Consider the following 57671-nt stretch of genomic DNA (forward strand, 5'->3'; position numbering starts at 1 on the left):
TAACTATGTTGTAGAGGAAATTAAAATTAATCCAGATGGAACAAAGAACATTAAGTATACTACTCAGTTTCCAGATGGTAAATTATCTAAAATAAAAAGTAGTACAGTATTTCCAGATGGGTGGAGTGACACAAAAATAATAAATTGCGTTGAGAATATCGGGAATTCTAAATTTATAAGTACTAGAGCTAGGGACGGAGCAACTTGGCATCGAGGTACTATTGATGGTGTAGAAATAGGTGTGATAAAGAAAGGAAATAGTGTTATTAGTGCCTATCCGACAGGTAAAGCTAATGCATTACCACCATCTGGATTTTAGAAATAAAGGAGGAATAAGAAATGTATGAAGAATTAAATGAAATATTATCCGAAAATAGTTCAGAAGATTCTTGGTATGATGATGGATTTATGTATGCTCAAGAACTGCTGAATGATTTTACTGACAAAGATTGGGGAAAATTATTTCAAAGTATTAATGATAAAAATGATAAGTGGAAAATTAGGCTGGCTTATTGCATTGATGATGATTTAGGGATAAATGGATTAGAATTACTATTGAATATGCTTGATGAAAGTGATGAAGTTGTTGAGACTACGATAGATTCTTTAAGGTCTTTCAATTCTGAAGAACATAAAAAGATGATAGTATCCAATAGTCGAGTAATTGATACAGCACAAAAATTATTGGAAAAGGCTAGCTTACCCGTCAAAAAAGTTCTAGAAGATTTTTTGAAAGATATTAAAAATTAATTTTTTCGGAATATGAAGAAGAAGTAGCATGGGTGAAAGTAATTGAATTTGACTAGCTATTTTGCTAGATTCTGAGCACAAGTAAAGTAGAGAACTTTTCGAAGAAAAAGTTTTCTTTAAGATTGGATATTTCAATGAAGCATGTTATCTAGCTTGGATTAAGTGAAGAGAAGTTACATATGGAGAATAATCAACAAAAGAGGCCTCACATTTGAGGTCTCTTTTGTAACTCTTACTTTACATACACATAGGCTTCAATTGCTGATACATAGTATGTTTTGCCCTTGCCATTGTGTATTTTGTATTGTGGCGAACCATTTACACTTACCTTTGCACCAAGAGGAAAGTCTAATCCCATATCTACAGAACCAGCAACATCTTTACCCTGCCAAAAAGGAGATTCATAGAAAGGAGAATTTTATATGTCTTTAGATAAGTATAAAAATATGTCTGATGAAGAGTTTAAACAATTGTCTACTGAAGAATTTCAAAACTATATAAGATTAAAGCAAGAAGATTTTTCAAGACATTATAGGAAAATAAATGAAATTACTATAGATGTGATGTTAAAGCCTCAGGAAGCAATAGAAATTGCTAAACATTATCATAAGAAAAATAAATTAGATGGAGTAGTTAATGAAGATATCAACCATCTTTTCTTTGATGAGGCTTATACATTTAAAATTGAGAAAGAAAATAGAAAGAAAATAGAAACAAAGATGATATAAGACCAGCTTGGAGAATATTAGTGGATTTACCAAAAAAACCTTTTCTTATGGAGGACTATACACTAATTGTGTCTGATAAGGATAAAAAAGTGATGGGTATGCTCGATCCAAATGGGCATCCAGTATTTAAAGGCAATGAATTTACAGATGAAGATATCGAATATATTATGAGCGATGAGGATTCTAAAGATTAATTAAGGTAATAACTTAGTGGATAGTTTTATAAATAGAATTACTGTCTTTTTTAATTAGTTATTATCCTATTTTGCTAGATTCTAAGGGCGGAGAAAGATGAATTTAAAAGAACAAGATAAATAGTTAGAGCAAACAGTGGTAGCAGAAGGAACAAATATAGAAGCGTAAAAGAAGACAGCCCCTTAACAGACAGTTTTTCTATTTCCTCACAACACTACTCTACTATTTCACAATGGAAGAAAAAATTTCTACATCTCCAGTTTTTGATATAATGATACAGTTATTAATATCATCTAGGAGGAACAAATGCATTTAAAAATTTAACTTTAATACAAAATCATTCCTATCATAAAGCTATAACTAATACACAACGTATATTAACTAGATACTTACAAGATGGAGATAGTGTAGACGTAAGCTGGCCTATCCAAAAATACAACATCTACCCTAAGGAAAAATAAAATAAACTTAGAAAGGGATTTTTATATGTGGAAAAATCTGATTGTAGATATTGAAAAAATAGAGAAAAGTTTTAATGATAAACTGAATACACCAGCAACAGATAGTGAAGTTCAGAAATTAAAAGAACGTATGAAAGAGAATTTTAATATTGACTTACCGAGTGAATATGAGGAATTTCTCAAAACTGTAAATGGATTAGATTTTAACGGGCTAGTACTTTATGGAGTTGACTCTTATTTGTTAGATATAGAAAGGGACGAATCAATTTGCGGGCTTATAGAAACCAATGAGATTTGGTATGAAAATGAATTTCAAAAAGAGTACCTTTTCCTTGGAGATTCAGATATTGCATGGTTTTGTAAAAAACTATCTGATGGTACTTACTTAGAACTTGATAAACCATCTGGTACAGTGATGGAAACATATAATGATTTCAATACAATGCTTGAGGAAGCATTGAAAACAGCCCTGCTTTAATAGGGGGTATTAATGACAAGGTAATTTACACGACGGAATATCATTTTACTAATAAGGAATATACGGGACGAGGTAATAGATACATTGGTAGAACGCCACATGGTATAGAAATTATGATGTTCATTGATTCAAGGAATCGCGTTATTTCGGCCTTTCCATTACGTTAACCATTGAAAGGATGATCTTTAATATATGAAATACACATATGAATTTTATCAAGGACCTTTTAATCTTTTGATGATTAAATTTCCTGAAAATATATCGTTGGTAGGGGAATTTTTAGAAAATGATATTCAAAATAGTGACGGTGTGTTTTGGCTATCTCGTATAAATAAAGTATTGAACTGCGAAGTTGATTCTCTAGAATTAGGTGGAAATAGTTGTGATTTAGAAATACGTAATGACTTCACAAAAATTATCCATCGATATATAGAAGATGAAAACTACTCTTGCAACATCGAAACCGATGAACTACAAGAATTAATTTTAGTATGGGTTAAAGAAAAAGAAAAACATAAAAAATAAGTTCGAATATTTTTGGGCAGATATTCAAAAATATAAAACTTTTATAGTTAATAATTATGATGAAGATGAAATCTCTCTTGAAATAGAAACTATTACATTACGAAATCTAATACACATTTGAATAAATGAGCACACAAAATTGACAACCGAAAAAAATAACAAGTAAATAATGTTACATACAGCACGAAAAAGACCGCACATTCACATACGCATCACTAGCCGTAATATAGAACACTCGCCAATAACTATTATGCACTTTACATTGATACGAACCATTTACACTTATCTTCGCATCAATCGTAAATCCTAATACTCCCCCACAGAACCAGCCACATCTTTATCATGCCAAGATGGAGATTCATAGAAATGCAGATTGTCCACTCTAGAAACAAAACACTTTCCTATAATAAACTACTCACAATATTTCTTTATTACTGTATCTTTCTTCTCCACATCAAATTAAATAAACGTCAAAATTATTAGTACACATAACCTGTCTATTTTCTATACAAAAAAAGAGGAATTACTCCTCAATATTTTCTTTCGTTTGCAATTCATCAATGATGGCCCAACTAGCCTTGTAATATGCTCGAAGGATTTTATCAATATCCTTTTTGGTTTTCGGCTCTGGAGCCACAATATAAACTTTCGTTTTCCCAAATTTATAAGACGCGGCATATTTTTCTTGTTGGCTCATGGTGTCACCTCTTGAAGTGCTTTCTATATTTGTATGCTGCTGATTTGTTAGTACTGCCATATTAGTTGCTAACCATTTCAAAGCAGACCAATTACCGAAATATTAAAAGCAATGGAAAACAGTGCAGAGTGTTAAACGCTTTCTTAAGGACCAATTAACGAATAATATAATCAAACTTTCTTAAATCAAACATGTCATTACTTTCGCTACCTCAAATAGCCGTTTCTACTTCTTATATATACATTTCTCGTATATGAATTAACTATAAGGAGGGTTATTTATGAAAACCGCAATCTACCTAAGAAAATCCCGTGCCGATCTTGAAGCCGAAGCACGCGGCGAAGGTGAAACGTTAGCAAAGCACCGCACTACCCTGCTGAAAATAGCAAAGGAAATGAACTTAAATGTTTTAGCTGTACGTGAGGAAATCGTTTCTGGTGAGAGCTTAGTGAAACGGCCTGAAATGTTAGCATTGCTTGAAGAAATTGAAGATAACAAATATGATGTTGTTCTTTGTATGGATATGGACCGTTTAGGTCGTGGTGGCATGAAAGAACAAGGAATCATTTTAGAGACGTTTAAACGCTCAAATACGAAGATTATGACACCTAGAAAGACTTATGACCTTAATGATGAGTGGGACGAAGAATACAGCGAATTTGAAGCGTTTATGGCTCGTAAGGAGTTAAAGATTATTACACGACGTATGCAACGAGGTCGTGTAGCCAGTGTAGAGGCTGGGAATTATCTTGGTACACATGCACCATTCGGATATGATATCCATCGCTTAAATAAGCGAGAACGTACTTTAACGATTAATCCAGAAGAAGCTTCAGTTGTAAGAATGATATTTGATTGGTATGCAAATGAGGATATGGGCGCTAACGCAATCCGAAGCAAGTTAAATGATCTTGGCTACAAAAGTAAGCTAGGTAATGAATGGAACCCCTACAGCATCTTGGATATATTAAAAAATAATGTATACATAGGAAAAGTAACGTGGCAAAAACGAAAAGAAGTAAAACAACCTGATGCCGTAAAAAGAAGTTGTGCTCGTCAAGATAAATCAGATTGGATTATTGCTGATGGTAAACATGAGCCTATCATACCTGAAAGCTTATTTGAGCAAGTGCAAGAAAAATTAAATTCAAGGTATCACGTTCCTTACAATACGAATGGAATTAAAAATCCACTAGCTGGTATTATTAAATGTAGTAAATGTGGTTATAGTATGGTCCAACGTTATCCGAAGAACCGAAATGAAACGATGGATTGTAAACACCGTGGCTGTGAAAACAAATCAAGTTATACTGAATTAATTGAGAAGCGTTTACTCGAGGCATTAAAAGAATGGTACATCAATTATAAAGCTGATTTTGAAAAACATAAGCAAGATGACAAATTAAAAGAAACACAAGTTATTCAAATGAATGAAGCTGCGTTACGTAAGCTTGAAAAAGAATTAGTGGATGTCCAAAAACAAAAAAGTAATTTACATGATTTATTAGAACGTGGCGTTTACACAGTCGATATGTTTTTAGAACGCTCGAATGTAGTTTCTAATCGTATTACTGAAATTACTTCCACTATGGAAAACTTAAAGAAAGAAATTAAAACCGAAATTAAGAAGGAAAAAGTCAAGAAAGACACAATACCTCAAGTGGAGCATGTTCTTGATTTGTACTTTAAAACAGATGATCCCAAAAAGAAAAACAGCCTCCTAAAGTCGGTCTTAGAAAAGGCTGTTTATAAAAAGGAAAAGTGGCAAAGGCTCGATGATTTCGAACTTGTGCTTTACCCTAAGCTCCCTCAAGATGGCGACATATAAGCGTTTACGCTTTGTCGTCACCTTGTTGGTGTAATTAGATTTACTCCATTCAGCCCTAAAGCATCATTCGTTGAAACAGCCAATACGACAGGCTTGCCATTTCTTAACGTCGCTTTCGCTGCCATTAGTACTGGAGAGTCTGTCATTGCATTTGCAAATTTACTCATAGAATTTCCTGTTAGTGGTGCAATTACCATACAATCTAGTGGAATTTTAGGTCCTAGTGGTTCTGCGCCAACGATTGAATTAATTGCTTTAAATCCTGTTACTTCTTCAATCTTTTTAATCCACTCTGCTCCTTCTCCAAATCTCGTATTTGTTGATTGAACAGTATAAGAAACAACGGGGCGTACTTCTGCTCCCTCAGCAATTAATTTTTCTAAATGAGGCATTACTTCTTCGTACGTACAATGTGAACCAGTAAAACCAAACCCTATTCTTTTCCCTTTTAAATTCATTCCCCATTCTCCTTTCTTGCTATTACGTCTTCTGCTAGTAACTGAGAAAGAACGTTCGCTAAAATTTGTCCTGCTGTTTTTGGAGCAACAATACCTGGTAATCCAGGTGCTAACAGCGCTTTGACTCCTCTTTTTTCCGCATATCTAAAGTCGGTACCGCCTGGTTTAGAAGCTAAATCAATTACTAACGTATGAGCCGGCATTTTCGAAATAACATTCGCTGTCACGACGAGATGCGGAATTGTATTAATGACAATATCGATATTTCCTACTTCTTTCTCAATATTTTGCATATGAAAAGGAGAAAACATCATTTCTGTAATACGTGCAATATGTTCCGATCGTCTTGCTCCAACTTTGACATGGGCTCCTAATGATTGAAATGCTCTGGCAACACTCATCCCTGTTCTACCAAATCCTAAAACCATTACATTGGAACCATGAATTGTATAGTCGGTATGTTGAATTACCATCATTAATGTACCTTCTACAGTTGGAATAGAATTGTAGATTGCCACATCATCACGATCAAATAATTTAACAAGTTTGCGGTTTGTAGTAGATACGAGATTTTCCAAGTAAGGCGTACCAATACCTGAATATATAGTAAAATGTTCTGGTGTATTTTCAATTTGTTCTTTCGTTATAGAAACTTTTTCGTTTGAAAAAATAGTATCTACTTCTCCCTTGGCATTTGTACCTGCAACTGGCAAAATAATTGCATCTACAGAAGTGAAATCTAAATTTTGTATACTTTCTTTTGCTGCCCCTGTGAAGCCATGATCTAACTGATCAAACCCTATCAATGAAAGTTTCGCATCCAATTCAACTAGCTTGCGAATTACTTCTAGCTGTCTTGCATCTCCTCCTATGACAGCAATATGCATCTCAGTCAACATTCCCTAATTCACCTTCTTTTTCTGTCATTTATAAGAAAAGTGCCTACTTTTTCTTTTTCCTCCACATCATATGTAATGTACGAGTTTTAGGTGATTGAAAAACAAAAGCACGTATGATTTATCCCGCTATTTGTATGCAGTTAGGCCTCCATCTCAACATTCGACATATGAGAGGACATTATACGGGAAATTGATTTCCGGTAAACGCTCGATTCATGTGAGCTTTTACTCAGAAGAGAATGAACAAAAAAAAGATGACCAAAATGGCCACCTTTCACTTCGAATTTGAATGATCCGTAATATCACAAAGGATCATATCGTGCCCTACTTTCTTAATTTGGCTCCACGTGACTCTTACTTCTTGTGGTTCCTTTTTAAAACCTCCCCATTTCCCAGCCGGTATGATAAGAGCCTGTATTTGGCCATCCTTCTCATCAATCTCTAAATCCACATAACCTAAAACTCCCATTTTTTCGGCTCTTTCTAAATTTACAATCTCTTTGCCACTTAATTCACTTAATCGCATACACTCTCCCCCTACCGAATTATGAATTTAAGTTATCCATAATTAGTACCTATTCTGTATATCAAAAAAAAATAACCGTATCTCTTTTAAAAGAGATACGGTTATTTTTACATACTTCATATAAAGCAATTATAGTTTTATTCCTTTTGGAAGTTTTCCATCTGGACTAATTAATGCTGCAGAGAATTCATCTGTAAACATGTTACGAATTAACTCATCAACATTTTCTTTTGTTACAGTGTTTACACTTTCAATAATCTCATCAAGTGAACGATGCTTACGAAGTAGCAACTCATTTTTACCATTACGGCTCATACGGCTATTCGTACTTTCTAAACTTAACATTAAGTTTCCTTTTAATTGCTCTTTACTATTAATAAGCTCTTTTTCTGTAATACCTGTATTTTTCAATGTGTCTAATGTTTCTTGCATTGTTTCATACAGTGTATCTAATTGTTGGCTACCTGTTCCACCATACAGCGTTAACATACCTGTATCTTCATAAGAAGAATGGTAAGAAAATACTGAGTAGGCTAACCCGCGTTGCTCACGTACTTCTTGGAATAAACGGCTACTCATACTACCGCCTAAAACGTTATTTAATACAATTAAGTTATAAATATCTTCGTGTCCCATTTGTAAGCCTTTATATCCTAAACATAAATGAGCTTGTTCTGTTTCCTTTTTACGTGCTACCTTATTAAAATGGAAAATTGGGCTATGTACTTGTTCACGGTTTGTTGTTCCTTCATAACTACCGAAATATTGCTCTACCGTTTGTAAGAAGGCTTCATCAATATTTCCTGCAACTGAAACAACGACATTTTCAGGTGTGTAATGATCTTTTATATATTGGCGTAGCGTATCACCTGTAAACGTATCAAGCGTTTCTTCAGTTCCTAAAATAGGATATCCAAGCGGATGCGTTTCATATGTTGCTTTCGTTAACATATCATGCACAATATCATCTGGAGCATCTTCATACATTTTGATTTCTTCACATACGACATTCTTCTCTTTTTTCAGTTCTTCCTCATCAAATGTTGAATTAAAGAACATATCTGCTAATACATCTAAAGCATATTTAGCATGCTCATCTAGCACTTTTGCATAGTAACAAGTGTATTCTTTTGAAGTAAAAGCATTCACTTGCCCACCAATGCTATCAAATGATTCTGCAATTTCGCGTGCACTACGTGTTTCTGTCCCTTTAAAGAACATATGCTCTAAAAAGTGGGAAACCCCATTATTTTTTTCATTTTCATTTCTTGATCCCGCATGGATCCAAATACCAATCGCAACCGATCTTACGGTTGGTATATTCTCCATAACGATTCTTACACCATTTTTACAAGTATATTTTTTAATCAAAAACTTTCCTCCTACTGCCAGTTTCTCTAAATGAGTGCTATTATTTAATGATAACAAGTTTAAGGATGAATGTCATGCAAATGTATTTAATCCACACGTTTTTCATCCAGTAATTCTGTTATATTCCCTACTTTATATCCTTGTTCCTTCAATTTTGTAATCATTGTATCTAATGCTTCTGCTGTAGATGAAGTTGGATGCATTAATACGATAGCACCTGGATGTATTTTTCTCATCACTCTCTGCAGTAATACATCTGGATCCGGTCGCTTCCAATCAATTGTATCTACAGTCCACATAATCGTTCCCATTTGGAAATCATCTGCAATTTTCACGACTTCATCCCGAAAACTTCCACTCGGCGGAGCAAACCATCTTACCTTTTGATTCGTAGCTGCTTCGATCATTCGATTTGTTTTTTGTAACTGATCTCGTATTTCATCAGAAGATAGCGTTTTCATATTAGGATGTGTGTAAGAATGATTTCCAACTTCTTGATTTGCATCGACAATCATTTTTGCAAATCGTAAATTTTCTTTCACCCAACGTCCTTCTAAAAAGAAAGTCGCTTTCACATCATGTTTTTTCAATATTTCTAATATACGAGGCAAATACTCGTTTCCCCACGCCACATTTATTGTTAATCCCACCATATTTTTATTTGGATGTCCCCTATAAATTGGGGCTGGTGATAAATCTTCTAAGTGGACACCCGGTGATACTTCCCTAAATTCCAGATATTTTTGATCAAATTTCTTTAGCTTCTTCATATTATTATAGGATGCTTCAATATCAACTTTTCTTCCATTATATCCTGGTGTTGATTTCCATATTTTATCAATCATCGCATTTTGAGGTGCAATCTCATATTGTTTTGCATGTTTTTGAATTTCTTCATACAAATTATCCTGTGCAAAAACGGAATAAGAGCCTACACTGACATATAAAAAGAATATACATATGTATGCCAATATACGAGCTTTCATATAAACCCTCCCATTAACTATATAAAAACCTTTTTTCTTCTTATCTTTGTTAATTTGAGCGTTATAATGAAAACTATACCTATACTGACATAAAAATATATATAAACCATATTTTTTACATAACAAAAAAAGCCAGTTTAACTGGCTTTTACTTATTGCTGCTCTTGTTTGTTTTCTTCTTTAGCAGCTTCTTTTTCTTGCTCTTCTTTTAGCAATACTTTTCTAGATAGATTCACGCGACCTTGCTTGTCAATCTCGATAACTTTAACTGTAATTACATCACCGATTTTCACAACGTCTTCTACTTTACCTACACGCTCAAGTGCAAGTTCAGAAATGTGCACTAATCCGTCTTTACCGCTGAATAATTCAACGAAAGCACCGAATTTCTCAACACGTTTCACTTTTCCTTCGTAGATTTCACCTACTTGTACTTCGCGAACGATATCTTCGATAATTTTCTTAGCTTTGTCATTCATTTCTTGATTTATTGAAGAAATGAATACTGTACCATCTTGCTCGATGTCAATTTTAACGCCAGTTTCTTCAATAATTTTATTGATTTGTTTACCGCTCGGCCCAATAACGTCACGGATTTTATCTGGGTTAATTGTCATTGTAATGATCTTTGGAGCATAAGCTGATAATTCAGTACGTGGCTCTGCAATAACAGATAACATATGATTTAGAATGTGCACACGACCAACTTTCGCCTGTTGTAATGCCTCTTCTAAAATTTCACGAGATAGACCATCGATTTTAATGTCCATTTGCAGTGCAGTTACACCTTTTGCTGTACCTGCTACTTTAAAGTCCATATCACCTAAATGATCTTCCATACCTTGAATATCAGATAAAATTGTGTAATGCTCACCAGTTTTAACTAGACCCATTGCAATACCTGCAACTGGAGCTTTAAGCGGAACACCAGCATCCATCATTGCTAAAGTACTACCACAAATACTTGCTTGTGAAGTAGAACCATTTGATTCTAAAACTTCAGATACAAGACGTACTGTATATGGGAAATCTTTTTCAGATGGAATTACAGGCTCAAGAGCACGTTCTCCTAGTGCACCGTGACCAATTTCACGACGACCTGGTCCACGCATCGGTCTTGTTTCACCAACACTAAATGATGGGAAATTGTAATGGTGCATAAAGCGTTTTGATTCTTCTACACCAAGACCATCTAAAATTTGCACATCGCCTAATGCACCTAATGTACAAATACTTAATGCTTGTGTTTGTCCACGTGTGAATAAACCAGAACCGTGTGTACGAGATAAAATACCAACCTCTGATGCTAATGGACGGATTTCGTCACCTTTACGGCCATCTGGGCGGATTTTTTCAACTGTAATAAGACGACGTACTTCTTCTTTTACAATTTTATATAAAATCTCACTTACTTGTCCTAATGTATCAGCGTCAGCTTCCTGCGCTTCGTAATGCTCAATTACACGCTTTTTCACTTCGTTAATTGCATCTTCACGTGCATGTTTCTCATGTACTTGAATTGCAGAATGCATATCCTTCTCAGACATTTCACGTACAGCTTGATTAAGATCAGCGTCAACTTCATAAAGTTTCACTTCTGTTTTCTCTTTACCTACAGCTTGTACAATCTCTTCTTGGAATGCAATTAGACGTTTAATTTCGTCATGTCCAAACATAATTGCTTCTAACATTGTTTCTTCAGGCACTTGATCTGCTCCTGCTTCAACCATGTTAATTGCATCTTTCGTACCAGCCACAACAAGGTGAATATCACTTTGTTCTTGCTGTTCTACTGTTGGATTAATAACGAATTCGCCGTTAATACGACCAACTGTTGCACCCGCGATTGGGCCTTCAAATGGAATATCTGAAATCGATAACGCTAATGAAGAACCAAGCATAGCTGCCATTTCAGAAGAACAATCTTGATCAACACTCATTACAATGCTGACAACTTGTACTTCGTTACGGAAACCATCTGCGAAAAGTGGACGAATTGGACGGTCGATTAAACGACTTGCCAAAATTGCTTTTTCACTCGGACGACCTTCACGTTTAATGAAACCGCCAGGGATTTTTCCGACTGCATATAAACGCTCTTCATAGTTTACTGTAAGTGGGAAGAAATCTACATTTTTTGGTTCTTTTGATGCAGTTGCTGTAGATAGAACCGCTGTATCGCCATATCTTACTAATACTGCTCCGTTCGCTTGCTTCGCAAGCTGACTTGTTTCAACTGTTAGCTGGCGACCAGCTAAATCTATCGAGAAGACTTGCTTTTCTTGACTCATTTAAGTACCCCTCTCAATTTAAAGTATTCAATTCTTCTATGTAAATGGATAGTATATCACAATATTCTACCTCTAGTATTACCGAAAATGAAGTAAGCTATAAAGGGTAGAAGATATATTTTTACCTAACAAAAAAGCGGGAATATTCCCGCTTCTTTGACTATCGACGTAAGCCAAGCTTTGTGATTAATTCACGGTAACGTGTGATATCGCTATTACGAAGGTAAGTTAGTAAGTTACGACGTTTACCAACCATCTTTAATAGACCACGACGTGAATGATGATCTTTCTTGTGAGTACGTAAGTGCTCGTTTAGAGTGTTAATTTGCTCCGTTAGGACAGCAATTTGAACCTCTGGAGAACCAGTATCAGTCTCATGAGTTCTAAATTGTGCAATGATTTCATTTTTACGCTCTTGTGTTAAAGCCATCCTATTTCACCTCCTATTAATTAAACCCCCAATTACCTAGCAAGCGTCGGTGAGTCGCAATGCCAAGCAATGGTTGTCATAAAGTACATAACATAGAATACTACTTTTCATTTGAAAAAGCAAGTATATTCTTTTCGTTCGCAAAATATTCTTGTGCTGTTTTCTTATCTTTTGCAATTTGTTCAACTAATTCATCGATGCCATTGAATTTCTTCTCTTCTCTTATACGCATATGCCACTCTACTGTAACATTTTGATCATATATGTCTTTGTTAAATTCAAATAAGTGCACTTCAATAGATAATTGACGCTCATCTTCTTTAAAAGTTGGTTTATATCCAATATTACATACACCATCGTACCATTCATCGTGAACTTTTAATCTCACTGCATAAACACCTACAGGTGGTAATAGATACTCATCACTTAAACCTACATTAGCTGTGGGAAAACCAATTTGGCGTCCACGCTTATCACCGTGTACAACCGTTCCCCCTACTGTATATGCTCTGCCTAAAATAGATGGAATTTGTTCCATTTCGCCATTTCGAATTAACTTTCGTAATGCTGTAGAACTTACTTTCTCTTCTTGAAATTCAACTTTTTCAATCACAGTCTGTGTAAACTCCCCTCTTGCATGAAATGGTAAAGTCTCCATCTTTCCTTTTCCTAAACGTCCATATGAATAATCAAACCCTGCTACTACATGCTTTACATTTAAACCAATAATATAATCATCTACAAATTGTTGTGGCAATAAGCCTGCAAACGATTCATCAAATTTAATAACATATAATATATCGATCCCTAAGTTTTCGACTATTTTTTCTTTATCACACATTGGTGTAATATACTCCGCATGCGCTTCCTTTTTGCCTAAAACAACAGATGGATGCGGATAAAATGTCATAACTGCACTTTTATATCCCCGTTCATCCGCTATTTGTTTCGCAGTTCGAATTACACATTGATGCCCTAAATGAATGCCATCAAAAAATCCTAATGCCATTACAGTAGGTGGTAATTCTAATTTATTTTGTTCATGTGGATGAGTTAAATGAATAAGTTTCACGCTTGAATTCACCTTTTTCTGTAATAATCCTTCCAATAATTCATTATAGCTTTAGTTCTTGATTATTCACAAGTACTTTCATCGGCTTTAGCATACCAGGGTGTTTTGGATGGTGCTCAAAAATTGCAAGGCAGCGATCATTTTTATCAAACACTGTTATAAATGGCGCTGTTATTTGCAATTCATTTTTTAAGAACATACCATTCTTTATTTTCTCTGCTTGCTTTTCATCTACAACCATTTTCGGGAACTTACTTAACGCTTCATCAATTGAAATGAAGATAGACTCTACTGTTCCATTTTGCACGTTTTCTTCAATTTCTTCAAATGATATGCAATCTTCTAATAAAAATTCACCAGAAGCTGTTCTTACAAGGTGAGACATATGTGATGGAAAACCAAGTTTTTCACCAATCATTACTGCTAACGTTCTTACATATGTTCCTTTACTACACGTTACACGGAAACGGAATGAAATATTTTCCCCCTCAAACACTTCACGGTCATCTAGTAATACAAATTCATGAATTGTAATTGTACGAACCGGACGTTCAACTTCTTGTCCTGCTCTTGCATATTCATATAATTTTTTCCCGTTAACTTTTACAGCTGAAAACATCGGAGGCATTTGTTCAATCGTACCTGTTAATGCAGCAAGAGCCCCTTCTACTTCCTTACGAGTAATAACACGATCTACATTTTTCGTTTCAACAACTTCACCAGAAGCATCTTCAGTTGTCGTTGAAAATCCAAGTGTTACTTCACCTTCATATGTTTTCGTCTCACTCGTTAAAAATTGTGCAATCTTCGTTGCTCGCCCCACACAAATAGGTAATACTCCTGTTACATCTGGGTCTAATGTTCCTGTATGACCAATTCGTTTCTCACGCAATATCTTTCTTAATTTAAATACACAATCATGTGATGTCATGCCTTTTGGCTTATGTAATAATACTACACCTTCCATATATGTTCACCTCATCATAATTCTTTCATAGTAATTATCCAAAATTTATTTTGCATTGAAAAAATGGATAGACAAATGTCTATCCATTATTCTTCACGTTTACCGTCTTTATTAATTTGATGTAAAAGTGTATCAATTCGATGACCATATCCGATAGACTCATCAAACTCAAAGGAAATTTCCGGTGTTTTACGAAGACGAATACGCTGACCAATTTCTGAACGAATGAAGCCTTTTGCCTTCGCTAAACCTTTTAATGTACTTTCTTTCTGTTCCTCATCACCTAAAACAGAAATATATACTGTAGCAATTTGTAAATCCCCACTCACTTGTACATCTGTTACTGTAACAAATCCAACACGTGGATCTTTAATTTTACGACTGATGATGTCGCCTAATTCTTTTTTCATTTGCTCGCCTACACGGTTTGCACGTAATTTCATAACTCTTCACCTCATTCAATACCATTCCAATTGTGTTATTGTACGTTCAATTTCAGGAAATGAATCGATGTACTCGAGTACACGATTCATTTCTTTTTCACAAATAACACGATTAGAGGATACAGAAACAATTGCAATTTCTGTACGTTGCCATACATCTTGATGCCCTACTTCTGAAACAGCTACGTTATAACGCTGCTTCACACGAGTTAGCACCCGTTGCAAAATTGCTCGTTTCTCTTTTAAAGAATGCACATCGTAAATCATACACTCGAATGAGAGTGAAGCGATAATCATCGCTTCACTTCTTCCATAATGTACGCTTCAATGATGTCCCCTTCTTTAAGATCATTATATCTCTCAATTGTAATACCACACTCATAGTTTTGTGCAACTTCTTTTACGTCATCTTTGAAACGTTTTAACGTATCAAGTTGTCCTTCGAAAATTACTACGCCATCACGGATAATACGCACGCCACTATCACGTGTAATTTTACCGTCAATTACGTAACAACCTGCGATTGTTCCAACTTTTGTTACTTTGAATGTTTGGCGTACTTCCGCTTGACCGATTACTTTTTCTTCGAATTCTGGATCCAGCATACCTTGCATTGCTGATTCGATTTCTTCGATTACTTTATAGATAATACGGTGTAAACGAACATCAACATTCTCTAATTCAGCTGTACGCTTCGCATTCACATCAGGGCGTACGTTAAATCCAATTACAATTGCATTAGATGCAGAAGCTAAAATAACATCAGATTCTGTAATCGCACCTACGCCTGTATGGATAATTTTAACTTTAACACCTTCAACATCAATTTTACGAAGTGACGCTGCCATTGCTTCTACAGAACCTTGTACGTCTGCTTTCACAATTAAGTTAATTTCTTTTACATCGCCTTCTTGGATTTGTTGGAATAAATCTTCAAGGCTTAATTTAGATTTTTCACCACGCTGAGCAAGTAACGCTTCTTGTGCACGTGATTCACCGATTTGACGAGCTTTCTTCTCATCAGCGAATGCCATGAAACGATCTCCTGCTTGTGGTACTTCGTTTAAACCTGTAATTTCAACAGGAGTTGATGGACCAGCAACTTTTACACGACGACCAATATCACTTACCATTGCACGAACACGTCCGAATGAAGTACCAACAACGATTGGATCTCCAACTCGAAGTGTACCGTTTTGAACAAGTAATGTCGCGATAGTTCCTTTACCTTTATCAAGCTGTGCTTCGATTACAGTACCAGTTGCATAGCGGTTTGGATTTGCTTTATATTCTTCTACTTCACTTACAAGAAGAATCATTTCTAATAAGTTGTCAATTCCTTCACCTTGAATTGCAGAAATTGGTACGAAAATTGTATCTCCGCCCCAAGCTTCTGGAACTAATTCATATTCTGTTAATTCTTGCATTACACGATCAGGATTTGCCGCTGGTTTATCCATTTTATTCACAGCTACAATAATTGGTACTCCAGCTGCTTTCGCATGGCTAATCGCTTCAACTGTTTGTGGCATAACACCATCATCAGCTGCAACAACAAGGATTGTAATATCCGTTACTTGCGCACCACGAGCACGCATCGTTGTAAATGCCGCGTGACCAGGCGTATCTAAGAATGTAATCTTCTTGTCATTTACTTCAACTTGGTATGCACCAATATGCTGAGTAATTCCACCTGCTTCGCCTGCAGTTACTTTTGAATTACGGATAGAGTCAAGTAGAGTTGTTTTACCATGGTCAACGTGCCCCATAATTGTAACTACAGCTGGACGCTCTTTTAAGTTCTCTTCATCATCTTGCTCATCGATGAATGTTTCAAATTCAGTTTCACTTACAACTACTTCTTCTTCTACTTCAATACCATAATCAGTAGCAATTAACTCAATTGTATCTTTATCTAAGTCTTGGTTAATTGTTGCCATAATTCCAAGCATAAAGAGCTTCTTAATAATTTCAGATGGCTCTTTGCTTAATTTTTTAGCAAGCTCACCTACTGTAAGGCTTCCAGAGAAAGTAACTTTATCTGGTGTTTCTACAGTTTGTGTTTGTTGTCTTCCAGCAAAGTTATCTTGACGTTTGTCTTCATTTCCCTTGCCTTTTTTCTTTTTCTTATTGCTGTTCTTTTTACTACGAACAACTTTTTCTTCTACTTCAAACTCATCTGCAACAGAAGGTTTTTCAGTTTGATACGCATTATCTAATTTATTTACTACTTCATCTTCTAACATTGTCATATGATTCGAAACCTCGATATTCATTTCTTTTAGTTTTGTCATAAGATCTTTACTTGAGATATTATGTTGTTTTGCATATTCATGCACTCGAATTTTACTCATACCTTCACCCCCGGTAATTTGTATCGAGCATGCTACGCAGCTTTTTCGCAAAGCCCTCATCTAACACAGCTACAACGACTCGCTCGTCTCTCCCAATCGCATGCCCTAATTGTTGTCGATTTTCGACCTTTCTCATTGGTACGTTGTAATACGTCGCTTTATCCGTGATGCGTTTTGTAGTATTTGCTGACGCATCTTCAGATAGCAATACAAGTTTTGCTTTGCCACTTCGTACTTCTTTTAAAACAAGTTCTTCACCCGAAATAATTTTCCGAGCCCGGTTTGCTAGTCCTAAAAACGATTTCCAATCGGACACTTATTTCGACTCCTTCTCAACAAGCTCAAGAAGCTCTTCGTATAGAGAACCGTCGATTTTCGCTTTTAGATGATGTTCCAAAACATTTTTCTTTTGGGCTTGAAGAATACTTTCTTTATCTTTTGATAAATAAGCACCTCGTCCTGATTTCTTTCCAGTTAAATCAATGGACACTTCTCCCTCTTTGGAACGAACAATGCGAACGAGCTCTCGTTTTGATTTCATTTCTTGCGTTGCAACACATTTTCGTAACGGAACTTTTCGATTGCTCATACTCATCACCTCTATTCGATTTCGTCTTCAACTGAATCGAATCCGAATGCGATTACGCTATCTTCTTCTGTTACAATACCAAGTTGTTTCGCATCAGACTCACTCTTAATATCAATTTTCCAACCTGTTAATTTAGCTGCAAGACGTGCATTTTGTCCACGCTTACCAATAGCTAATGACAGTTGGTGGTCTGGAACAACAACAGTTGTTGCTTTTTCTTCTTCATCTACAAGAACTTTAACAACTTGTGATGGGCTTAAAGCATTTGCAACATATTCTACTGGATCATTTGACCAGCGAACGATGTCAATCTTTTCGCCTTTTAATTCGTCTACAATGCGTTGTACACGTTGTCCTTTCGGTCCTACACAAGAACCTACTGGATCAACATCAATGTTCTCTGCATGTACAGAAATTTTAGAACGATCGCCAGCTTCACGTGCTACAGAACGAATTTCAACAGTTCCATCATAAATTTCAGGAACTTCCATTTCGAATAAACGTTTTAAAAGACCAGGATGTGTACGTGATACGTAAATTTGTGGTCCTTTTGTTGTTTTTTCTACTTTCGTAATGAATACGCGAATACGATCATGTGGTTTGTACTGTTCGTTTGGCATTTGCTCACTTACAGGTAATAAAGCTTCTACTTTCCCTAAGCTTACATAGATAAAACGAGCATCTTGACGTTGTACGATACCCACCATGATATCTTCTTCACGGTCACTAAACTCAGAGTAAATAACACCACGCTCTGCTTCGCGCACTCGTTGTGTTACAACCTGTTTTGCAGTTTGTGCTGCAATACGACCGAAATCTTTTGGTGTTACTTCAATCTCTAGTACGTCACCATCTTGATAGTTTGGATTAATTTGTCTTGCTTCTTCAACAGAAATTTCAAGACGTGGATCAAACACATTATCTACAACGTCTTTACGTGCTAAAACTTGAATTGTTCCCACTTCTGGGTTAAAGCTCACACGAACGTTTTGTGCTTGATTAAAATTGCGTTTATAAGCAGAGATTAACGCTGCTTCAATCGCATCAATAATAATATCTTTGCTGATTCCTTTTTCTGACTCTAATACGAGCAAGGCATCTAACAACTCAGTGCTCATGAAGATCCCCCTTCTAACTAAAACGTAACAGCAAGTCGCGCATTTGCAACTTTATCCATTGGAATTTGGATTTCTTTTTTACGTGTTTTAATTGTTAATAATAATGTAATTGTAGTACCATCGTAGGAAAGTAGCTTTCCTTCAAACATTTTTTCACCATCAATCGGCTCATATGTTTTAATTGCCACTTGTTTTCCTACCGCTTGCTGGAAGTCTTTCTCTTTCTTTAATGGGCGTTCCGCTCCAGGAGATGATACATCCAAAAAGTAAAGATGAGGAATTGGATCCTCTTTATCTAAAGCTTCGCTTAAACGTTCACTTACCGCACCGCATTCTTCAATGTCGACTCCCTTTTCAGAATCGATGAATACGCGTAAGAACCAGTCTTGTCCTTCTTGCACATACTCTACATCTACAAGTTCAAGATTTAACTCTTCAACGATTGGCTGCGCAAATGCTTCTACAACTTCTGTGACTTTCTTATCCATAAACAGCCTCCTTCCTGCCGCCATGTACCATTTACAAGAAAAGACCCCGTCCATAAAAACGGTCCATCTTATTCTTTCTCGTTAGCTAACAAAAGCCCCTGCCGTTAAGCAGGGAATATCTGTCTTAGTATTACCAAATTTAAGAAGTAAAACTTGTAACAAAATATGTATATACGACAGAAATTTCTTACCTCTCCACATCAATAAAACGTAGATAGTAACACGAAAGAGTGGGTTTCCCCACTCTTTTTTTTACACAATATACATGACATGGTTATCTCGGTTAATAGTATACCATAGCAAATGTTGATTTGCAAAGACTTTTCCTACCTATTAGAACAGTGATAACTGGTTTTGATCAGGTAGATCGCCTAAGCAACCTTGACTATCTAAATACTCAATAATTGTTTTCGAAACCTTACTGCGCTGCTGTAAATCTTCTTTTGATAAGAAATCTCCATTTTTGCGTGCTTCTACAATACTTAAAGCTGCATTTGTACCAAGTCCAGGCACTGCATTAAATGGAGGAATTAAAGTATCCCCATCAATAATAAATTCTGTTGCATGCGAACGGTATAAATCAACCTTTTGGAATGAGTATCCACGCTCACACATTTCAAGTGTCATTTCTAGTACTGTTAATAAACTTTTCTCTTTCGGCGCTGCATCCAAACCTTTTTGCGCAATTTCATCAATTCTTACACGTATAGATGCTGAACCTTTCGCCATCGCCTCTATATCAAAGTCATCTGCACGAACTGTAAAGTATGCCGCATAGAATAGAAGCGCGAAATGTACTTTAAAGTATGCAATACGTACAGCCATAAGTACGTAAGCAGCCGCATGGGCTTTAGGGAACATGTACTTTATTTTCTTACATGAATCAATATACCAACCTGGTACATTATTACTTTTCATGTCATCTTCCCATTCTTCCGGTACACCTTTACCTTTACGAACTGACTCCATGATTTTGAAGGCTAATGATGGGTCTAAACCTTGATAGATTAAATATACCATGATGTCATCACGACAACCGATAACTTCACTCAGCGTACATGTACCGTTATAAATTAACTCGTTTGCATTACCAAGCCATACGTCTGTACCATGTGATAGTCCAGAAATTTGGACTAACTCAGAGAATGTCGTAGGTTTCGTCTCTTCTAACATCTGCCTTACGAATTTCGTACCAAACTCTGGTATACCAAGCGTACCTGTTTTACAGTTAATTTGTTCTTCCGTTACCCCTAACGATTCCGGGCCTGAGAAAATTTTCATTACTTCCGGATCGTCTGTTGGGATTGTTTTCGGATCAATACCACTTAAATCTTGTAACATACGAATAACAGTCGGATCATCGTGTCCTAGTATATCAAGTTTCAATAAATTATCATGAATGGAGTGGAAATCAAAGTGTGTCGTTCTCCACTCAGCCCCTATTGAATCCGCCGGAAACTGAATTGGTGAGAAATCAAAGATATCCATGTAATCTGGCACAACGATAATACCACCTGGATGCTGTCCGGTTGTACGTTTTACGCCCGTACATCCTGCTACTAAGCGGTCAATCTCTGCATTTCGAATCGTTAAATTATGATCATTTGCATAACCTTTTACATATCCATAAGCCGTTTTTTCCGCAACTGTACCTATTGTACCCGCACGGTATACATAATCTTCACCGAACAGTACTTTCGTATAGTTATGGGCACGTGGTTGGTATTCCCCGGAGAAGTTCAGATCGATATCGGGTACCTTATCTCCTTTAAATCCAAGGAACGTTTCGAACGGAATATCATGTCCATCTTTCACGTATGGAACATTACATGCAGGACATTCTTTATCCGGCAAGTCAAAACCAGAACCTACAGAACCATCATTAAAGAATTCTGATTGCTTACACTTCGGACATACATAGTGTGGTGGTAATGGGTTTACTTCTGTAATTTCCATCATCGTTGCAACGAATGATGAACCTACCGATCCACGCGAACCTACTAAATATCCGTCTACTAATGATTTTTTTACGAGCTTATGTGAAATTAAATAAATTACGGCGAATCCATGCCCAATAATACTTTTTAATTCTTTTTCTAAACGCGCTTCTACAATTTCAGGTAACTCTTCACCATAAATGCTACGCGCCATTTTATAACTCATGTCACGCGTCTCATCATCTGCACCTTCAATTTTCGGTGTATATAGATCATCTTTCACTGGATGAACATCACCAATTAATGATGCAATCTTCTGTGTATTCGTTACAACAATTTCTTTCGCTACGTCTTCACCTAAGAATGAAAAACACTCTAACATTTCATCCGTTGTACGGAAATGTACAGGTGGTAAAGAATGTCGGTTTAACGGATTGGCTCCGCCCTGCGAACTGACTAAAATTTTGCGATACATCGCATCCTCTGGATCTATATAATGCACGTTTCCTGTAGCAACAACTGGTTTATCTAACGTCTCACCTAGTTTTACTAAGTTAGAAATAATTGTTTTTAATTGTCCCTCATCTCGAACAAGTTCACGTTCTACTAAATGACGTAACACCTCTGGAGGCATTACTTCAATATAATCATAGAACTGCGCAATTTCTTCTACCTCTTCAGGAGCTTTTTGCATCATCGCCTCAAACACTTCACCTTTATCACAAGCCGTTCCTACTAAAATTCCTTCACGATATTTTTTTAATAGTGACCTTGGTACTCGTGGTACACGATAAAAATAATTTAGGTGAGAATAGGAAACAAGTTTATATAAATTTTTCAACCCTACATCTGATGTGGCAAGTAACGTCATATGACTTGGACGTCCACGCTTATACGCATCCCCTTGCCCCATGCTATCATTTAATTGATCGTGATATTCAAATCCCTTTTCAATCACATCTTTTAACATTTTCACAAGTAAGTATCCCGTTGCTTCTGTATCATAAATCGCACGGTGATGTTGCGTTAATTCAATATCAAGCTTTTTACACATCGTATTTAATCGATGGTTTTTCATTTCCGGGAATAAGAATCTTGCAAGTTCTAACGTATCAATAACAGGATTATTCGTTTTTTCTAGTCCAGCCTTTTTAAAACCTACGTTAATAAAGCCCATATCAAAACTTGCGTTATGAGCAACAAGTGTATGGTCGCCCATCCATTCTTCAAACTTTTTAAACACTTCGTCCACTTCTGGTGCATCCGTTAACATATCATCTGTAATACCTGTTAATTCAATAATCGTCGCAGATAATGGTTGATGTGGATTTGCGAAAGATTCAAAGCGGTCAATAATTTCGCCACCTTTTACTTTTACAGCCGCTAACTCGATAACAGTATCATATACAGCTGATAAACCTGTCGTCTCAACGTCGAAAACAACATACGTTTCCTCAGCAAGTAAACGATGCGCTTCGTTATATGCAATCGGTACACCATCATTAACTAGATTCGCTTCTACACCATATATAACTTTAACCCCAGCCTTTTTACCCGCAGAATATGCCTCTGGGAAAGACTGCGCAACAGCATGGTCTGTAACAGCGATTGCCTCATGTCCCCATTTACCTGCTTGGGCAACAAGTCTAGAAATAGGAGTAACAGCGTCCATTTGGCTCATCGGTGTATGAAGATGCAGCTCTACACGTTTTTCACCTTCTGGCGCTTTATCTTTACGAGACGGTCCTGTTATTTCATTTATATCATTTGCAATCATTACTAAATCTCGAACGAATGTATCATTTTGAACAGAACCACGCGCTTTCACCCACATTCCTTTTTTCAAGGATTGCAGCATTGGAATATCTTCTTTGTCACGCGAGAACATTTTGATCATAATTGAATCCGTATAGTCTGTTATTTTTAAAGTTAATAACGTACGGCCACTACGCAGCTCTTTCGTTTCTACATGGAAGACGTACCCTTGAACTGTTTTTCTTCTTTCTTCATCTTGAATTTCTCGCATCGGTGTAATCTCTTCATCCGGCTTAATAAGATATCCGAGTACAACCGGTCCTTCATGCACAACGCTACTTTCTTCAGCTTGCTTCTTCGCCATTTCTTCCATAGCTTGTATAACACGTTCACGATCTTCTTGCTGCGTTTGCTCACGAAACTTTTGCATTTCTTCTGTATTTTGCTGTATATGTGTGTCTAACTGAAAACGCGGGAATCCAAAAGTTTCGTATTGATCCCCTACTGGTTTCGCAACGTTTTTCTTTAAAGCAGTAGATTCCAGCTCATTATTCACATTTATTAGCAACTTCACTCCATTCACCTGCGGAAGCTGCTTCTTTAAGTAAGCAAACATAGGTGAAAATGTAATTCGTTCCGTACAAAGCGGCCAATACGCCCTCACTTCTTCTTCTGTAAATTGTTTATTCTCTGTTTCTAATGCAAATGTTGTTCTTGCAATATGAGAAAATGATTGCTTAAGCTTTGTTTCTAGCAATTCATATAATTCTGTAGGCAAAATACGTGGCACTTGTAAATCAAAATGCCAACTTTTATTCGATTTATCAATAACGAGCCTTTCAATACCACCACCTTGTAAATATTGATTTATAAGGTCGTCTGGTATTTGCAACTGCTGGAGCAAAATTTGAAATCGCTCTTGTTGTTCATTTGTTAAAGACATAAGCACTCTCCTTCCATTTGCTATTATAAATTGAAACGTACTACAAAGAAAGATTTCTCCCTACTTCTTTTACAAAATACGTTTACAAAGAAAGAGAAGGTACCTCATTACGAGGTACCTCTTCTTATTTTAAAATATTTGCAATGTATGTTTGAAGTTCTTCTACTTTCACTTCTTCAGACTCGCCTGTAGCACGTACTTTCACTTCTACAATACCTTCGTCTGCTTTTTTACCAACTGTCACGCGAACTGGAAGGCCGAATAAATCTGCATCTGCAAATTTAACACCTGCACGTTCTGCACGATCATCTAGTAATACTTCGTACCCTTGCTCTTGTAATGAGTTGTAGATGTTTTCACCCATTTCACGTTGCGCATCAGATTTCATATTTACTGGAATTACATGCACATGGAATGGTGCTACAGCTTTTGGCCAAACTAAACCGTTCTCATCATTAAACTGCTCTGCGATTGCTGCCACTGTACGAGATACACCGATACCGTAACAACCCATAATAAGTGGTTGTGTTTTTCCGTTTTCATCTAGGAATGTTGCGTTCATTGCTTCACTATAACGTGTTCCTAATTTGAATACATGACCAACTTCAATTCCGCGTGCGAAAAGAATTGTTCCATTTCCGTCTGGAGATCGGTCTCCTTCTTGAATGAAGCGTAAATCTGTATATTGACTTACTTTAAAGTCGCGTTCTGGATTTACATTTACATAATGGAATCCTTCTTCGTTTGCTCCTGAACATCCGTTAACAATTGATGCTACAGCATGGTCAGCGATAATTTCGATATCACCTGTTACATCAATCGGTCCTAAAGAACCAACTTCACAGTTTAATAATTCTTTCACTTCTTCATGAGAAGCAAGCTCAACAACTGAAGCGCCGTATACGTTTTTCACTTTTACATCGTTTACTTCATGATCACCACGAACAAGTACAACTACTAATTTTTCATCTACTTTAAATACCATAGACTTAATGCACTTGTCAGCTTCAATGTTTAAGAATGCAGATACTTCTTCAATTGCTTTTTGATCTGGTGTTGCTACTTTTTTAAGTGCCTTTTCTGCTTCATCACTCTTCGTATACGTAGCTACCACAGGAGCCATTTCGATGTTTGCTGCATAATTAGATGTATCAGAGTATGCAATTGTATCTTCACCAACTTCAGATAATACCATAAATTCATGCGTATCTTTTCCGCCCATTGCTCCAGAGTCAGCAATAACTGCACGGAAATTCAAGCCACAACGAGCAAAAATGTTAGAGTATGCTTTGTATAAGCGATCGTATACTTCATCTAAGCTCTCTTGTGTAGCATGGAAAGAGTATGCATCTTTCATTAGAAACTCTCTTCCACGTAATAAACCAAAACGCGGTCTTTGTTCATCACGGAATTTTGTTTGAATTTGATACAATGTTAACGGTAATTTTTTATATGATTTCACTTCATCACGTACAAGATCCGTAATTACTTCTTCATGTGTCGCTCCTAATGCGAATTCACGAGCGTTACGATCTTTCATACGCATTAATTCAGATCCGTAAGAATACCAACGGCCTGATTCTTGCCATAATTCTGCAGCTTGCATCGCTGGCATTAATAATTCTACAGCTCCTGCGCGCTCCATTTCTTCTCGAACGATACGTTCTACTTTGTGTAGTACTTTTAATCCAAATGGTAGAAAACTATAAATACCAGAAGCATTTTGACGCATAAAACCTGCACGAAGTAATAACTGATGACTCTTAATCTCCGCATCAGCTGGAACTTCACGTAATGTAGGACTGAATACCATACTTTGTTTCATTTATTCGCACCTCTTCATTTTACTCTTACACGCAGTAAAACCCCTCACCTCGAGTTAGGTGAGGGATTTTATTCTACGAGCTCTATTTCATTATAAGTTTCACTTTATTTTACAAGAAAAACTTACGAATGTCATTCCAAGTTACAACTAACATAAGTAACATTAATAATGCAAAACCAATAAAGTGAACCATTCCTTCTTTTTGGCGGTCAATTGGTTTCCCTCGTAACGCTTCAATTAAGAAGAAGAACAAACGTCCACCGTCTAAAGCAGGGACTGGTAGTAAATTAAATAAACCAAGGTTAATACTTAAAACTGCTGCTAAACTTAATACACGCGTAAATCCATAATCTACAACTTGATCTGTTAGATTATAAATTCCCACTGGACCTGACAACTCATTAATAGAGAATTGACCAGTTACTAATTTCACAAGTGAATCAAAAATTAGTTTTGTCCATTGGTATGTTTGTTCAAATCCTGATTTAATAGAACCCATTACTGTTTTCTCTACTGGAGAGTAAACACCAATTCTACCTACTTCGTCTTTTCCTTCTTTATCGAGCGTTGGCGTTACTTTTACATTAAACTGTTCACTATCACGCTTTACTTGTAACGTAATTTCTTTATTTGGGTTTTCACGTACAATGGTAACAACATCTTTCCATGTACTTGTGTTTTTCCCATCGATTGCTTGAATTGTATCATTTTCTTTTAATCCAGCTTGCTCGGCTGCACTATTTTCCATTATTTTTCCGACCATTGGCTTGTCAACAGGAACACCTTGTACAAATCCAAGAATCACAAAAATAACAAATGCTAAAATGAAGTTCATTGCAGGACCTGCAAAGATTGTTAAGGCACGTTGACCCAATTTCTTGGAGCCGAACTGCCTATTATACGGAGCAATTTGTATTTCTTCACCAGCAGTAATAATACGAGCCTTTTCATTCACTCGGAATGTTTGAAGCTCTTCCTCGTACTCTTCATAGCCCGAAATTGTTAAATTATGCTCTAAATCAGCTTGTTCGACTTCAATGACACGAACATTTGGATACTTTTCATATCCATCAAAAACTAATTTCGCAACCTCGTCTTTTTCATTTAATACAAGGCCAACCTTTTTTCCAGGCTTTAACTCAACTGTGTCTGCATCTTCGCCAGCCATTCTTACATAGCCACCAAGAGGCAGTAATCGAATCGTATACACCGTTTCATTCTTTTCAAATGAGAATATTTTCGGACCAAAACCAATCGCAAACTCACGGCATAAAATACCTGCTCTTTTTGCGAAATATAGATGCCCTAGCTCATGGAAAAATACGAGTGCACCGAAAATTAATATAAAGGCAATCGCTGTATTCAATTCCATAACCACCTTTGCTAAATTTGTTCCATCACAAACCGTCTTGTGGCTGCATCAATTTCCAGAATTTCCTCTAAGCTCGGACGTGCAATGACATTGTGATGGTTCATTGCTTTTTCAATGAGGTCTTCCACTGTTAAGAAACCAATTCTCTTTTGTAAAAAAGCTTCAACAGCTACTTCATTCGCTGCGTTCATTACAGCTGGCATACTTCCACCTGTTTTTCCAGCTTCATACGCAAAACGTAGGCAACGGAATCGTTCTTGGTTCATTTTCTCAAAATGCAACGTCCCTATTTCCCATAAGTTTAACTGTTTTGTGTCTGATAGAGGCAATCGATCAGGATATGTAAGTGCGTATTGAATTGGTACTCGCATATCAGGTGAGCCAAGCTGTGCCATTACACTACGATCTTCAAATTCAACCATAGAATGGATAATACTTTCTTTATGTAAAACAACATCGATTTGCTCATAAGGGATACCAAAAAGCCAATGTGCTTCAATTACTTCTAGCCCCTTATTCATCATTGTAGCAGAATCAATTGTAATTTTCGAACCCATTGACCAGTTTGGATGTCGAAGCGCATCTTCTACGGTCACATGATGCAATTCATCTCTCGTTTTATCACGGAAACTTCCACCGGAAGCCGTTATAATTAGTCGAGAAATTCTTTTTTCATTTTCACCATTCAAACATTGAAAAATAGCTGAATGTTCACTATCTACTGGAAGTAACGAAACATTATGTTTTCGTGCCGCTTCCATTACAAGATGCCCTGCAGTTACTAACGTTTCTTTGTTTGCAATTCCAATTGTTTTTTTCGCCTCAATTGCACGAAGTGTTGGTAACAACCCTACGCTACCTACAACAGCATTTACTACAATCTCCGCATCTGGATGTAATGCTACTTCTAAAAGCCCTTCACTACCATATACAACTTTTGTATTACCAGAGACAGCTTGTAATTTTAAAACATCTTCCTCTCTTTGCACAGAGACGATTTGCGGAGAAAATTCTTGAATTACCTTTACTGCGTAGTCAATATTTTTCCCTACAGAAAAAGCAACGAGACGGAATTGGTCTGGGTGCGAGCGTAATACATCTAAAGTTTGTGTACCAATTGATCCGCTTGCACCTAATAAACTAATGTTTTTCATGACTCCAACCCCTCGTTCATTTATTAATTGTATTGTAATAAGAAGTAGAGAATTGGTAAAACGAATAACCAACTATCTGTTCGATCTAATATACCACCATGTCCAGGTAAAATTGTACCTGAATCCTTTACGCCATAATGACGTTTAAATGCAGATTGTACTAAATCACCAATTTGTCCAAAAATAGAAATGATAATTGTCAACACAATTAAAATCCCTACATTAGCCTCAACTGGGAAGAACATATTGTAAACAAGTGCCACAATAATTCCACAAACGATGCCACCTAACGAACCTTCAATCGTTTTATTTGGACTAATTTCTGGCCACAACTTCCTCTTTCCTAATGCCTTTCCTACGAAATATGCGCCTGAATCAGTAGCCCATATAACAAATAATGCACAAAACACATATTTAATTCCTAATATTCTCGTTTCATTCAAATATAGGAATCCCATTCCAACATATGTTGTTGCCATTAGTAAAAATGAAGCATTGTCAAAAGTAAATGTATTCTTAGAAAGGACTGTATATGATAAAAGTAATAAAACAATCACAAATGTGATTTCTAATTTACCTAATCCAATCTGCGTAAACAGTTCTGATGCACTACTTGGAATTAAAATAATCCATAATAATACTGCAGCTAAAACTGTTGGTATTGAAATAAGCGTAAGCTTATTCATACGAATTAATTCATATAAACCTATAGAAGCAAGTGCATACACTAAAACCGTAAAAGGCACGCCACCGTAAATTACGATGGGAATGAATAGCGCGGCAGCAACCACTCCAGTAATAATTCTCTGTTTCACTACCAAACCCTCTCTTTCTACACGCCTCCGAATCTGCGCCCTCTATGCTGAAAGTCTGTAATCGCATTTAGCAAATGTTCCTCGGTAAAATCTGGCCAATACACATCTGTAAACCAAAATTCCGAATATGCAATTTGCCATAACATGAAATTACTAATACGTAGCTCTCCGCTCGTACGGATTAACAACTCTGGGTCAGGTAAAGAACTCGTCATTAAATAAGAAGAAAGCATTTCTTCACTTACATCTTCAACACGAATTTTTCCTTCCTCACTATCTTTCACCATATGTTGCACAGCAGAAACGATTTCATCTCGACTTCCATAGTTTAACGCGAAATTAAGAATTAATCCCGTATTCTCTTTCGTATCTTCCATGGCCTTTTCCATCGCTCTGCGTGTATGCGTAGGAAGACGATCTTGTTGTCCTATTACTCGGACTTGTACGTTCTCTTCAATCAATTCTGGTAAAAATGTACCTAGAAATTCTTCTGGAAGCCTCATTAAATAGTCAACTTCCTTTTTCGGTCTTTTCCAGTTCTCAGTTGAAAAAGCATAAAGAGTTAATACTTTCACATTAAGTTTGCTTGCAAATTTTGTGATTTTCTTTACAACTTGCATGCCTTCATGATGTCCCGCAATACGAGGCATCGCTCTCCTCTTTGCCCATCTTCCATTACCATCCATAATGATGGCAATATGTTCTGGGATGTATCCTTTTTTCACTTTTTCAACGAGATGATCAAACGATGCGACCTTTTTACTTTTAAAAAAAGGAAAGTTTTTAAACATCATTCATACCCTCCAGCAAGCAGACGTATGCCTAAAAGTGTAAAAAGACCCCCTTAAGAAGAGGGTCATATTTGCGAAGGTATCGCTATTACACTTCCATGATTTCTTTTTCTTTGTTTTTTGCGATTTCGTCAACTTTTGCAATATATTTATCTGTTTCTTTTTGGATATCTTCAGTATATCCTCTTAAATCATCTTCTGTAATATCGCCAGCTTTTTCAAGCTTCTTAAGATCATCGTTACTGTCACGACGTACGTTACGAACAGCAACTTTTGCTTCTTCAGCATATTTTTTCACAACTTTTACAAGATCGCGACGACGCTCTTCTGTTAATGCAGGGAATGCAATACGAATTACAGTTCCATCATTAGAAGGATTTAAGCCTAAATCTGCTTTTAAGATTGCTTTTTCAATATCACCGATAGAAGTTTTATCATAAGGTTGAATTACAAGTAAACGTGCTTCTGGAACTGTAATGTTCGCTAATTGCACAACAGGTGTTGGTGCACCATAGTAATCAACTTGTACCTTATCTAATACAGACGAGCTTGCACGACCTGCGCGAACTGTTGCCAATTCACGAGAGTAAGCAGCAACTGCTTTTTCCATTTTTTCATTTGAAGACTTCAATACTTGTTGTCCCATATTTATTTCCCCCTTACAACTGTTCCGATATTTTCGCCTAAAACGGCACGTTTAATGTTACCTTTTTCCATAACTGAGAATACAATTAATGGAATATCATTGTCCATACATAAAGAAGAAGCTGTTGAATCCATTACACCTAAACCTTCTTTTAATACATCTAAGTAAGTAAGTGTTTCGTATTTCGTAGCTGTTGGGTCAAGAGATGGATCTGCATTATATACGCCATCTACATTGTTTTTCGCCATTAAGATAACGTCTGCTTCGATTTCCGCTGCACGTAGTGCTGCTGTTGTATCTGTAGAGAAATATGGGTTACCTGTACCTGCTGCAAAGATCACAACACGTTTTTTCTCTAGATGACGAACTGCTTTACGACGAATGTAAGGCTCTGCTACTTGACGCATTTCGATTGAAGTTTGAACACGAGTTTGAATTCCAATGTTCTCCAGGCTATCTTGAAGAGCTAATGAGTTCATAACTGTTGCTAACATACCCATGTAATCCGCTCCAGCACGATCCATTCCCATTTCACTTCCGATTTTTCCACGCCAAATGTTTCCGCCACCAACAACAACAGCAACTTCTACATCAAGTTCTGCAATTTCTTTCACTTGTTCCGCAACTGATTTAATAACAGATGGGTTAATTCCAAATCCTTGTTCGCCAGCTAACGCTTCTCCGCTTAGCTTTAATACGACACGATTATATTTCGGTTTACTCATAATGAACCTCCAATTGCTTACATCTTTATTTTAAAAAAGGGAACACAATGTGTTCCCTAATCTGTATTAGTTACTACCTTTTACTTGGTTCATTACTTCTTCAGCAAAGTTGTCTTCGCGTTTTTCGATACCTTCACCAACAGCGTAGCGAACGAATCCTTTTAATGTTCCGCCTTTTGACTCAACGAACTGACGAACTTTCATATCAGGGTTTTTAACGAATGCTTGGTCAAGTAAGCAAATTTCTTCGAAGAATTTGCCAAGACGGCCTTCAACCATTTTTGCAACGATTTTTTCAGGCTTGCCTTCGTTTAAAGCTTGTTGTGTTAATACTTGACGCTCATGCTCAACTTCTTCAGCTGTTACAGCATCGCGGTCGATGTATTTAGGGTTAACTGCTGCGATGTGCATTGCTACATCTTTAGCAGCAGCTTCGTCAGTAGAACCTTCAAGAACTGTTAATACACCAATACGTCCACCCATGTGTAGGTAAGCGCCGAATGCATCAGCATCAGTTTTTGTTACGATTTCGAAACGACGAAGTGTAAGTTTTTCACCAATTTTAGCGATTGCTTCGTTGATGTGCTCTTCTACTGTTTTGCCGCCTTCAATTGTTTGAGCCATAGCTTCTTCAATGTTAGCTGGTTTGTTAGCTAATAAGTGAGCAGCTAATTCTTTAATTAATGCTTGGAAACCTTCGTTTTTCGCAACGAAATCAGTTTCAGAGTTTAATTCTAAGATTAAACCTTCGTTACCGTTTGTTTCGATGAAAGTTAAACCTTCAGCAGCGATGCGGTCTGCTTTTTTAGCAGCTTTTGCAATACCTTTTTCACGTAAGAAGTCAATTGCTTTCTCCATGTCGCCATTAGTCTCAGTTAAAGCTTTTTTGCAGTCCATCATACCTGCGCCTGTTTTTTCACGAAGTTCTTTTACCATTTGTGCAGTGATTGCCATATTTTTCATCCTCCTAAAATATGTATTTATACCTTTTATAAAGGTGTTTATACCTTAAAAAAGGTGATAAAAGGCCGAACCCCTTATCACCTTTCCAAATTTGTTACGCAGTAACAGTTTCTTCACCTTGTTTTGCTTCAAGGATCGCGTCTGCCATTTTAGATGTAAGAAGTTTTACAGCACGAATTGCATCATCGTTTGCTGGGATAACGTGATCGATTTCGTCTGGATCACAGTTTGTATCAACGATACCGATGATTGGAATGTGTAATTTGCGTGCTTCAGCAACTGCAATACGCTCTTTACGAGGGTCTACTACGAATAATGCACTTGGAAGACCTTTCATATCTTTAATACCGCCTAAGAATTTCTCAAGACGCTCTAACTCTTTTTTAAGTTGAACAACTTCTTTCTTAGGAAGTACTTCGAAAGTACCATCTTCTTGCATTTTTTCAATGTCTTTAAGACGCTTGATACGCTTTTGGATTGTTTGGAAGTTTGTTAAAGTTCCACCTAACCAACGTTGGTTAACGAAGTACATACCAGCACGAGTTGCTTCTTCTTTAATAGCTTCTTGTGCTTGTTTTTTAGTACCTACGAATAAGATGTCTCCGCCTTCAGCAGCGATGTCACGCATCGTTCTGTAAGCTTCCTCAACTTTTTTCACAGTTTTTTGTAAGTCGATGATGTAGATACCGTTACGCTCTGTGAAAATGTAACGCTTCATTTTTGGGTTCCAACGACGAGTTTGATGTCCGAAATGAACACCAGCTTCAAGCAATTGCTTCATAGAAATTACTGACATAATATAGTTCCTCCTAAATGGTTTTTGATATCCTCCGTTTACTTCATCTCTAAGCGAAACTACAAACGTAGCACCAACACTTAAATCAGTAAACGTGTGTACTTTGTACTGACACCACTGCTTACTATATCATACTGAAATATTACAATCAAGTCGAAAATGCGAACAATGTAAAACTTTCTTTGTTCACACTCGAATTCTAGTATTACCAACCTGTATTTCCTTTAAGCAAAAAAATAAAATTCAATTCATAGCTTTTCCGAAAAATACGATTATGACGCTATTTACAAACAACATCAATCTTTTATACAAAAAAACTCTCCTCAAAAAATGAGGAGAGTTTTATAAATTAGTTTGTTTTTAATTTAGCAAGTTCCTGTAGAAACTTGTCATTTAGCACTTTAATGTATGTTCCTTTCATACCTAAAGAGCGAGACTCAATAACACCAGCACTCTCTAATTTACGAAGTGCATTTACGATTACAGAACGAGTAATTCCTACGCGATCAGCAATTTTACTTGCAACAAGTAAACCTTCTGTTCCATTTAATTCTTCGAAGATATGCTCGATTGCTTCTAACTCACTGTAAGATAATGAGCTAATTGCCATTTGAACAACAGCTTTACTACGTGCTTCCTCTTCGATTTCTTCTGCTTTTTCACGTAAGATTTCCATACCTACTACAGTTGAACTGTATTCAGCAAGGATTAAATCATCGTCTAAGAACTCTTGACCAAGACGAGCTAACACTAATGTGCCTAGACGCTCACCGCCACCAACGATTGGTACGATTGTAGTTAAACCTTGACCGAATAATTCTCTATTTTCTACTGGGAATGCTGTGTAAGCACTGTTTACATCTAAGTTTGAAGATGTTTCTGTAATGTTGAATAAGCTTTGCGTGTATTCTTCCGGGAATTGACGCTCTGCAAGCATTTGTTTCATACGCTCATTCTCAATTTGTTGGTGAATTGCATAACCTAGTAATTTACCACGACGGCTTACTACGAATACGTTCGCTTCGATTACTTCACACATTGTGTCAGACATTTCTCTAAAGTTTACAGGCTTTCCTGCTGCGCTCTGTAATAACGCATTTAATTTTCTTGTTTTTGCTAATAATTCCATTTCAAAAGTTCCTCCTACATGTTACTTACATATTTTTTCATCACTTGGAAACTAGGGCGAGTCACCTGATGACACTATTACAAAATAAACTGGCTCACATCTTTATTTTTAGCAATCGTTGCTAATTTCTCCTCAACGTATTGAGGTGTTATCGTTATTTTCTCTAACGTAATTTCAGATGCTTCAAACGATAAATCTTCAAGGAGTTTCTCCATAATCGTATGAAGTCTTCTTGCTCCAATATTATCTGTATCCTGATTAACTTGATAAGCAATCTCAGCAATCTTACGAATAGCTTCGTCTGAAAATTCAATTTCTATACCTTCAGTCGCTAATAAAGCCATATATTGTTTAATTAACGCATTGTCAGGCTCGATTAATATTTTAACAAAATCATCTGTCGATAATTTTGTTAATTCTACTCGAATCGGAAATCTCCCTTGCAGTTCCGGAATTAAATCCGACGGTTTAGACATATGAAACGCTCCAGCTGCAACGAATAAAATATAATCCGTTTTTACTGATCCGTATTTTGTCGCAACATTCGATCCTTCTACAATTGGTAAAATGTCACGTTGCACACCTTCACGTGATACATCTACGCTATTCGACTGCTTACCAGCAATTTTGTCAATTTCATCGATAAAAATAATCCCGAGCTGTTCAGCACGATAAACAGCCTCTTGTGTAACTTCATCCATATCAATTAAGCGCTGTGCTTCCTCATTTGTCAAGAGTTTTCTTGCTTCTTTCACAGAAAGTTTACGTTTTTTTGTTTTTTTCGGCATAAAACTTCCTAATGCATCTTGGAAATTCATTCCCATTTGTTCCATGCCAGTTCCTTGTAACATATCGAACATGGAAGACTGTTGCTCAGTCACTTCAATCGATACAATTTCATCTTCAAGAAGTCCTGCAGCAAGCTTTCTTTCCACATCTTGACGTTTCTTTTCGATTTCAACATCTTCCTGTGCATCCGATGTTTGATTTGAATTTTGAGCACCGCCAAATAGCATTTCTAATGGGTTTTTAAATCCAGATTGTTTCTCCGGACTCGGTACTAAAATTTCAACAAGACGTTGGTTCGCTTGTTCTTCTGCTTTGTCTTGTACTTTAATTACCATTTCTTCTTTCACGATACGAACTGACGTTTCCACAAGGTCACGTACCATCGATTCTACATCTCTACCTACATATCCAACTTCTGTAAATTTGGTAGCTTCAACCTTAATAAAAGGTGCTCCAACGAGTTTCGCCATTCGTCGTGCTACCTCTGTTTTACCAACACCTGTCGGTCCAATCATTAAAATATTTTTAGGTGCAATTTCATCACGTAGATTTTCAGCTAATTTACTTCGACGATATCGATTTCTTAAAGCTACAGCAACCGCTTTCTTCGCATCTTTTTGACCGATAATGTATTGATCTAATTTTTCCACAATTTGACGCGGAGTAAAATGTAAATGCATATAAAATGCCTCCCTTACGATTCTACAATTCTTCCACAATTATATTGTGGTTTGTATAAACACAAATATCGCCAGCAATATCTAAACTCGCTTTCGCAATTTGCTTCGCTGTTAAATGTTCACTTGCATATTGCTTTAAAGCACGACCTGCAGAAAGCGCATAATTCCCACCAGATCCAATCGCTAAAATACCATCATCCGGTTCAATCACTTCTCCTGTACCTGAAACAAGAAGCATAGTTGTTTTATCCATGACAATGAGCATCGCTTCTAGCTGACGTAACATTTTGTCGCCACGCCATTGTTTTGCCATCTCAACTGCAGCACGCTGCAAGTTCCCATTGTACTCTTCTAATTTCCCTTCAAACATTTCAAAAAGAGTAAATGCGTCAGCAACGGAACCTGCAAAGCCAGCTAAAACTTTCCCTTGGAAAAGTTTACGGACTTTACGAGCTGTATGTTTCATTACAACTGCATTTCCCATTGTCACCTGACCATCTCCAGCCATTGCACATTCTCCATTATGATGAACTGCAAATATCGTTGTAGCGTGGAAATTTCCCATAGAAAAAACTCCTTTATATGTTTTTATAGCTTTAAAAGCAATTTATGCCCGCGGGTGATGCTTCATGTAGACCGAACGCAATCTTTCTTTAGAGACATGCGTATAAATTTGTGTTGTCGACAAATTCTCATGACCAAGTAGCTCCTGTACAGTACGTAAATCTGCCCCTTCATCTAACATGTGTGTAGCAAATGTATGCCTTAACATATGGGGACTTATCCGCATTGTCAGTGAAGCCTTCTTAATGAGTTCGTTTAATACATAACGTACCCCTCGACTTGTTAGCGGCGTGCCTTTCGCATTTAAAAATACCATATGAGAGTGTTCTTCAGTTTTGTGAGCTAACTGTTTTCTCCCGTTCTCTATATAAGTAATTAAAGCATCTTGCGCATAGCTTCCGAACGGAATATACCTTTGTTTTTTTCCTTTTCCCATTACTAAAATTGTTCCCACCGCGAAGTCAATATCGGTAAGTTGTAAATTGACACATTCACTCACACGGATTCCAGTCGCATACATCAACTCTAATAAAGCTTGATTCCTTTGACCTAGCGGCGTTTCCGTATCAGCAACTTCAAATAATTCCTCTAATTCTTCAGCATATAAAAACTTTGGGATTGACAATTCTTTTTTGGGGAGTGACGCAAGTGCAAACGGATTATCTTTCCGATAACCTTCACGCATCAAAAAACGATATAAACTTCGTAAGCTTGATACTTTTCTTGCGACAGATTTACGGGCTAACTTTTCATCGTGCAACGTCGTTAAGTACAAACGAACATCCGTGTATGTAACATCTAAAAAAGAGGATATGCCTTCTCGCTCCATAAATTGCACAAAATGTTCTAAATCATTTTGATAACTTGCAATTGTATATTTTGAATAATTTCTTTCAATTTGTAAATATCCAACGAATAATTGTAACAATTTCTTCACATTCACACAATTCACCTCAATAAAGGCTACTAAATCGTATCACAACTTAGTAGCCTTTGCAAGAAATTTAACTAAATATTTACAAAATTTTGAATTGTTTCTAAAGCGCGTGTTGCATATGCTTCATTTCGTTCTGCTTTCCTCTTAACTTTCTTCTCTAACGGTGCAAACAAACCGAAGTTTGCATTCATTGGCTGGAAGTTTTTCGCGTTTGTCGCAGTAATATAATTCGCCATACTTCCCATTGCAGTTACAGGCGGTAACACAACCGGTTCTTCACCTTTCACAAGTCGAGCAGCGTTAATACCCGCTAGTAATCCTGACGCCGCTGATTCAACATATCCCTCTACTCCAGTCATTTGACCAGCGAAGAATAAATCATCACGTTGTTTATATTGATATGTTGGACGAAGCAAGTTAGGTGAATTAATAAACGTATTACGATGCATTACACCATAACGTACAATCTCTGCGTTTTCCAGTCCTGGAATCAACTGTAACACTTCTTTTTGTGGTCCCCACTTTAAATGCGTTTGGAAACCTACGATATTGTATAACGTTCCTGCTGCATCATCTTGACGTAACTGAACAACAGCATATGGCGTTTTTCCTGTTTTCGGATCTTCTAATCCAACAGGTTTCATCGGTCCAAATACTAGCGTCTGTCTTCCTCTACTTGCCATAACTTCTACCGGCATACAACCTTCAAAGAAAATTTCTTTTTCAAATTCTTTTAAAGGTACTGTTTCAGCAGCAATTAAAGCCTCGTAAAAACGGTCAAATTCCTCTTCCGTCATTGGGCAGTTTAAATATGCAGCTTCACCTTTATCGTAACGAGACTTTAAATATACTTTATTCATATCAATGCTGTCTTTCTCAACAATCGGTGCTGCAGCATCATAGAAATAAAAATAATCTTCACCTGTTAATTCTTTTAATTGTGCAGCAAGATCAGGAGACGTAAGTGGACCTGTCGCGATAACAGTAGGTCCTTCTGGAATTTCAGTAATTTCTTCATTCATTACAGTTACGTTCGGATGGTTTTTCACATACTCCGTTACCTTTGCCGCAAATTCATGACGATCTACAGCTAAAGCCCCTCCTGCTGGTACAGAGCACTCATCAGCTGCACGAATAATAACAGAGTCCATTAAACGCATTTCTTCTTTAATAACACCAACAGCGTTTGTTAATGTGTTTGCGCGAAGCGAGTTACTGCATACTAACTCTGCAAATTTATCTGTGTGATGAGCTGGCGTTTGCCTTACTGGTCTCATTTCATATAATTTTACTTGGACACCACGTTTTGCAATTTGGTAAGCTGCTTCACTTCCTGCAAGACCTGCGCCAATGACGTTTACTACTTGTGTTGTCATATTTATCACCTTTCCTTTTCTTCCCGAAAAAAATGTGAGCAGTTACGCTCACATTTGTTGTTCTTCTTCATAATCACACGAAATACATTGTACTTGCACGCCTTTTTTCAACTTCTTCTCTACAAGCATACCTTCGCACTTCGGACATTTACGACCAATTGGTTTATCCCAAGATACAAAGTCACACTCTGGATACGTACCGCATCCATAGAAAAGACGTTTCTTTTTATTACTACGGCGTTCAATAATTTGACCTTTATCACACTTCGGACAAGTAACACCGATTTCTTTCACAATCGGTTTTGTATTACGACAATCTGGGAAATTCGAACAAGCCATAAATTTCCCGTATTTACCCATTTTAAAGACCATTGGGTGATCACACAATTCACAGTCTTCCCCAGCTGGTTCATCTTTAATTTCCACTTCACGCATTTCTTTTTCCGCTTTTTCTAAACGCGGTTCAAAGCCTACGTAGAAATCATCAACAATTTTTACCCAATTCGCATTTCCTTCTTCTACTTCATCAAGACTTTGCTCCATGTTAGCAGTAAATTCAATGTTAATAATTTCTGGGAAAAACTCTAAAATAAGTTCAATTACTATTTCACCAAGTTCAGTTGGAACGAAGCGTTTATTATCCAAACCTACGTATCCACGTTTTTGAATCGTTTCAAGTGTCGGCACGTAAGTCGACGGTCTTCCAATTCCAAGCTCTTCAAGTGTTCTTACTAGACGAGCCTCTGTATAGCGCGGCGGAGGTTGTGTAAAATGTTGCTTCGGTTCTAAATCCTTCGAAAATACCGTTTCCCCTACTTCTAAAGGTGGCAACATTTTATCCTTTTCTTCAGCCCCGTCATCTTTCGACTCTACATACACTTTCATAAATCCTGGAAACTTTACAACCGATCCACTTGCACGGAACTGAACATTGTTATTAATGAGTCTAGCTGTCACAGTATCCATTATAGCAGACGCCATTTGACTTGCAACAAATCGCTCCCAAATCAGTTTATACAACCGAAGTTGATCACGACTTAAGAAACTCTTTAGTTCCTCTGGCCTTCTCATTACCGAAGTAGGACGAATTGCCTCATGCGCATCTTGCGCGTTCGACTTTTTCGTTTCTTTCTTCTTTTCTGTCCCTATGTATTCCGCACCAAACGCCTCAGTAATGTAAGTACGCGCCTCTGTTTGAGCTGTTTCTGAGATACGTGTTGAGTCAGTTCTCATATACGTAATAAGACCTACAGTCCCTTGCTTTCCAAGATCTATACCTTCATACAATTGCTGCGCGAGCATCATTGTTTTCTTTGCTCGCATGTTTAACTTACGCGCTGCCTCTTGTTGCAAGGAAGATGTTGTAAACGGTAATGCAGGATTACGTTTTCGCTCTTTTCGCGTTACATTTTCAACTGAAAACGCATTATCTTTCATCTGTTCAATTATTTCATTCACTTGCGTTTCATTCGTTAATTGAACTTTTTCACCATCTACACCGTAAAAGCTTGCTTCAAATGTGTCTTTCCCCTTCACAAATTCTGTCTTAATTGTCCAGAATTCTTCAGGCTCAAAGATTTGAATTTCTTTTTCACGTTCGATAATTAAACGAACTGCTACAGATTGTACGCGTCCTGCACTTAATCCTTTTTTTACTTTCTTCCATAATAAAGGACTAATATTGTAACCAACCAGACGATCTAGTATACGCCTTGCTTGTTGTGCATCTACTAAATCCATATTAATCGCACGAGGGTGTTTAAATGATTCTTTTATTGCATCTTTTGTAATCTCATTAAACACAACTCGACAATCTGATTCAACGTCCACATTTAACGTATTGGCTAAATGCCAAGCAATTGCTTCCCCTTCGCGGTCTGGATCGGCCGCGAGATAGACTTTCTTTGCTTTTTTGGCCGCTGATTTTAAATCTTTTAAGACGGGACCTTTACCACGAATGGTAATATACTTCGGGGTGAAGTTGTTCTTTACTTCTATCCCCATTTGGCTTTTAGGTAAATCGCGAACGTGTCCCATAGACGCGACAACTTTGTATTTTTTCCCTAAATATTTCTCAATGGTCTTCGCCTTAGAAGGCGACTCCACGATTACGAGGTAATCTGACATGCTAGTGCCTCCTTAAGAGGTGGATTCAAGTCTTCATCAATCTTATTGATTTCTCTTGTTTTTGTCAATCAAGAATGAATATACCATACAGCGCCTATCTACCATTTGTCAATAATTGTTTAATAAAAACATAAAAATATAAGGTTAATTTCAAACCTCTTCCAAGATATCTTCTGCATTTCTTACTAGTTTTGCTCCTTGTTGAATCAAATGATTCGTTCCTGATGCACTATCTATAAATATAGGTCCAGGAAGTGCAAATACCTCTCTATTTTGCTCTAAAGCAAGGTCCGCAGTAATAAGTGTTCCACTTCTTGATTTCGCTTCTACAACTAAAACACCCTTACTTATACCACTAATAATCCGGTTCCTTTTTGGAAAATACCATTTTTTCGGTGCATAGTGCGGCGGATACTCTGTTAATAACAATATATATTCATTCCACGTTTCATATAAATGTCTATTCTCTTTTGGATACATATACGATAATCCATGTCCTAGTATTGCAATAGTCGGGCAATGCCGTCTTACTGTAATTTCATGAGACATTGTATCTATCCCTCTTGCAAACCCACTGACAATAAGCCATTCCCTTTCTAATAATGGGTGTAAAATAAATTTTAAACTCTCATGTCCATATAAAGTCGGTTCTCTCGTTCCAATAACCGCTAATTTATTCGCTTTATTGAGAAAACTCTTCTCTCCTTTTCCATATAACACAAAGGGGGGATCTTGTATTTCACGTAATAATTGTGGATAATCTTCATCCCATATAGTCATATAAAAGATTCGATTTTTTTCTAAATAAGATATATATTGCGGGAGATTTGAACTTTGAAGAAAATTTACTAATTCTGAAGATTTTTTCGAGGATATTCCAGTGTAGTATTCCATTTGTTTTGTATTAAACGTGTATATTCCCTTCAATTCAGGATCGACATATAGTAGTCTTTCCATCGCCTTCCAATGATCCGCTAAAAAATAATGAAGATGTAATAATCGTTCTCTTTTCATCTTAATTCTCCTTACCCATAATTTTTATTATGTAAACAAGAATTGCGTAAAAAGACACCTTCAAGCAAGAAGGTGTCTTTCAACAGATTAGTAGTTTTTACAAGTCTCAAATAGACCTTTTTCTTTTAAGACAGAGATTAGCGTTTCGCCCATAACCGCTGGAGTTTCCGCTACTTTAATACCACAAGCTTCCATCGTTTTAATCTTTTCTGCAGCAGTTCCTTTACCACCAGAAATGATTGCACCAGCATGGCCCATACGTTTGCCAGCAGGCGCTGTTTGGCCACCAATGAAGCCTACAACAGGTTTTGTCATATTAGCTTTCACCCATTCAGCTGCCTCTTCTTCTGCTGTACCACCGATTTCACCAATCATAATTACAGCATGCGTTTCTTCATCTTCATTAAATGCTTTTAACGCATCAATAAAGTCCGTACCGTTAACTGGGTCCCCACCGATACCTACAGCAGTAGATTGGCCAATACCTTCTTGTGTTAACTGATGTACAGCCTCATACGTTAATGTACCAGAGCGAGATACGATACCTACATGACCTTTTTTATGAATGTACCCTGGCATAATACCAATTTTGCATTCATCAGGCGTAATAACACCAGGACAGTTTGGTCCAAGTAAACGTGTATGTTTACCCGCCATATATCTCTTTACATTTACCATATCTAATACAGGAATTCCTTCAGTAATACATACTACTAAATCGATTTCTGCATCAACTGCTTCCATAATTGCATCAGCCGCAAAAGCGGGTGGAACGTATACAACTGAAGCATTTGCGCCTGTTGCTTTCACTGCATCTTCTACAGTATCAAATACTGGTACACCTTCAATATCAGTGCCACCTTTACCTGGCGTTACACCACCGACAATTTTCGTACCGTATTCAATCATTTGTTTTGTGTGGAATAAACCTTGAGAACCTGTAATACCTTGAACAATAACTTTTGTATCTTTATTAACTAATACGCTCATTTTTCTCCCCCGCTTTCTATTAGCCCACTAGTGAAACAATTTTTTGTGCACCGTCTGCCATAGATTCTGCTGCAACAATATTTAAGCCAGACTCATTTAAAATTTTCTTACCTAACTCTACGTTTGTACCTTCAAGACGTACAACTAAAGGCAATTCAAGACCTACTTGTTTCGTCGCTTCAATAACACCTTCTGCAATAACATCACACTTCATAATGCCACCAAAAATGTTAACGAAGATACCTTTTACATTTTTGTCAGAAAGGATAATTTTGAATGCTTCTGTAACTTTTTCAGCTGTTGCACCGCCACCAACATCTAAGAAGTTAGCTGGATCGCCATGGTAATGTTTAATGATATCCATTGTAGCCATCGCTAAACCTGCACCATTAACCATACAACCAATATTTCCATCTAAAGGAATGTAGTTTAAGTCATATTTAGAAGCTTCAATTTCTTTTGAATCTTCTTCATCAAGATCACGAAGTTCTAAAATGTCTTTATTGCGATATAAAGCATTAGAATCAAAGTTTAATTTCGCATCTAATGCCATAACTTTACCATCACCTGTTGTAACAAGTGGATTGATTTCCGCGATAGAGCAATCTTTTTCGATAAACGCACGGTATAAGCCCATCATAAACTTCACAGCTTGTCCTACAAGCTCTTTTGGAATATTGATGTTAAACGCGATTCGGCGCGCTTGGAAGCCTTGTAAGCCTACTGCTGGATCAATATATTCTTTAAAGATCTTTTCAGGTGTTTGCTCTGCTACTTCTTCAATTTCTGTTCCACCTTCTTCAGATGCCATTAAAACAACTTGAGAAGTTGCACGATCTAAAACTAGACCAACATAATATTCTTTTTTAATATCGCAACCTTCTTCGATAAGTAAGCGTTTTACTTCCTTACCTTCAGGACCTGTTTGATGTGTCACAAGTGTAGTTCCTAAAATGCTCTCTGCATATGTACGAACTTCATCTAAATTTTTTGCAACTTTTACTCCGCCAGCTTTGCCGCGTCCACCAGCGTGAATTTGTGCTTTTACTACACATACATCCGTTCCTAATTCTTTCGCTGCTTCTACAGCTTCTTCTACTGTAAATGCAACCTTCCCGTTCGGAACGCTAACCCCATAGCTTTTAAGGACTGCCTTACCTTGGTACTCATGGATATTCATGGTCCCATCCTCCCCTGTTTTCCTGTTTTACTCGAAAAGTTTTTTAATGTTTAAAAAACATTACATTGCCATTGTATAAGATGATTGGCACGCTGTCTACAATAAAGTGTCAGAAAACTGAAATCGCTTTATTCTTTTTTGAAAATAATAATGTTCATATACCAAAATAAAAAAATAAGCTGCATATTCGCAGCTTACTTTTGAATCGTATCTTTAATTGGTGCAAACGATTTGCGATGTTCTTCTAATACTCCATGCGCTTCAATCGCTTCTAAATGTTGTTTTGTGCCATATCCCATATGTTGTTCAAATCCATATGCAGGATACTTTTCTCCAAGCTCTTTCATCATACGATCTCTCGTTACTTTCGCAATAATGGATGCAGCAGAAATAGAAATACTTTTCGCATCACCTTTAATAATGGATGTTTGCGGAATTGGTGTAGGAAGTTTCATCGCATCAATTAATAAATGTTCTGGTGCACAAGATAAATTCGCGACAGCATCTAACATCGCTTGTTTCGTCGCTTGATAAATATTTATCTCATCAATCATTTGTGGTGATACAATTCCAACTCCAATTGCAATTGCTTGCGCTTTAATTTCATCATAAAAACGCTCTCGCTTCGCCTCACTCAGCTTTTTCGAGTCATTTAATCCTGGAATATAAAAATCTTCCGGAAGGACAACAGCTGCCGTCACGACAGGCCCAGCTAGCGGCCCACGCCCTACTTCATCTATACCCGCGATAAGTGTGAGCCCTTTTTCACGTAATGCAATCTCGTACTTGGACATTTCGAAAAACTTTTCTTTTTCTTTCTGCGTTAACTCTTTTTGTTTATGCCACTTCAAAATGAGCTTTTGTATTCCTTTTCGCTCGTCTTTCATTAATATTTGGAAGCGGTCATCTTCTTCACTCATTATTTCATGCAGTAAACGTTCCGCTTCTTGAATAGTCACTTTTTGCATTCATGCCACTCCCTTTATATACAAAAAAGAAAAGACGTACAAACGCACGTCTTATACTTCTTCTACTTTTTCTGCATCTTCTGTCTGCTCCGCAAACTCTTCTGGTGTTTCAAACGTCATTTTCCCAAGTTTTCCACCACGAAGCTCACGAAGTATAAGCTCAGATGTTTTATCATAATCAATCATTCCGCCGCCCATTAAACAGCCTCTATTTTTTCCAATTGCATCGAATAACTCCACAATATCTTCTGGAATTTCATTTAAATTATATCGATCTTTCAAACGTTCTGGATAATGTTTTTCCATAAAACGTAAAGCGTAAACAGCAACATCTTGTAAATTTAAAATTGAATCTTTAATTGCGCCCGTTGTCGCTAAACGAAGACCCACTAATTGATCTTCAAATTTAGGCCATAAAATACCGGGTGTATCTAACAGTTCCATTTCCTTCCCAACTTTAATCCATTGTTGAGCTGTTGTCACACCAGGACGATCTCCTGTTTTAGCAATATTTTTCTTCGCCAACTTATTAATTAACGTAGATTTACCAACATTCGGTATACCTACAATTAATGCACGAATCGCTCTCGGTCTAATACCTTTTGCAACCATTTTATCAAATTTTTCTTTCACCAACACTTTACAAGCCGCTGCAATTTCTTTCATACCTTGTCCAGCTTGTGCGTTAATTGAAATTGCCATCTGGCCTTTTTCTTTAAAATATGCGATCCATTGCTTTGTTAAACGATCATCTGCCATATCCGCTTTATTTAAAACAACAAGCCTCGGCTTATGTGTAATAATCTCATCGATCATTGGATTTCGAGAAGATAAAGGTAATCGAGCATCTACAAGCTCAATTACAACATCAATTAACTTTAATTTTTCTGTTACTTGGCGTCTAGCCTTTGCCATATGTCCCGGGAACCATTGAATTACCATGTTGCCACCTTCTTTTTCTTTTATTTCACAATACGAGCATCTTTTAACGGCCAATATAGTATATTTGCTTTTCCAATCACTTGGTCCATTGAAATTGTACCAATCGAACGGCTATCTTTACTAAAACGACGATTATCGCCTAAAACAAATAATTGACCTTCTGGAACAGTTTTCTTCCCTGTCATTTCTTCAAGAGTAAAATCATATGTAAGCGGTCCGTCAGCAATTTGTTTTTTTTGCTTGTCTAAATACGGCTCCTCATAAGCCTTTCCGTTAACATATAGTTTATCATTACGATACTCTATTTCATCGCCTGGCAGGCCGATAATGCGCTTAATATAATCTTTATCTTCCGTCGCTCGGAATACGATAATATCAAATCGTTTCGGATCTCCTATGTGATAACCAATTTTATTGACAATCATTCGATCGCGATCATGTAAAGTAGACGCCATCGATACTCCATCTACGAGAATTGGAGCAAAGAAAAACTGTCTAATAACACCCGCTAATACAACAGCAATCAAAATTGCTTTGATCCATTCCCAAAGTGAACTCTTTTCTTTCTTCATGCATTTCCCCTCCACGATTATGTAAGCTGCTCGTATTATATCAAAATTTTATATAGATTGGAAAAAGGGAGCTTGTGTATTTACAAGCTCCCATACATGTCTTATCGAATTTCTTTAATACGTGCTTTTTTACCGCGAAGGTTACGTAAGTAGTATAACTTAGCACGACGTACTTTACCACGGCGAAGTACTTCAAGTTTCGCGATTCTTGGCGTGTGAACTGGGAATGTACGCTCAACACCTACACCGTAAGAAATCTTACGAACTGTGAATGTTTCACTGATTCCGCCACCACGACGTTTAATTACAACACCTTCGAAAAGCTGAATTCTTTCACGAGTTCCCTCAACTACTTTTACGTGTACACGTAAAGTGTCTCCAGGACGGAATGAAGGAAGGTCAGTTTTTAATTGGCCTTGAGTAATTTCTGCGATTAATTGTTGCATATTAAATTCTCTCCTTTAAACAGATGCTCTTATAAAGTCTTAATAAATTACAGCGGAACATCGTTAATACGGCCACTGATTTCAGTAGCACAAGTGTTATAATAGCATATTGCTAGGACTGTTGCAATAGAAAATATATCAAGCCCTTACTTGTCTTCTTTAATCTGTTCTAGCCATTTCGCTTCTTGCTTAGATAATTCTCGTTCTTCCAGTAAATCCGGTCTACGCGTGTACGTACGACGTAGTGATTCTTTGTGTCGCCATTCATCAATATTTTTATGATTTCCTGACATTAGTACATTCGGTACCTTCATACCACGAAAATCAGCTGGACGTGTATAATGAGGATGTTCTAATAAACCTGTACTAAACGAATCCTCGACTTGTGAAGCATGATTTCCTAGCACTCCCGGGAGGAGACGCACGACACTATCCGTAATAACCATAGAAGCTAACTCTCCGCCAGTTAATACGTAGTCACCGATAGAAATCTCATCCGTTACGAGATGCTCACGAATTCGTTCATCGTACCCTTCATAATGACCACACACAAAAATAACATGCTCTTCTTTAGCAAGTTCTTCTGCCTTCTTCTGCGTAAAACGCTCTCCTTGTGGACACATTAGGACAACTCTCGGTTTACGGTCTGTTTCCTTCGTTAACTCTTCCACTGCATCAAAGATAGGCTGGGGGGTTAATACCATCCCAGCGCCACCACCATACGGATAATCATCTACGCTATTATGCTTACTCGTTGTATAATCGCGGAAATTGACAACACGAAGCTCTACCGCTTCTTTTTCTTGTGCTTTCTTTAAAATTGAAGATCCAAACACACCCGTAAACATATCTGGAAACAATGTTAAAATGTCAATTTTCATTATAATAGCCCTTCCATTACATGAATGGTTACTAATTTATTCTCAATGTTAACTTGAAGTACAACATCATCAATATAAGGAATTAATAGATCTTGACCTTTTGGACGTTTAATTACCCAAACATCATTTGCACCAGGAGATAAAATTTCTTTTATTGTTCCTAACGCTTCTCCTTCTTCCGTTACAACACTGCAACCAATAATTTCATGGTAGTAGTATTCACCTTCAGCTAGTTCACCTAACTGCTCTTCTGGTACTTTTATTAAAGAACCTTTAAACTTCTCTGCTTCATCTACATTGTTGTATCCTTCAAATGTTAATAGATCAAATGTCTTATGTTGACGATGAGAAGTTACTTTCACTGGAAGGTAGTCTGTACTTTTCTCATTACTTATGTATAACGTGTTTCCTACTTTATATCGCTCTTCTGGAAAATCAGTACGAGAAATAACACGAATTTCTCCTCTTACGCCATGAGTATTTACAATTTTCCCTACGTTAAACCATTTTGTCATAAATAGTATGTCACCCCTGGTTTCTATATAAATTAAGCATCTCCATTTCACATATGGAACATGCAACTTCTCTTTAAATGTTAAAAAAGGGAGAGGAAATAACTCCTCGCCCTTTTTACGTTTATTGAATTTCCAGTGTTACTTTTTCATCATTATGATGTCCCACTGAATACAAGAGCATTCGAATTGCTTTCGCAACTTTCCCTTGCTTTCCAATGACTTTTCCAACATCCTCAGGATGTACAGTTAATCGATACTTTATCTCTCCGTTGTAAAGTTCCTGTGTAACTTTTACATCTTCAGGATGATCGACAAGAGGCTTGACAATCGTCTCGACTAACTTCTTCATAGTCATTGCCTCAATTACTTACCTTGTTTAGATAAGTGGAATTTCTCCATGATACCTTGGTTAGAGAATAAGTTACGAACTGTATCAGATGGTTTAGCACCATTTCCTAACCATTTTAATGCTGCTTCTTCGTTGATCTTAACTTCAGCTGGTTGAGCAACCGGATTGTAAGTACCGATTTCCTCAATGAAACGTCCGTCACGAGGAGAACGAGAATCTGCAACAACTACACGATAGAAAGGAGTTTTTTTAGCTCCCATACGTTTTAAACGAATTTTAACTGCCATTTATAAAGCACCTCCGAATTTATTTCACACAGATAATTATATTAGCAAAAAGACTATTGCTTTGTAAAGTATTTTTTCTTAACAGAGCCATCTTTTTTCCTTACATGAATGGAAACTTCAATCCACCTAGTCCTTTTTTCTTACCTTTTTGCATTCCCGTCATCGTTTTCATCATCTTTTTCATATCATCAAATTGCTTGATTAAACGATTGATTTCTTGTACCGTTGTACCGCTACCTTTGGCAATGCGCTTTTTGCGACTAGCATTGATTATTTCCGGTTGTTCTCGCTCTAATTTAGTCATAGAACGAATAATTGCCTCAATATGCCCAATTTGTTTTTCATCAACTTGCGCATTTTTCAGCCCTTTAATTTTATTTGCACCAGGAAGCATTCCTAACAATTCATCAAGCGGTCCAAGTTGACGCACTTGTCCAAGTTGTTCTAGGAAATCGTCAAGCGTAAACGAAAGCGTACGCATTTTTTGCTCAAGTTCTTTTGCTTTCTCTTCATCAACTGTAGCTTGCGCTTTTTCAATTAATGTTAAGACGTCTCCCATCCCTAAAATACGGGATGCCATACGCTCTGGATGGAACGCTTCAATCGCATCTAGTTTTTCACCCATACCAGCAAATTTAATCGGTGTATTTGTTACCGCCTTAATAGATAATGCCGCACCACCGCGCGTATCACCATCTAATTTCGTTAATACAACACCTGTTAAACCTAACTGTTCATGGAAACTTTGTGCAACATTTACCGCGTCTTGTCCCGTCATCGCATCGACAACAAGGAAAATTTCATCCGGTTTCGCAACTTCTTTCACTTTCGCTAATTCATCCATTAGTTCTTCATCAATATGCAGGCGACCTGCTGTATCAATTAAAACATAATCGTGATGATCTTCTTTTGCTTTTGCAATCGCTTGTTTCGCAATTTCAACAGGACTTACTTGATCTCCTAAAGAGAATACAGGCATGTCCAATTGCTTCCCTAATGTTTCAAGCTGTTTAATCGCTGCTGGACGGTAAATATCCGCTGCAACAAGCATTGGTTTACGATTATGCTTTTTACGAAGCAAGTTCGCAAGCTTACCTGTCGTCGTTGTTTTACCCGCACCTTGCAGACCAACCATCATTATAACAGTCGGTGGCCTATTAGCAACAGCAATTTTGCTTTGCTCTCCGCCCATAAGTTCTGTAAGTTCTTCCTGTACGACTTTAATTACTTGTTGTCCAGGTGTCAAACTTGTCATTACATCTTGTCCGACAGCACGTTCAGACACACGCTTTACAAAATCTTTTACTACTTTAAAGTTAACGTCCGCTTCTAAAAGAGCTAGACGAACTTCTCTCATCATTTCTTTCACATCGGCTTCAGAAACTTTTCCTTTGCCGCGGATTTTTTGCATTGTCTGTTGAAGTCGGTCGGCTAATCCTTCAAATGCCATATTGCCGCCCTCCTAATCTAATTTTTCGATAGCTTCAACAACTTGTTTCATTTCTTCATTCACATGCTCTTCTTCGCTGATTAGCTGTTTTAGCTTTGCAACAAGTCGCTGTCGCTCTTGAAACTTTTGAAGTAATACTAATTTATCTTCATATTCTTCAAGCATCGCTTCAGTCCGTTTAATGTTATCATACACGGCTTGGCGACTTACATCAAATTCTTCCGCAATTTCACCAAGAGATAAATCATCTAGATAATAAAGCGACATATAACTTCTTTGTTTTTGCGTTAACAACGATTGATAAAAATCAAATAAATAGTTCATTCTCGTTGTTTTCTCGAGCATGTTGGATCATCCTTTGTTAAGTGATTTCCCTTTACATGAATTAGTTTACATGGAGTACAAAAGAGTGTCAAGTTTTTTTCTTAACATCACATATTTTTATAGAAAAAGAAGCGGAAAATACCGCTTCTTTCACTTACACTTCTTCTGTTTCTACTAAGTTCGCAAATAAACCATACACATATTGTTCTGGATCAAACTGCTGTAAGTCATCCATTTGCTCTCCTAATCCAACGAATTTCACCGGTACATCCATTTCGTTACGAATCGCTAATACAATACCACCCTTAGCAGTTCCATCTAACTTCGTTAAAACAATACCAGTAACATTCGTTGCTTCACGGAATGTCTTCGCTTGACTTAAACCGTTTTGTCCTGTTGTTGCATCAATAACAAGTAATACTTCGTGAGGAGCCCCCGGTACTTCACGCTCAATTACACGCTTCACTTTCTCTAACTCTTTCATTAAGTTTACTTTATTTTGTAAGCGTCCTGCTGTGTCACATAGTAATACGTCTACTTTACGTGCTTTCGCGGCTTGTACAGCGTCATACATAACCGCCGCTGGATCAGATCCTGACCCTTGTTTAATCACTTCTACACCAACGCGATCGCCCCATACTTCTAATTGTTCAATCGCTCCTGCGCGGAATGTATCTCCTGCCGCCAATAGGACAGACTTACCTTCTGATTTGAATTTATGTGCCAGTTTACCAATCGTCGTCGTTTTCCCTACGCCGTTAACACCGACAAATAAAACAACTGTTAATTGATCCTCTTGCATATTAATTTCGTTACTAAACTCACTGTCGCCTTTGTAAATTCCTACTAACTTTTCTGAAATAACAGCTTGTACTTCTTTTGGATCTTGGATGTTACGACGTTGCACTTCTTCTTTCAATTGATCAATTAATTCCATTACCGTCGAAACTCCGACATCTGCACCAATTAAAATTTCTTCTAATTCCTCAAAGAAATCTTCATCTACTTTACGATAACGATAAACTAAATCATTTACTTTATCTGCAAACGAATTTCTCGTTTTTTCTAATCCATGTTTAAATTTCTCTGTTACCGTATCTGTTTGTTTTGAAATTTTTTCTTTTAATTTTTTAAAAAAACTCATACTGTCCCATCCTTCCTAATTACTTGCAACTAGTTCTTCTCCATCATCTAAACGAACCGAAACAAGTTTAGATACCCCTGACTCTTGCATTGTTACACCGTACAATACGTCAGACTCTTCCATTGTACCTTTTCTATGTGTAATGACAATAAACTGTGTCTCATCACTAAATCTCTTTAAATACTGCGCAAAACGGGCAACATTCGCCTCATCAAGAGCCGCCTCTACCTCATCTAATACACAGAATGGGACTGGGCGCACTTTTAAAATACCGAATAACAGCGCAATTGCTGTTAAAGCACGCTCCCCACCAGAAAGTAAACCTAAGTTTTGCAGTTTCTTCCCTGGCGGTTGCGCTACAATATCAATACCAGTATTTAATAAGTCCTCTGGATTCGTCATGACTAAATCCGCTCTACCGCCTCCAAATAATTCAGAGAATACCGATTGAAACTCCATTCGAATTCCTTCAAACGTAGTAGAAAAACGTTTTTTCATTTCTTCATCCATTTCAGTAATAAGTTGGTGCAATGTCGCTTTCGCTTCTTCTAGGTCATCTTTTTGCTCTAGTAAGAATGTATGACGCTCTGCTACACGCTCATACTCTTCAATTGCCCCTAAGTTCACTGTGCCTAGCTCTTCGATGGATAATTTAATTAGTTTCACCTTTTTACGTGCATCCTCTGCAGGCATCATCATTGTATACTTCAGTTTTGCTGCTTCAAATGAAATCGTATATGTTTCACGTAAATGTTGTAATCTATTTTCTAACTCTACATCAAGTCGGTTTATTTTTACTTCTTGATTTTTCAGCATCTCAAGAATGTATTTATGTTTACCTGTTGTTTCTTTCAGATTACGTTCTAAATGTTCTACTCTCTCTTGTAACGATACGCGTTGTTCACGACGAGAGCGAATTAACTCTGAAGTTTGATTACGATCATATGCTTTCTTCTCAATCATATTCGTAATCTGTTCTTCACCACTTGAATTAGATGTCATTTCTTGTTTTAAGAATGCTAAATCCTCTTTCGTTTTGACAAGCGTTGCATCCGTTTCTTCTTTTTCCTTCGTCAATCGTTCAACTTTTTCTTTTTGATTAGATAAGCGTTGTTGCTTTTCAGCCGCTAACACTTTTAACTCAGTCATTTCTTTTTGCACTTTTTCTTTCGAAGAATGCTGCTCACTTTTTTGTTTTGTTAAAGCGACAATTTTGCTATCTAATTCCGTAATCTCCGCTTGAAGCGTTGCTAAAATCTTTTCTAGCTCTTCTTTACGTCCCTGTATTTTCACTTGATCTTGTAAGAATCCTTCAATCTCTAAATCGTAAATAGATAAACGATCATTAATACGATGTTCTTCTAATTCTAAGCGACTAATTTCTTCTCTTAATTTCTGTTCATCTACACGCTCTGCTTCTACACTTTGCCTTAGTTCCCGTATTTTCACTTCTTTTTCTTGAATCTCTTGCTTTACTGCTTTAACAAAGTTTTCTAACTTTGTCGTTTTTTCTTCCATATCAGTTAACTTGTTCGTCCACTCTTCTAGCTCACGTTGACGTCCTAATAAAGAAGATTTCGCCTGTTTTACCGCTCCACCAGTCATAGAACCACCGGGGTTCACTACATCACCTTCGATTGTTACAATGCGATAACGGTATTGCAGTTGTTTCGCCAACTCATTCGCCCCACGTAAATCTTTCGCAACAATAACAGTACCTAATAAATTTGAAACTACATTTTCATATTTATTGTTATATTGCACAAGTTCTGCCGCCACACCTACAAACGATGGGTGTTGATTTACAATACGTAATTGTTCAAATGATAACGATCTACTTTTAATAACAGCTTGCGGTAAAAACGTTGCTCGTCCATGTTTATTTTGTTTTAAAAACGTAATTGCATTACGAGCATGTTCTTCTTTTTGTACGACAATATGCTGCATCGCTGCACCTAGAGCAATTTCCATTGCAATTTCATATTCTTTCGGTACCGTTAGCAGTTCTGCAACAGCACCCTCGATACCTTGCAACCTATCTTCTCTAGCTTTTAATACTTCACGTACCCCTTGATAGAAACCAGAGTAATCCTCTTGCATCTCTTCTAGCATTTCTTTTCGAGAACGTGCCTGTTGTACAAATTGATACGCTTGATACAGTTTTGTTTCATTTTCACTATACTGCGTCTTGCATTTCCCAAGTGCTGCTTCTGTCTTTTGTATATTCGAAAGAATACCAGCGACTTTTTCTTTCACTTGTTCATAACTTTCCACAAGTTTCGTCTTTTTCGCTGTAATTTCCATGCGTATTTCTACATATTTCGCATTTTCTTCATCGAGGCGTTCATTTTTTGAGTTTTGTTGTTTAGATTGTTCTTCAATCATAGATAACTCATTACGATGACTAGCTTGTTGATTTAAAAGTTCAATATAGTCACCTTTTAAATTCTCAATTTGTTCCTCTAAATTGTCAGCAAAAGTTGCAAGCAGTAGCTCATTATCATGCAATTTTGTCTCCAACTCTTTTACTTGATTTACAAATTGCATCAACACTTCTGTACTGGATTCAATTTCACCATCATAACTTGTAGCTTTCTCTGTTAATTCAACAATTAACTGTTCGAGTTGTGCACAATGCGTCGTTGCATTTTGTTTTCTCTCTTTTAATAACTCACGCTGTCCTTCTAATTTTTCTAGCTCTTTACTAGAAAGAAGCAGTACTTCTTGTAAGGAATCTACAGACTCATCTACTGCTTGTAATTGTCCTCGTAATTCCTCAAGCTCTTCTTCACCTTTTTGTAAATGCGTTGACATTTTAGCTTCTTCGTTTTTATTATGCCCAAACTGATTTCGAAGCGCTTCCCATTTCTCATGTAATTCTTCAATTTCATGTACAATAAGCGCCGCTTCTACTTTCTCTAATTCTTCTTTTTTCTCGAGATAATCTTTCGCAATAGAAGCTTGTCTTTCTAAAGGTTCTACTTGACTACTTAATTCGTGAATGATATCTTGTACACGATTTAAGTTTTCTTGTGTGTCTGCTAATTTCACTTCAGCTTTCTTTTTACGAAGTTTGTATTTCAGCACTCCCGCAGCTTCTTCAAATACACCACGACGTTCTTCTGATTTACTACTTAAAATCTCTTCAACTTTCCCCTGGCTAATAATCGAAAAAGCTTCTCTTCCCATACCAGAGTCCATAAATAAATCGATAATATCTTTCAATCTACATGATTGTTTATTAATATAAAAATCACTATCACCAGAACGAGATACACGACGCGTTACACACACCTCATTATATTCAATCGGTAAACGTTGATCTTCATTATTTAAAGTTATTGTTACTTCAGCAACATTAACTGCTCTTCTCGTATCACTGCCTGCAAAAATAATATCCTCCATCTTTGCACCACGTAATGATTTTGCAGATTGTTCACCAAGTACCCAGCGAATCGCATCAGTAATATTACTTTTCCCACTTCCATTAGGTCCTACTACGGAAGTTACACCTGGGACAAAATCAACAGATACACGCTCAGCAAAAGACTTAAACCCTGCTATTTCTAATCTTTTTAAAAACACGAAAGGCCTTCCTCCTATTCTCCGTTGTTATAACTGTTGTCTATACAAAAACAAGCTATTATACGGGTTTCCCTTCCCTTTATTCACAAACAAAAAGAAAGTTTCATTCTATGCATAAGGAATCCCCCTCATTCAAAGGGGGATTCCTTATAGTTGTTCTTTTAATTTTTTCAATGCTTCTGCAGCAGCTTGTTGCTCTGCTTCTTTTTTCGACTTGCCACTACCAAGACCTAAAGCCACGTTATTTAACGTAACACGTGACACAAATTCTCGATTGTGGGCCGGTCCTTTTTCCTGCAAAATTTGATACTCAATATTGCCACTACCATCACGCTGAATCAACTCTTGTAATTGACTCTTATAATCCATCACATGAGAAAAAGCACCTTCATTAATTTTAGGGTATACAATTTCTTTTAAGAATCCCCATACTGTTTCTAACCCTTGATCAAGATAAAGGGCACCAATAAACGCTTCAAAGACATCCGCTAATAAAGCTGGTCGTTCACGTCCACCTGTCATTTCTTCACCTTTCCCTAATAAAACAAGGCTACCAAATGACAACTCGTTTGCAAAACGAACAAGAGATGGTTCACATACAATAGCTGCACGTAGTTTTGTTAACTCTCCTTCGCTCATTGTCGGATATTTTTGAAACAGATACTGCGACACAGTAAGTTCCAATACTGCATCTCCAAGGAATTCGAGACGCTCATTGTCTTCATGCGGTTTTTTTCGATGCTCATTCACATACGATGAATGCGTAAATGCTTGAATCAATAATTTTTCATCTGAAAACGTAATACCTATCTCTTCTTGAAATACTTTAAACGCTTCACGATATTTTGTTTCGTATTTTTTTTCTCTATGTTTTCGGTACGGCATAAGTCCCTCCAGATATAAGCCGAGAAGCCCCGCTAAAAAACGGGACTTCACTTAAGCATTATAGATGACTCTCTATGTAAGTCACAGCATCGCCAACAGTAGCAATCTTTTCAGCATCTTCATCAGAAATTTCCATTTCGAATTCATCTTCCAATTGCATTACAAGTTCTACTACATCTAGGGAGTCTGCGCCTAAATCTTCTTTAAAGCTCGCAGCTGGTACTACTTCAGTTTCTTCTACACCTAAACGATCAACGATGATTTTTGTTACACGCTCTAAAACATCTGCCATTCCATTCACCTCCCCTCAAATATTATATTAAATATTGGACAAAAAAACTAGTTGAAATCAATTCTTTTATTACATTACCATTCCGCCATCAACATTTAACGTTTGCCCTGTAATATATTTGCTTTGATCAGAAGCAAAAAACGTTACAGTATTTGCGATATCTTGCGCTTCACCAAACTGAGCTGCAGGAATTAACTTTAACATTTCGGCTTTTATATTTTCATCTAATACATCCGTCATATCAGTCGCAATAAACCCAGGAGCAATTGCATTTACAGTAATATTACGGCTCGCTAACTCTTTTGCTGATGTTTTGGTTAATCCAATTACACCCGCTTTAGCAGCAACATAGTTTGCTTGTCCTGGATTACCTGTTACTCCAACAACAGAAGCGATATTAATAATACGTCCATGACGTTGACGCATCATATATCGAGATACTGCCTTCGTACATAAGAATACACCTTTTAGGTTTGTATTAATAACTGTATCCCATTCTTCTTCTTTCATACGCATTAATAAATTATCTTTCGTTACACCTGCATTATTTACAAGAATATCAACTTGTCCAAATGTATCTACAGTTTGTTTCACCATATTCGTAACGTCTTCAGCATTTGCAACATCTGCTCTTACTGCAATTGCATCCGAACCTAATTTCTTTATTTCATCAACTACTTCATTTGCCTTTTGCTCATTACCAGCATAATTTACTACAACATTTGCCCCTTGTTTCGCTAAATCAATCGCAATCGCACGACCAATTCCACGTGAAGCGCCAGTTACTAATGCTACTTTCCCTTTTAACATCAGTTTTCTCCTCTCAAATTTGAAATGGTATCTTTTAACGTCTCTTCATCATATATCGC

55 protein-coding genes and 5 pseudogenes (2 of these 60 cut by a window edge) are annotated in these 57671 nt (G+C 37.0%); 6 read left to right on the forward strand and 54 right to left on the reverse strand.

The window, feature by feature from the left end:
- Together AC3WTA_RS06565 and AC3WTA_RS06570 are read left to right on the forward strand one after the other, a co-directional pair.
- Positions 1-319, forward strand: a pseudogene (locus AC3WTA_RS06565) (EndoU domain-containing protein) (its annotated part extends 44 nt beyond the left edge of the window); the annotation flags it as partial.
- Between the two features lie 20 nt (positions 320-339).
- Positions 340-750 (forward strand): hypothetical protein, encoded by a 411-nt coding sequence (locus tag AC3WTA_RS06570; RefSeq protein ID WP_000272777.1) that lies wholly within the window; start codon positions 340-342, stop codon positions 748-750.
- 232 nt (positions 751-982) lie between these two features.
- On the opposite strand, the pseudogene AC3WTA_RS06575 reads toward AC3WTA_RS06570, so the two are convergent.
- Positions 983-1168 (reverse strand): annotated as a pseudogene (locus AC3WTA_RS06575) (N-acetylmuramoyl-L-alanine amidase); the annotation flags it as partial.
- A gap of 4 nt (positions 1169-1172) precedes the next feature.
- Here AC3WTA_RS06575 and AC3WTA_RS06580 point away from each other — a divergent pair.
- The 3 genes and pseudogenes from AC3WTA_RS06580 to AC3WTA_RS06590 all read left to right on the forward strand — a co-directional run bounded on the left by AC3WTA_RS06580 (position 1173) and on the right by AC3WTA_RS06590 (position 3137).
- Positions 1173-1672, forward strand: a pseudogene (locus AC3WTA_RS06580) (hypothetical protein).
- 487 nt (positions 1673-2159) lie between these two features.
- The gene (locus tag AC3WTA_RS06585) at positions 2160-2612 is read left to right on the forward strand and encodes a YrhA family protein (protein WP_000265798.1); all 453 of its coding nucleotides are present in this window, start codon (positions 2160-2162) and stop codon (positions 2610-2612) included.
- Positions 2613-2804: 192 nt separating this feature from the next.
- Entirely contained in the window at positions 2805-3137 is a 333-nt protein-coding gene (locus AC3WTA_RS06590; protein WP_492332854.1) for a hypothetical protein, read from the forward strand.
- 172 nt (positions 3138-3309) lie between these two features.
- Here AC3WTA_RS06590 and AC3WTA_RS06595 read toward each other — a convergent pair.
- A pseudogene (locus tag AC3WTA_RS06595) lies at positions 3310-3545 on the reverse strand (N-acetylmuramoyl-L-alanine amidase).
- Between the two features lie 115 nt (positions 3546-3660).
- On the reverse strand, positions 3661-3894 hold the full coding sequence (locus AC3WTA_RS06600) for a hypothetical protein (protein WP_071742778.1): 234 nt from the start codon (positions 3892-3894) through the stop codon (positions 3661-3663).
- Positions 3895-4114: 220 nt separating this feature from the next.
- Here AC3WTA_RS06600 and AC3WTA_RS06605 point away from each other — a divergent pair, with 220 nt between their 5' ends.
- Positions 4115-5662, forward strand: coding sequence for a recombinase family protein (locus AC3WTA_RS06605; protein ID WP_492332855.1), 1548 nt, complete (start codon positions 4115-4117; stop codon positions 5660-5662).
- Positions 5663-5694: 32 nt separating this feature from the next.
- Here AC3WTA_RS06605 and dpaB read toward each other — a convergent pair.
- The 51 genes and pseudogenes from dpaB to fabD all read right to left on the reverse strand — a co-directional run.
- Positions 5695-6120, reverse strand: a pseudogene (dpaB, locus tag AC3WTA_RS06610) (dipicolinate synthase subunit B); the annotation flags it as partial.
- Positions 6117-7019, reverse strand: a complete 903-nt coding sequence (gene dpaA, locus AC3WTA_RS06615; RefSeq protein ID WP_000954740.1) for a dipicolinic acid synthetase subunit A — start codon at positions 7017-7019, stop codon at positions 6117-6119. The pseudogene dpaB and the gene dpaA, both read right to left, overlap by 4 nt.
- A 274-nt stretch (positions 7020-7293) precedes the next feature.
- Entirely contained in the window at positions 7294-7545 is a 252-nt protein-coding gene (locus AC3WTA_RS06620; protein ID WP_001239751.1) for a YlmC/YmxH family sporulation protein, read from the reverse strand.
- 129 nt (positions 7546-7674) lie between these two features.
- Positions 7675-8916, reverse strand: coding sequence for a M16 family metallopeptidase (locus AC3WTA_RS06625; protein WP_000593005.1), 1242 nt, complete (start codon positions 8914-8916; stop codon positions 7675-7677).
- A gap of 86 nt (positions 8917-9002) precedes the next feature.
- A complete protein-coding gene (locus AC3WTA_RS06630) occupies positions 9003-9902 on the reverse strand; it encodes a polysaccharide deacetylase family protein (protein ID WP_000647535.1) in 900 nt (299 codons plus the stop codon).
- A gap of 152 nt (positions 9903-10054) precedes the next feature.
- On the reverse strand, positions 10055-12193 hold the full coding sequence (gene pnp / locus AC3WTA_RS06635; RefSeq protein ID WP_000076761.1) for a polyribonucleotide nucleotidyltransferase: 2139 nt from the start codon (positions 12191-12193) through the stop codon (positions 10055-10057).
- 160 nt (positions 12194-12353) lie between these two features.
- Complete coding sequence (rpsO, locus tag AC3WTA_RS06640) at positions 12354-12623, reverse strand: 30S ribosomal protein S15 (protein ID WP_001229392.1); 270 nt, start codon at positions 12621-12623, stop codon at positions 12354-12356.
- Between the two features lie 100 nt (positions 12624-12723).
- Positions 12724-13695, reverse strand: coding sequence for a bifunctional riboflavin kinase/FAD synthetase (gene ribF, locus AC3WTA_RS06645; protein WP_000766716.1), 972 nt, complete (start codon positions 13693-13695; stop codon positions 12724-12726).
- 43 nt (positions 13696-13738) lie between these two features.
- Complete coding sequence (truB, locus tag AC3WTA_RS06650; RefSeq protein WP_000399354.1) at positions 13739-14662, reverse strand: tRNA pseudouridine(55) synthase TruB; 924 nt, start codon at positions 14660-14662, stop codon at positions 13739-13741.
- Positions 14663-14748: 86 nt separating this feature from the next.
- Positions 14749-15105, reverse strand: coding sequence for a 30S ribosome-binding factor RbfA (rbfA, locus tag AC3WTA_RS06655; RefSeq protein ID WP_000776445.1), 357 nt, complete (start codon positions 15103-15105; stop codon positions 14749-14751).
- Positions 15106-15120: 15 nt separating this feature from the next.
- Positions 15121-15402: a DUF503 domain-containing protein gene (locus AC3WTA_RS06660; RefSeq protein WP_000582364.1), complete on the reverse strand. Its 282-nt coding sequence runs from the start codon at positions 15400-15402 to the stop codon at positions 15121-15123.
- Positions 15399-17459 carry a translation initiation factor IF-2 gene (infB, locus tag AC3WTA_RS06665; protein WP_000036353.1) on the reverse strand — a complete coding sequence of 687 codons (2061 nt, stop codon included), beginning with the start codon at positions 17457-17459 and terminating at the stop codon, positions 15399-15401. Before infB ends, AC3WTA_RS06660 begins: the two co-directional genes overlap by 4 nt.
- Before the next feature lie 4 nt (positions 17460-17463).
- On the reverse strand, positions 17464-17775 hold the full coding sequence (locus AC3WTA_RS06670) for a YlxQ family RNA-binding protein (RefSeq protein ID WP_001286521.1): 312 nt from the start codon (positions 17773-17775) through the stop codon (positions 17464-17466).
- Positions 17776-18048, reverse strand: a complete 273-nt coding sequence (rnpM, locus tag AC3WTA_RS06675) for an RNase P modulator RnpM (RefSeq protein WP_000071127.1) — start codon at positions 18046-18048, stop codon at positions 17776-17778. It abuts the gene before it with no gap.
- A gap of 11 nt (positions 18049-18059) precedes the next feature.
- Positions 18060-19166 (reverse strand): transcription termination factor NusA, encoded by a 1107-nt coding sequence (gene nusA, locus AC3WTA_RS06680; RefSeq protein ID WP_000102596.1) that lies wholly within the window; start codon positions 19164-19166, stop codon positions 18060-18062.
- Positions 19167-19183: 17 nt separating this feature from the next.
- Positions 19184-19654, reverse strand: a complete 471-nt coding sequence (gene rimP / locus AC3WTA_RS06685) for a ribosome maturation factor RimP (protein WP_000359098.1) — start codon at positions 19652-19654, stop codon at positions 19184-19186.
- Positions 19655-19987: 333 nt separating this feature from the next.
- Positions 19988-24289 carry a PolC-type DNA polymerase III gene (locus tag AC3WTA_RS06690; RefSeq protein ID WP_000060007.1) on the reverse strand — a complete coding sequence of 1434 codons (4302 nt, stop codon included), beginning with the start codon at positions 24287-24289 and terminating at the stop codon, positions 19988-19990.
- Positions 24290-24413: 124 nt separating this feature from the next.
- Positions 24414-26114, reverse strand: coding sequence for a proline--tRNA ligase (locus AC3WTA_RS06695; protein ID WP_000814331.1), 1701 nt, complete (start codon positions 26112-26114; stop codon positions 24414-24416).
- Between the two features lie 109 nt (positions 26115-26223).
- On the reverse strand, positions 26224-27480 hold the full coding sequence (gene rseP / locus AC3WTA_RS06700) for an RIP metalloprotease RseP (RefSeq protein ID WP_001090237.1): 1257 nt from the start codon (positions 27478-27480) through the stop codon (positions 26224-26226).
- 17 nt (positions 27481-27497) lie between these two features.
- Positions 27498-28640 (reverse strand): 1-deoxy-D-xylulose-5-phosphate reductoisomerase, encoded by a 1143-nt coding sequence (gene dxr, locus AC3WTA_RS06705; RefSeq protein WP_000790369.1) that lies wholly within the window; start codon positions 28638-28640, stop codon positions 27498-27500.
- A gap of 23 nt (positions 28641-28663) precedes the next feature.
- The gene (gene cdsA, locus AC3WTA_RS06710) at positions 28664-29455 is read right to left on the reverse strand and encodes a phosphatidate cytidylyltransferase (protein WP_000813578.1); all 792 of its coding nucleotides are present in this window, start codon (positions 29453-29455) and stop codon (positions 28664-28666) included.
- 17 nt (positions 29456-29472) lie between these two features.
- A complete protein-coding gene (gene uppS, locus AC3WTA_RS06715; RefSeq protein WP_000971311.1) occupies positions 29473-30249 on the reverse strand; it encodes an undecaprenyl pyrophosphate synthase in 777 nt (258 codons plus the stop codon).
- Between the two features lie 85 nt (positions 30250-30334).
- Positions 30335-30892: a ribosome recycling factor gene (gene frr, locus AC3WTA_RS06720; RefSeq protein WP_000531506.1), complete on the reverse strand. Its 558-nt coding sequence runs from the start codon at positions 30890-30892 to the stop codon at positions 30335-30337.
- 2 nt (positions 30893-30894) lie between these two features.
- The gene (gene pyrH / locus AC3WTA_RS06725; RefSeq protein ID WP_000042667.1) at positions 30895-31617 is read right to left on the reverse strand and encodes a UMP kinase; all 723 of its coding nucleotides are present in this window, start codon (positions 31615-31617) and stop codon (positions 30895-30897) included.
- 66 nt (positions 31618-31683) lie between these two features.
- Entirely contained in the window at positions 31684-32571 is an 888-nt protein-coding gene (gene tsf / locus AC3WTA_RS06730) for a translation elongation factor Ts (RefSeq protein ID WP_001018585.1), read from the reverse strand.
- A 103-nt stretch (positions 32572-32674) separates the two neighbouring features.
- Positions 32675-33376, reverse strand: coding sequence for a 30S ribosomal protein S2 (gene rpsB, locus AC3WTA_RS06735; RefSeq protein ID WP_000111484.1), 702 nt, complete (start codon positions 33374-33376; stop codon positions 32675-32677).
- 349 nt (positions 33377-33725) lie between these two features.
- Complete coding sequence (codY, locus tag AC3WTA_RS06740; RefSeq protein ID WP_000421290.1) at positions 33726-34505, reverse strand: GTP-sensing pleiotropic transcriptional regulator CodY; 780 nt, start codon at positions 34503-34505, stop codon at positions 33726-33728.
- A 77-nt stretch (positions 34506-34582) separates the two neighbouring features.
- A complete protein-coding gene (gene hslU, locus AC3WTA_RS06745) occupies positions 34583-35974 on the reverse strand; it encodes an ATP-dependent protease ATPase subunit HslU (protein WP_000550070.1) in 1392 nt (463 codons plus the stop codon).
- Between the two features lie 22 nt (positions 35975-35996).
- Positions 35997-36539 (reverse strand): ATP-dependent protease proteolytic subunit HslV, encoded by a 543-nt coding sequence (hslV, locus tag AC3WTA_RS06750; RefSeq protein ID WP_000526271.1) that lies wholly within the window; start codon positions 36537-36539, stop codon positions 35997-35999.
- Between the two features lie 42 nt (positions 36540-36581).
- On the reverse strand, positions 36582-37481 hold the full coding sequence (gene xerC / locus AC3WTA_RS06755) for a tyrosine recombinase XerC (protein WP_001101249.1): 900 nt from the start codon (positions 37479-37481) through the stop codon (positions 36582-36584).
- 65 nt (positions 37482-37546) lie between these two features.
- A complete protein-coding gene (gene trmFO, locus AC3WTA_RS06760; protein WP_000211997.1) occupies positions 37547-38851 on the reverse strand; it encodes an FADH(2)-oxidizing methylenetetrahydrofolate--tRNA-(uracil(54)-C(5))-methyltransferase TrmFO in 1305 nt (434 codons plus the stop codon).
- A gap of 48 nt (positions 38852-38899) precedes the next feature.
- Positions 38900-40978 (reverse strand): type I DNA topoisomerase, encoded by a 2079-nt coding sequence (gene topA, locus AC3WTA_RS06765; RefSeq protein WP_001286953.1) that lies wholly within the window; start codon positions 40976-40978, stop codon positions 38900-38902.
- 150 nt (positions 40979-41128) lie between these two features.
- Positions 41129-41992 carry a DNA-processing protein DprA gene (gene dprA / locus AC3WTA_RS06770; protein ID WP_000818022.1) on the reverse strand — a complete coding sequence of 288 codons (864 nt, stop codon included), beginning with the start codon at positions 41990-41992 and terminating at the stop codon, positions 41129-41131.
- An 87-nt stretch (positions 41993-42079) separates the two neighbouring features.
- Entirely contained in the window at positions 42080-42982 is a 903-nt protein-coding gene (gene sucD, locus AC3WTA_RS06775) for a succinate--CoA ligase subunit alpha (protein ID WP_000115178.1), read from the reverse strand.
- A gap of 19 nt (positions 42983-43001) precedes the next feature.
- Positions 43002-44162, reverse strand: a complete 1161-nt coding sequence (gene sucC / locus AC3WTA_RS06780) for an ADP-forming succinate--CoA ligase subunit beta (protein ID WP_001020778.1) — start codon at positions 44160-44162, stop codon at positions 43002-43004.
- 194 nt (positions 44163-44356) lie between these two features.
- On the reverse strand, positions 44357-45130 hold the full coding sequence (gene rnhB, locus AC3WTA_RS06785; RefSeq protein WP_001174728.1) for a ribonuclease HII: 774 nt from the start codon (positions 45128-45130) through the stop codon (positions 44357-44359).
- A gap of 51 nt (positions 45131-45181) precedes the next feature.
- Positions 45182-46072: a ribosome biogenesis GTPase YlqF gene (ylqF, locus tag AC3WTA_RS06790; protein WP_000236708.1), complete on the reverse strand. Its 891-nt coding sequence runs from the start codon at positions 46070-46072 to the stop codon at positions 45182-45184.
- Between the two features lie 20 nt (positions 46073-46092).
- Positions 46093-46644, reverse strand: coding sequence for a signal peptidase I (gene lepB / locus AC3WTA_RS06795; protein ID WP_000711857.1), 552 nt, complete (start codon positions 46642-46644; stop codon positions 46093-46095).
- Between the two features lie 101 nt (positions 46645-46745).
- Complete coding sequence (gene rplS / locus AC3WTA_RS06800) at positions 46746-47090, reverse strand: 50S ribosomal protein L19 (protein ID WP_001186518.1); 345 nt, start codon at positions 47088-47090, stop codon at positions 46746-46748.
- Between the two features lie 146 nt (positions 47091-47236).
- On the reverse strand, positions 47237-47971 hold the full coding sequence (trmD, locus tag AC3WTA_RS06805) for a tRNA (guanosine(37)-N1)-methyltransferase TrmD (RefSeq protein WP_070169093.1): 735 nt from the start codon (positions 47969-47971) through the stop codon (positions 47237-47239).
- Positions 47971-48486 carry a ribosome maturation factor RimM gene (gene rimM, locus AC3WTA_RS06810; protein ID WP_000170282.1) on the reverse strand — a complete coding sequence of 172 codons (516 nt, stop codon included), beginning with the start codon at positions 48484-48486 and terminating at the stop codon, positions 47971-47973. The genes trmD and rimM overlap by 1 nt, the downstream gene beginning before the upstream one ends.
- Positions 48487-48607: 121 nt before the next feature.
- On the reverse strand, positions 48608-48835 hold the full coding sequence (locus tag AC3WTA_RS06815) for a KH domain-containing protein (protein WP_000737397.1): 228 nt from the start codon (positions 48833-48835) through the stop codon (positions 48608-48610).
- Positions 48836-48849: 14 nt separating this feature from the next.
- Complete coding sequence (gene rpsP, locus AC3WTA_RS06820) at positions 48850-49122, reverse strand: 30S ribosomal protein S16 (protein ID WP_000268750.1); 273 nt, start codon at positions 49120-49122, stop codon at positions 48850-48852.
- Positions 49123-49222: 100 nt separating this feature from the next.
- Positions 49223-50572 carry a signal recognition particle protein gene (ffh, locus tag AC3WTA_RS06825; protein ID WP_000863466.1) on the reverse strand — a complete coding sequence of 450 codons (1350 nt, stop codon included), beginning with the start codon at positions 50570-50572 and terminating at the stop codon, positions 49223-49225.
- 12 nt (positions 50573-50584) lie between these two features.
- Positions 50585-50917 carry a putative DNA-binding protein gene (locus AC3WTA_RS06830; protein WP_000891061.1) on the reverse strand — a complete coding sequence of 111 codons (333 nt, stop codon included), beginning with the start codon at positions 50915-50917 and terminating at the stop codon, positions 50585-50587.
- A gap of 133 nt (positions 50918-51050) precedes the next feature.
- The gene (gene ftsY / locus AC3WTA_RS06835) at positions 51051-52040 is read right to left on the reverse strand and encodes a signal recognition particle-docking protein FtsY (RefSeq protein ID WP_000007644.1); all 990 of its coding nucleotides are present in this window, start codon (positions 52038-52040) and stop codon (positions 51051-51053) included.
- A gap of 15 nt (positions 52041-52055) precedes the next feature.
- Positions 52056-55625, reverse strand: coding sequence for a chromosome segregation protein SMC (gene smc, locus AC3WTA_RS06840; protein WP_000478993.1), 3570 nt, complete (start codon positions 55623-55625; stop codon positions 52056-52058).
- Positions 55626-55772: 147 nt separating this feature from the next.
- Positions 55773-56510, reverse strand: a complete 738-nt coding sequence (gene rncS / locus AC3WTA_RS06845; protein WP_001146867.1) for a ribonuclease III — start codon at positions 56508-56510, stop codon at positions 55773-55775.
- Between the two features lie 58 nt (positions 56511-56568).
- Complete coding sequence (gene acpP, locus AC3WTA_RS06850; RefSeq protein ID WP_000786062.1) at positions 56569-56802, reverse strand: acyl carrier protein; 234 nt, start codon at positions 56800-56802, stop codon at positions 56569-56571.
- Between the two features lie 69 nt (positions 56803-56871).
- On the reverse strand, positions 56872-57612 hold the full coding sequence (fabG, locus tag AC3WTA_RS06855; protein WP_000911778.1) for a 3-oxoacyl-[acyl-carrier-protein] reductase: 741 nt from the start codon (positions 57610-57612) through the stop codon (positions 56872-56874).
- Positions 57612-57671, reverse strand: the end of a protein-coding gene (gene fabD, locus AC3WTA_RS06860; RefSeq protein WP_000516945.1) for an ACP S-malonyltransferase. Its footprint extends 885 nt past the window's final position; only the last 60 of its 945 coding nucleotides appear in the window; its start codon lies beyond the right edge, outside the window; the stop codon is at positions 57612-57614. The genes fabG and fabD overlap by 1 nt, the downstream gene beginning before the upstream one ends.

Source organism: Bacillus sp. EB106-07-01-XG149, from assembly GCF_058791555.1.

Bases quoted from the DNA above. Each gene is read 5' to 3' on its own strand.
- topA (WP_001286953.1), bottom strand. From the start codon at position 40,978: ATGTCAGATTACCTCGTAATCGTGGAGTCGCCTTCTAAGGCGAAGACC.
- trmFO (WP_000211997.1), bottom strand. From the start codon at position 38,851: ATGACAACACAAGTAGTAAACGTCATTGGCGCAGGTCTTGCAGGAAGT.
- AC3WTA_RS06815 (WP_000737397.1), bottom strand. From the start codon at position 48,835: ATGAAGAAGTTAGTCGAGACGATTGTCAAGCCTCTTGTCGATCATCCT.
- ffh (WP_000863466.1), bottom strand. From the start codon at position 50,572: ATGGCATTTGAAGGATTAGCCGACCGACTTCAACAGACAATGCAAAAA.
- dprA (WP_000818022.1), bottom strand. From the start codon at position 41,992: ATGAAAAGAGAACGATTATTACATCTTCATTATTTTTTAGCGGATCAT.
- nusA (WP_000102596.1), bottom strand. From the start codon at position 19,166: ATGAGCACTGAGTTGTTAGATGCCTTGCTCGTATTAGAGTCAGAAAAA.
- dxr (WP_000790369.1), bottom strand. From the start codon at position 28,640: ATGAAAAACATTAGTTTATTAGGTGCAAGCGGATCAATTGGTACACAA.
- codY (WP_000421290.1), bottom strand. From the start codon at position 34,505: ATGGAATTATTAGCAAAAACAAGAAAATTAAATGCGTTATTACAGAGC.
- ylqF (WP_000236708.1), bottom strand. From the start codon at position 46,072: ATGGTAATTCAATGGTTCCCGGGACATATGGCAAAGGCTAGACGCCAA.
- AC3WTA_RS06695 (WP_000814331.1), bottom strand. From the start codon at position 26,114: ATGAAACAAAGTATGGTATTCAGTCCTACATTACGTGAAGTTCCAGCT.
- AC3WTA_RS06600 (WP_071742778.1), bottom strand. From the start codon at position 3,894: ATGGCAGTACTAACAAATCAGCAGCATACAAATATAGAAAGCACTTCA.
- uppS (WP_000971311.1), bottom strand. From the start codon at position 30,249: ATGATGTTTAAAAACTTTCCTTTTTTTAAAAGTAAAAAGGTCGCATCG.
- AC3WTA_RS06830 (WP_000891061.1), bottom strand. From the start codon at position 50,917: ATGCTCGAGAAAACAACGAGAATGAACTATTTATTTGATTTTTATCAA.
- rpsO (WP_001229392.1), bottom strand. From the start codon at position 12,623: ATGGCTTTAACACAAGAGCGTAAAAATGAAATCATTGCACAATTTAGA.
- lepB (WP_000711857.1), bottom strand. From the start codon at position 46,644: ATGAAGAAAGAAAAGAGTTCACTTTGGGAATGGATCAAAGCAATTTTG.
- acpP (WP_000786062.1), bottom strand. From the start codon at position 56,802: ATGGCAGATGTTTTAGAGCGTGTAACAAAAATCATCGTTGATCGTTTA.
- pyrH (WP_000042667.1), bottom strand. From the start codon at position 31,617: ATGAGTAAACCGAAATATAATCGTGTCGTATTAAAGCTAAGCGGAGAA.
- pnp (WP_000076761.1), bottom strand. From the start codon at position 12,193: ATGAGTCAAGAAAAGCAAGTCTTCTCGATAGATTTAGCTGGTCGCCAG.
- sucD (WP_000115178.1), bottom strand. From the start codon at position 42,982: ATGAGCGTATTAGTTAATAAAGATACAAAAGTTATTGTTCAAGGTATT.
- AC3WTA_RS06570 (WP_000272777.1), top strand. From the start codon at position 340: ATGTATGAAGAATTAAATGAAATATTATCCGAAAATAGTTCAGAAGAT.
- AC3WTA_RS06660 (WP_000582364.1), bottom strand. From the start codon at position 15,402: ATGATTATCGCTTCACTCTCATTCGAGTGTATGATTTACGATGTGCAT.
- tsf (WP_001018585.1), bottom strand. From the start codon at position 32,571: ATGGCAATCACTGCACAAATGGTAAAAGAACTTCGTGAAAAAACAGGC.
- trmD (WP_070169093.1), bottom strand. From the start codon at position 47,971: ATGAAAATTGACATTTTAACATTGTTTCCAGATATGTTTACGGGTGTG.
- frr (WP_000531506.1), bottom strand. From the start codon at position 30,892: ATGGGACAACAAGTATTGAAGTCTTCAAATGAAAAAATGGAAAAAGCA.
- rimM (WP_000170282.1), bottom strand. From the start codon at position 48,486: ATGACAAAATGGTTTAACGTAGGGAAAATTGTAAATACTCATGGCGTA.
- rncS (WP_001146867.1), bottom strand. From the start codon at position 56,510: ATGCCGTACCGAAAACATAGAGAAAAAAAATACGAAACAAAATATCGT.
- rimP (WP_000359098.1), bottom strand. From the start codon at position 19,654: ATGGATAAGAAAGTCACAGAAGTTGTAGAAGCATTTGCGCAGCCAATC.
- AC3WTA_RS06605 (WP_492332855.1), top strand. From the start codon at position 4,115: ATGAAAACCGCAATCTACCTAAGAAAATCCCGTGCCGATCTTGAAGCC.
- rbfA (WP_000776445.1), bottom strand. From the start codon at position 15,105: ATGAAATTACGTGCAAACCGTGTAGGCGAGCAAATGAAAAAAGAATTA.
- hslV (WP_000526271.1), bottom strand. From the start codon at position 36,539: ATGGGAAATTTCCACGCTACAACGATATTTGCAGTTCATCATAATGGA.
- dpaA (WP_000954740.1), bottom strand. From the start codon at position 7,019: ATGTTGACTGAGATGCATATTGCTGTCATAGGAGGAGATGCAAGACAG.
- rnhB (WP_001174728.1), bottom strand. From the start codon at position 45,130: ATGCAAAAAGTGACTATTCAAGAAGCGGAACGTTTACTGCATGAAATA.
- hslU (WP_000550070.1), bottom strand. From the start codon at position 35,974: ATGCATTTACATTTTACTCCGCGTCAAATTGTGGAAAAATTAGATCAA.
- AC3WTA_RS06690 (WP_000060007.1), bottom strand. From the start codon at position 24,289: ATGTCTTTAACAAATGAACAACAAGAGCGATTTCAAATTTTGCTCCAG.
- AC3WTA_RS06590 (WP_492332854.1), top strand. From the start codon at position 2,805: ATGAAATACACATATGAATTTTATCAAGGACCTTTTAATCTTTTGATG.
- AC3WTA_RS06585 (WP_000265798.1), top strand. From the start codon at position 2,160: ATGTGGAAAAATCTGATTGTAGATATTGAAAAAATAGAGAAAAGTTTT.
- fabG (WP_000911778.1), bottom strand. From the start codon at position 57,612: ATGTTAAAAGGGAAAGTAGCATTAGTAACTGGCGCTTCACGTGGAATT.
- rpsB (WP_000111484.1), bottom strand. From the start codon at position 33,376: ATGTCAGTAATTTCTATGAAGCAATTGCTTGAAGCTGGTGTTCATTTC.
- ftsY (WP_000007644.1), bottom strand. From the start codon at position 52,040: ATGAGTTTTTTTAAAAAATTAAAAGAAAAAATTTCAAAACAAACAGAT.
- rnpM (WP_000071127.1), bottom strand. From the start codon at position 18,048: ATGAGCAATCGAAAAGTTCCGTTACGAAAATGTGTTGCAACGCAAGAA.
- truB (WP_000399354.1), bottom strand. From the start codon at position 14,662: ATGGAAGGTGTAGTATTATTACATAAGCCAAAAGGCATGACATCACAT.
- rplS (WP_001186518.1), bottom strand. From the start codon at position 47,090: ATGCAACAATTAATCGCAGAAATTACTCAAGGCCAATTAAAAACTGAC.
- rpsP (WP_000268750.1), bottom strand. From the start codon at position 49,122: ATGGCAGTTAAAATTCGTTTAAAACGTATGGGAGCTAAAAAAACTCCT.
- infB (WP_000036353.1), bottom strand. From the start codon at position 17,459: ATGAGTAAAATTCGAGTGCATGAATATGCAAAACAACATAATATCTCA.
- AC3WTA_RS06620 (WP_001239751.1), bottom strand. From the start codon at position 7,545: ATGCGATTAAGTGAATTAAGTGGCAAAGAGATTGTAAATTTAGAAAGA.
- AC3WTA_RS06630 (WP_000647535.1), bottom strand. From the start codon at position 9,902: ATGAAAGCTCGTATATTGGCATACATATGTATATTCTTTTTATATGTC.
- sucC (WP_001020778.1), bottom strand. From the start codon at position 44,162: ATGAATATCCATGAGTACCAAGGTAAGGCAGTCCTTAAAAGCTATGGG.